48 protein-coding genes (2 of these 48 only partly in view) are annotated in these 57,671 nt (G+C 61.6%); 31 read left to right on the forward strand and 17 right to left on the reverse strand.

Annotated features, from left to right (window positions below):
- The 6 genes from QTL56_RS11445 to QTL56_RS11470 form a co-directional block, all read left to right on the forward strand.
- Nucleotides 1–397, forward strand: the 3' portion of a protein-coding gene (locus QTL56_RS11445; protein WP_245137798.1) for an energy-coupling factor ABC transporter permease. Its footprint begins 287 nt before the window's first position; 397 of the gene's 684 nt are visible here — the last part of the coding sequence; its start codon lies off the left edge, out of view; it ends in the stop codon at nt 395–397.
- Nucleotides 398–530: 133 nt separating this feature from the next.
- Complete coding sequence (locus tag QTL56_RS11450; protein ID WP_229576029.1) at nt 531–1,475, forward strand: phosphoribosylaminoimidazolesuccinocarboxamide synthase; 945 nt, start codon at nt 531–533, stop codon at nt 1,473–1,475.
- Between the two features lie 17 nt (nt 1,476–1,492).
- Nucleotides 1,493–2,158, forward strand: coding sequence for a TetR/AcrR family transcriptional regulator (locus QTL56_RS11455; RefSeq protein ID WP_245137799.1), 666 nt, complete (start codon nt 1,493–1,495; stop codon nt 2,156–2,158).
- Between the two features lie 145 nt (nt 2,159–2,303).
- Entirely contained in the window at nt 2,304–3,515 is a 1,212-nt protein-coding gene (locus QTL56_RS11460) for an efflux RND transporter periplasmic adaptor subunit (RefSeq protein ID WP_245137800.1), read from the forward strand.
- Between the two features lie 41 nt (nt 3,516–3,556).
- On the forward strand, nt 3,557–6,676 hold the full coding sequence (locus QTL56_RS11465; RefSeq protein ID WP_245137801.1) for an efflux RND transporter permease subunit: 3,120 nt from the start codon (nt 3,557–3,559) through the stop codon (nt 6,674–6,676).
- Nucleotides 6,677–6,804: 128 nt separating this feature from the next.
- Nucleotides 6,805–8,229: an efflux transporter outer membrane subunit gene (locus QTL56_RS11470; protein ID WP_245137802.1), complete on the forward strand. Its 1,425-nt coding sequence runs from the start codon at nt 6,805–6,807 to the stop codon at nt 8,227–8,229.
- 67 nt (nt 8,230–8,296) lie between these two features.
- On the opposite strand, the gene QTL56_RS11475 is transcribed toward QTL56_RS11470, so the two are convergent.
- Nucleotides 8,297–9,076: a cupin domain-containing protein gene (locus QTL56_RS11475; RefSeq protein WP_245137939.1), complete on the reverse strand. Its 780-nt coding sequence runs from the start codon at nt 9,074–9,076 to the stop codon at nt 8,297–8,299.
- 185 nt (nt 9,077–9,261) lie between these two features.
- On the opposite strand from QTL56_RS11475, the gene QTL56_RS11480 reads away from it, so the two are divergent.
- Nucleotides 9,262–10,542, forward strand: a complete 1,281-nt coding sequence (locus QTL56_RS11480) for a 4-aminobutyrate--2-oxoglutarate transaminase (protein WP_245137803.1) — start codon at nt 9,262–9,264, stop codon at nt 10,540–10,542.
- A gap of 3 nt (nt 10,543–10,545) precedes the next feature.
- Entirely contained in the window at nt 10,546–12,030 is a 1,485-nt protein-coding gene (locus QTL56_RS11485; protein WP_245137804.1) for an NAD-dependent succinate-semialdehyde dehydrogenase, read from the forward strand.
- A gap of 33 nt (nt 12,031–12,063) precedes the next feature.
- Here the strand turns inward: QTL56_RS11485 and QTL56_RS11490 are convergent, their stop codons facing one another.
- Nucleotides 12,064–12,990 carry a hydrogen peroxide-inducible genes activator gene (locus QTL56_RS11490; protein ID WP_245137805.1) on the reverse strand — a complete coding sequence of 309 codons (927 nt, stop codon included), beginning with the start codon at nt 12,988–12,990 and terminating at the stop codon, nt 12,064–12,066.
- Nucleotides 12,991–13,090: 100 nt separating this feature from the next.
- Here QTL56_RS11490 and QTL56_RS11495 point away from each other — a divergent pair, with 100 nt between their 5' ends.
- The gene (locus QTL56_RS11495; protein ID WP_245137806.1) at nt 13,091–13,321 is read left to right on the forward strand and encodes a YdcH family protein; all 231 of its coding nucleotides are present in this window, start codon (nt 13,091–13,093) and stop codon (nt 13,319–13,321) included.
- Nucleotides 13,322–13,477: 156 nt separating this feature from the next.
- Here QTL56_RS11495 and efp read toward each other — a convergent pair whose 3' ends face one another.
- On the reverse strand, nt 13,478–14,047 hold the full coding sequence (efp, locus tag QTL56_RS11500; protein ID WP_229576039.1) for an elongation factor P: 570 nt from the start codon (nt 14,045–14,047) through the stop codon (nt 13,478–13,480).
- A 137-nt stretch (nt 14,048–14,184) separates the two neighbouring features.
- Between efp and epmA the strand changes: the two genes are divergently transcribed.
- From epmA to QTL56_RS11535, 7 genes are all read left to right on the forward strand, one after another.
- A complete protein-coding gene (epmA, locus tag QTL56_RS11505) occupies nt 14,185–15,252 on the forward strand; it encodes an EF-P lysine aminoacylase EpmA (protein ID WP_245137807.1) in 1,068 nt (355 codons plus the stop codon).
- On the forward strand, nt 15,245–16,288 hold the full coding sequence (locus QTL56_RS11510) for a lysine-2,3-aminomutase-like protein (protein ID WP_245137808.1): 1,044 nt from the start codon (nt 15,245–15,247) through the stop codon (nt 16,286–16,288). Before epmA ends, QTL56_RS11510 begins: the two co-directional genes overlap by 8 nt.
- A 160-nt stretch (nt 16,289–16,448) precedes the next feature.
- Nucleotides 16,449–16,700 carry an acyl carrier protein gene (locus QTL56_RS11515; RefSeq protein ID WP_229576042.1) on the forward strand — a complete coding sequence of 84 codons (252 nt, stop codon included), beginning with the start codon at nt 16,449–16,451 and terminating at the stop codon, nt 16,698–16,700.
- Nucleotides 16,700–17,881 (forward strand): acyl-CoA dehydrogenase family protein, encoded by a 1,182-nt coding sequence (locus QTL56_RS11520; RefSeq protein WP_245137809.1) that lies wholly within the window; start codon nt 16,700–16,702, stop codon nt 17,879–17,881. Before QTL56_RS11515 ends, QTL56_RS11520 begins: the two co-directional genes overlap by 1 nt.
- A gap of 4 nt (nt 17,882–17,885) precedes the next feature.
- Nucleotides 17,886–18,794 carry an amino acid--[acyl-carrier-protein] ligase gene (locus QTL56_RS11525; RefSeq protein WP_245137810.1) on the forward strand — a complete coding sequence of 303 codons (909 nt, stop codon included), beginning with the start codon at nt 17,886–17,888 and terminating at the stop codon, nt 18,792–18,794.
- Nucleotides 18,795–18,801: 7 nt separating this feature from the next.
- Complete coding sequence (locus tag QTL56_RS11530) at nt 18,802–19,767, forward strand: DUF1839 family protein (RefSeq protein ID WP_245137811.1); 966 nt, start codon at nt 18,802–18,804, stop codon at nt 19,765–19,767.
- Between the two features lie 11 nt (nt 19,768–19,778).
- On the forward strand, nt 19,779–22,247 hold the full coding sequence (locus tag QTL56_RS11535) for a glycosyl hydrolase 2 galactose-binding domain-containing protein (RefSeq protein ID WP_370660360.1): 2,469 nt from the start codon (nt 19,779–19,781) through the stop codon (nt 22,245–22,247).
- A 24-nt stretch (nt 22,248–22,271) separates the two neighbouring features.
- Here QTL56_RS11535 and QTL56_RS11540 read toward each other — a convergent pair whose 3' ends face one another.
- The 3 genes from QTL56_RS11540 to QTL56_RS11550 all read right to left on the reverse strand — a co-directional run bounded on the left by QTL56_RS11540 (nt 22,272) and on the right by QTL56_RS11550 (nt 25,781).
- On the reverse strand, nt 22,272–23,396 hold the full coding sequence (locus QTL56_RS11540; protein ID WP_245137813.1) for a GumK N-terminal domain-containing glycosyltransferase: 1,125 nt from the start codon (nt 23,394–23,396) through the stop codon (nt 22,272–22,274).
- Complete coding sequence (locus QTL56_RS11545; protein WP_245137814.1) at nt 23,396–24,580, reverse strand: glycosyltransferase family 4 protein; 1,185 nt, start codon at nt 24,578–24,580, stop codon at nt 23,396–23,398. Before QTL56_RS11545 ends, QTL56_RS11540 begins: the two co-directional genes overlap by 1 nt.
- A 124-nt stretch (nt 24,581–24,704) precedes the next feature.
- Entirely contained in the window at nt 24,705–25,781 is a 1,077-nt protein-coding gene (locus QTL56_RS11550) for a glycoside hydrolase family 5 protein (RefSeq protein WP_245137815.1), read from the reverse strand.
- 327 nt (nt 25,782–26,108) lie between these two features.
- Here QTL56_RS11550 and purU point away from each other — a divergent pair, with 327 nt between their 5' ends.
- From purU to QTL56_RS11565, 3 genes are all read left to right on the forward strand, one after another.
- Nucleotides 26,109–26,993, forward strand: coding sequence for a formyltetrahydrofolate deformylase (gene purU / locus QTL56_RS11555; protein ID WP_245137816.1), 885 nt, complete (start codon nt 26,109–26,111; stop codon nt 26,991–26,993).
- Nucleotides 26,994–27,108: 115 nt separating this feature from the next.
- A complete protein-coding gene (locus QTL56_RS11560; RefSeq protein WP_245137817.1) occupies nt 27,109–30,036 on the forward strand; it encodes an aminotransferase in 2,928 nt (975 codons plus the stop codon).
- 161 nt (nt 30,037–30,197) lie between these two features.
- Nucleotides 30,198–30,605: a DUF3307 domain-containing protein gene (locus QTL56_RS11565; protein WP_245137818.1), complete on the forward strand. Its 408-nt coding sequence runs from the start codon at nt 30,198–30,200 to the stop codon at nt 30,603–30,605.
- Nucleotides 30,606–30,614: 9 nt separating this feature from the next.
- Here QTL56_RS11565 and QTL56_RS11570 read toward each other — a convergent pair whose 3' ends face one another.
- Nucleotides 30,615–31,508 (reverse strand): LysR family transcriptional regulator, encoded by an 894-nt coding sequence (locus QTL56_RS11570; RefSeq protein WP_245137819.1) that lies wholly within the window; start codon nt 31,506–31,508, stop codon nt 30,615–30,617.
- Nucleotides 31,509–31,658: 150 nt separating this feature from the next.
- On the opposite strand from QTL56_RS11570, the gene QTL56_RS11575 reads away from it, so the two are divergent.
- From QTL56_RS11575 to QTL56_RS11585, 3 genes are all read left to right on the forward strand, one after another.
- Nucleotides 31,659–32,942 (forward strand): NAD(P)/FAD-dependent oxidoreductase, encoded by a 1,284-nt coding sequence (locus QTL56_RS11575; protein WP_245137820.1) that lies wholly within the window; start codon nt 31,659–31,661, stop codon nt 32,940–32,942.
- Between the two features lie 38 nt (nt 32,943–32,980).
- Entirely contained in the window at nt 32,981–34,522 is a 1,542-nt protein-coding gene (amaB, locus tag QTL56_RS11580; protein WP_245137821.1) for an L-piperidine-6-carboxylate dehydrogenase, read from the forward strand.
- Nucleotides 34,523–34,644: 122 nt separating this feature from the next.
- Nucleotides 34,645–36,186 carry a bifunctional aminoglycoside phosphotransferase/ATP-binding protein gene (locus QTL56_RS11585; RefSeq protein ID WP_245137822.1) on the forward strand — a complete coding sequence of 514 codons (1,542 nt, stop codon included), beginning with the start codon at nt 34,645–34,647 and terminating at the stop codon, nt 36,184–36,186.
- Here QTL56_RS11585 and QTL56_RS11590 read toward each other — a convergent pair.
- The 4 genes from QTL56_RS11590 to QTL56_RS11605 all read right to left on the reverse strand — a co-directional run bounded on the left by QTL56_RS11590 (nt 36,173) and on the right by QTL56_RS11605 (nt 39,794).
- Complete coding sequence (locus QTL56_RS11590; protein ID WP_245137823.1) at nt 36,173–37,093, reverse strand: energy transducer TonB; 921 nt, start codon at nt 37,091–37,093, stop codon at nt 36,173–36,175. The genes QTL56_RS11585 and QTL56_RS11590 overlap by 14 nt on opposite strands.
- Complete coding sequence (exbD, locus tag QTL56_RS11595) at nt 37,090–37,569, reverse strand: TonB system transport protein ExbD (RefSeq protein ID WP_245137824.1); 480 nt, start codon at nt 37,567–37,569, stop codon at nt 37,090–37,092. Before exbD ends, QTL56_RS11590 begins: the two co-directional genes overlap by 4 nt.
- A 4-nt stretch (nt 37,570–37,573) precedes the next feature.
- Nucleotides 37,574–38,716: a tonB-system energizer ExbB gene (exbB, locus tag QTL56_RS11600; RefSeq protein WP_245137825.1), complete on the reverse strand. Its 1,143-nt coding sequence runs from the start codon at nt 38,714–38,716 to the stop codon at nt 37,574–37,576.
- Between the two features lie 148 nt (nt 38,717–38,864).
- Complete coding sequence (locus QTL56_RS11605; RefSeq protein ID WP_245137826.1) at nt 38,865–39,794, reverse strand: 1-phosphofructokinase family hexose kinase; 930 nt, start codon at nt 39,792–39,794, stop codon at nt 38,865–38,867.
- A gap of 173 nt (nt 39,795–39,967) precedes the next feature.
- Here QTL56_RS11605 and QTL56_RS11610 point away from each other — a divergent pair, with 173 nt between their 5' ends.
- Nucleotides 39,968–40,642 (forward strand): riboflavin synthase subunit alpha, encoded by a 675-nt coding sequence (locus QTL56_RS11610; protein ID WP_289393185.1) that lies wholly within the window; start codon nt 39,968–39,970, stop codon nt 40,640–40,642.
- Nucleotides 40,643–40,655: 13 nt separating this feature from the next.
- Here the strand turns inward: QTL56_RS11610 and QTL56_RS11615 are convergent, their stop codons facing one another.
- Nucleotides 40,656–41,039, reverse strand: coding sequence for a response regulator (locus QTL56_RS11615; RefSeq protein ID WP_229576061.1), 384 nt, complete (start codon nt 41,037–41,039; stop codon nt 40,656–40,658).
- 214 nt (nt 41,040–41,253) lie between these two features.
- Between QTL56_RS11615 and QTL56_RS11620 the strand changes: the two genes are divergently transcribed.
- Together QTL56_RS11620 and QTL56_RS11625 are read left to right on the forward strand one after the other, a co-directional pair.
- A complete protein-coding gene (locus QTL56_RS11620; RefSeq protein WP_229576062.1) occupies nt 41,254–41,631 on the forward strand; it encodes a hypothetical protein in 378 nt (125 codons plus the stop codon).
- Between the two features lie 41 nt (nt 41,632–41,672).
- A complete protein-coding gene (locus QTL56_RS11625; RefSeq protein WP_229576063.1) occupies nt 41,673–42,164 on the forward strand; it encodes an MgtC/SapB family protein in 492 nt (163 codons plus the stop codon).
- A gap of 18 nt (nt 42,165–42,182) precedes the next feature.
- Here QTL56_RS11625 and QTL56_RS11630 read toward each other — a convergent pair whose 3' ends face one another.
- Both QTL56_RS11630 and QTL56_RS11635 read right to left on the reverse strand, forming a co-directional pair.
- Nucleotides 42,183–42,971 carry an SDR family oxidoreductase gene (locus QTL56_RS11630; protein ID WP_245137827.1) on the reverse strand — a complete coding sequence of 263 codons (789 nt, stop codon included), beginning with the start codon at nt 42,969–42,971 and terminating at the stop codon, nt 42,183–42,185.
- Nucleotides 42,968–43,159: a DUF3008 family protein gene (locus QTL56_RS11635; protein WP_229576065.1), complete on the reverse strand. Its 192-nt coding sequence runs from the start codon at nt 43,157–43,159 to the stop codon at nt 42,968–42,970. The genes QTL56_RS11630 and QTL56_RS11635 overlap by 4 nt, the downstream gene beginning before the upstream one ends.
- 141 nt (nt 43,160–43,300) lie before the next feature.
- Between QTL56_RS11635 and glgX the strand changes: the two genes are divergently transcribed.
- Nucleotides 43,301–45,379, forward strand: coding sequence for a glycogen debranching protein GlgX (gene glgX / locus QTL56_RS11640; RefSeq protein WP_289393186.1), 2,079 nt, complete (start codon nt 43,301–43,303; stop codon nt 45,377–45,379).
- Nucleotides 45,380–45,388: 9 nt separating this feature from the next.
- Here the strand turns inward: glgX and QTL56_RS11645 are convergent, their stop codons facing one another.
- Both QTL56_RS11645 and QTL56_RS11650 read right to left on the reverse strand, forming a co-directional pair.
- A complete protein-coding gene (locus tag QTL56_RS11645) occupies nt 45,389–46,396 on the reverse strand; it encodes a PAS domain-containing protein (protein ID WP_229576067.1) in 1,008 nt (335 codons plus the stop codon).
- A 238-nt stretch (nt 46,397–46,634) separates the two neighbouring features.
- Nucleotides 46,635–47,822 carry an acyl-CoA dehydrogenase gene (locus tag QTL56_RS11650; RefSeq protein WP_245137829.1) on the reverse strand — a complete coding sequence of 396 codons (1,188 nt, stop codon included), beginning with the start codon at nt 47,820–47,822 and terminating at the stop codon, nt 46,635–46,637.
- A 96-nt stretch (nt 47,823–47,918) separates the two neighbouring features.
- Between QTL56_RS11650 and QTL56_RS11655 the strand changes: the two genes are divergently transcribed.
- From QTL56_RS11655 to QTL56_RS11675, 5 genes are all read left to right on the forward strand, one after another.
- The gene (locus QTL56_RS11655) at nt 47,919–48,839 is read left to right on the forward strand and encodes a LysR family transcriptional regulator (RefSeq protein WP_245137830.1); all 921 of its coding nucleotides are present in this window, start codon (nt 47,919–47,921) and stop codon (nt 48,837–48,839) included.
- A gap of 106 nt (nt 48,840–48,945) precedes the next feature.
- On the forward strand, nt 48,946–54,390 hold the full coding sequence (locus tag QTL56_RS11660) for an alpha-2-macroglobulin family protein (protein WP_245137831.1): 5,445 nt from the start codon (nt 48,946–48,948) through the stop codon (nt 54,388–54,390).
- Nucleotides 54,390–56,477 (forward strand): penicillin-binding protein 1C, encoded by a 2,088-nt coding sequence (pbpC, locus tag QTL56_RS11665; protein ID WP_245137832.1) that lies wholly within the window; start codon nt 54,390–54,392, stop codon nt 56,475–56,477. The genes QTL56_RS11660 and pbpC overlap by 1 nt, the downstream gene beginning before the upstream one ends.
- 83 nt (nt 56,478–56,560) lie before the next feature.
- Nucleotides 56,561–56,962 carry a hypothetical protein gene (locus QTL56_RS11670; RefSeq protein WP_370660283.1) on the forward strand — a complete coding sequence of 134 codons (402 nt, stop codon included), beginning with the start codon at nt 56,561–56,563 and terminating at the stop codon, nt 56,960–56,962.
- 61 nt (nt 56,963–57,023) lie between these two features.
- Nucleotides 57,024–57,440 (forward strand): OsmC family protein, encoded by a 417-nt coding sequence (locus QTL56_RS11675; RefSeq protein WP_245137833.1) that lies wholly within the window; start codon nt 57,024–57,026, stop codon nt 57,438–57,440.
- Here QTL56_RS11675 and QTL56_RS11680 read toward each other — a convergent pair.
- Nucleotides 57,437–57,671: the 3' portion of a DUF1810 domain-containing protein gene (locus tag QTL56_RS11680; protein ID WP_245137834.1), read on the reverse strand. 206 nt of this gene lie beyond the right edge of the window; only the last 235 of its 441 coding nucleotides appear in the window; its start codon lies beyond the right edge, outside the window; its stop codon occupies nt 57,437–57,439. The two genes, QTL56_RS11675 and QTL56_RS11680, sit on opposite strands and share 4 nt — an antisense overlap.

A 57,671-nucleotide genomic window follows, 5' to 3' on the forward strand; every position in this document is an offset into this window, starting at 1 on the left:
TCTCCTCCTGCAGGGGCTCTTCATCGCGCCCTTCGACCTTCCGCAATACGGGATGAACGTGACGACGCTGGTCATTCCGCTCTATGCCATCAGCCAGCTCGCCAGCCGCATCATTCCGGAGAGAAAAGCCTATGTCGATCTCGGCTACCGCGACGCGCTCGCCCTCTCCACGACCTACCAGGGCGGCATCGTCGCCTGGGTCGCCTTCTGGGTGCTTTACGGCAACGGCTTCACCGCCGAGAGCCTTAGCAGCATCGCAACCTTCGGCGCTGCCTATATGACGGTGATCCTGGCCGAGCCGCTTGTCGATCTCGCCGTCCTGGCTGCGGCCAAGTCGCTGCGCAAGGCGACCGACAGTGGTCTCTTCAACGAGCGCCTGCATCGCGCAGCCGCCTGATTGCACGCGGAACGAAAGGGCGCATGGCATCCGCCATGCGCTTTTTCTTTGAAACGACCACCGCTTTCGGGTACCGCGAGACAGAAACCGCACCGTGAAACGTGCCCCGACCGCCGAGACATCGAGGATATCCATGCGCGTCCTGTCCGAAGCCCATTTTCCAGAACTGCCGAACTACTACCGTGGCAAGGTGCGCGAGAATTACGACCTTCCGGACGGCAGCCGCATCATCATCTCCACAGACCGCCTCAGCGCCTTCGATCGTATCCTCACCTGCATCCCCTACAAGGGCCAGGTGTTGACCCAGACGGCCCGCTACTGGTTCGACAAGACCAGCGACATCTGCCCGAACCATGTGATCGCCTATCCGGATCCAAATGTCGTGGTCGGCAAGCGCCTCGATATCCTGCCTGTGGAAATTGTCGTGCGCGGCTATCTTGCCGGCACCACCGGCACCTCGATCCTCACTCTCTATAAGAAGGGCGAGCGCCAGATGTACGGCATCACCCTCCCCGAGGGCATGCGCGACAATGAGAAGCTCCCGACCCCGATCATCACGCCCACCAGCAAGGAATTCGACGGCGGCCATGATGAACCGCTCACCCCGGCCGAAATCGTAGACAAGAAACTCCTGACCTCCGAGCAGTGGGACACGCTCTCGCGCTACGCCCTCGCACTCTTTGCCAGAGGTCAGCAGCTCGCGGCCGAACGCGGCCTGATCCTTGTCGATACAAAATATGAGTTCGGCACCGATGAAAACGGCACGATCATTCTTGCCGACGAAATCCACACGCCCGACAGCAGCCGCTATTGGATCGCTGACAGTTACCAGGCGAGCTTCGAAAAGGGCGAACGTCCGCAGAGCTTCGACAAGGATTTCGTCCGTGCCTGGGTTGCGGACCGCTGCGACCCCTACAACGACGAGATTCCCGAAATCCCCCAGTCGCTGGTCGAGGAGACGTCGAGAGTCTATATGAAGGCTTATGAAGCGATCACCGGAGAGACCTTTGTGCCTGACGACAGCGGCGAAAGCCCATCGGCACGGATCCACGGCAATCTGGTACGCTATATGGGCTAGGAGGAGGCCGAAACGTCATGGATCACGATTGCCGCGCCCGAGCGGGAGATTGCAGCGACATCGAGCTCAAGGGTCGGGTGGCACGACGTCCGCGCAAATCCGCCGAGGAAACGCGCGAAGAGATCCTTAACACGGCTGAACGCCTCTTCCGGACCCATGGTTTTGCCAGCGTTGCGATCGCCGACATAGCGGCAGAATTGTCCATGTCGCCGGCAAATGTCTTCAAGCATTTTCGGACCAAGGCCAGCCTCGTCGACGCGATTGCCACGCGGGCGATCGAGGAGACGGTCGCGTCGCTCCGGAACCTGTCGCGGGATCGCCCGGTTCCCGAACGACTGTCTGCATTGGCCCATCACCTCATGCAGGAACATGTGTCCGGACGCCTCGATGCTCCCTTCGTCTTCGAGATGATCCTCGTCACGATCACCGAAGAGCTCGATTGCAACGACCGCTTTCGCAGTATGGTCGTCGAGACAATCACGGACATCATCGACGATGGCATTCGGGAAGGCGTCTACCACGTTGCCGATGTGCCACGTTTCGCCAATGCAGCCTTCGACGCGCTTGCCTGTGTCATTCATCCTGTCATGACCGGGTTGGAGGATGCTGACATTATGGCAACACGATGCGATGATGTCGTCGCGTTGATCGACGCCGCATTGCGCTTGCCGCTTGCTAAGTGACGATATCTGATTTACGTCACTTTCACGATAGACCTGCCATCGTGTCAGACGGTTGGGCAATGTCATAGTCACGATGGTTCCCTCAGTTCCAGCCCGTGGTGAGAATTGCCCGCCCCTTCGACCTTGTCATTATTTGGGATTCTCCATGCGCCGAAGCTTCAAGTTCGCCTCTGTCATTCTTGCATGCACCGCCATCCTCGCGAGTTGCAGCGACCAGGAAACAGCCCAGAACGCCGGCGGCGCAGGTCCCGGCGGCGAGCGCCCGCCCACAGCCGTCAGCGTCGTCGCCTTGACCAAGGCACCTCAGACGCTGACCGCCACACTTCCCGGTCGCGCAGCCGCCTTTCAGACCGCAGAGATCCGTCCGCGGGTCAGCGGCGTGATCAAGGAAATCGCCTTCAAGGAAGGCAATGAGGTGAAGGAAGGCGATCTGCTCTACAAGATCGAGGACGACACCTACCGCGCTGCCCAGGCCCAGGCCCAGGCAAGCCTTCAGAAGGCCGAAGCCGGCGTCCCGACCGCGCAATCCAACCTTGCACGTCAGGAGCGTCTGGTCGGCAGCGGCGCCACGCAGGTAGAGCTCGAAAATGCCCGGGTCACGCTCCTTCAGGCGGAAGCCGATGTCGCCCAGGCAAGAGCAGCTCTGCGTTCCTCCGAGATCGAACTGGCCCTGACGGAAATCCGGGCACCATTTGACGGCGTGACGACAGCGTCGCGCTACTCGATTGGCAACGTGGTGACGGCAAACCAGACGGACAGTCTGATGACGTTGCGCCGCCTGGACCCGATCTATATCGAACTGACGGAATCGAGCGTCAACCTGCTGCGACTTCGGGAGGCAATTACCGACGGACGCATCAATCGCAACGAAAATGGCGCGACCGAAATCCGCCTGACGCTCGAAGACGGCCACGAATATCCTGTTGTCGGCAAGCTCGACATGTCCGAAATGGCGGTCAGCCAGACCACCGGCACCTTTTCAATCCGCGCCGTGTTCGACAATCCCGAAGGCTTGATCCTGCCGGGCATGTATGTTCGTGCGACGGTGACGGTCGGGACCGAAGAGGGCTTCCTGATCCCCCAGCGTGCGGCAACCCGTGCGGCAAACGGCGAGCTTTCGGCAAAGTTCGTCTCGGCGGACAACAAGGTGGAAACACGGATCTTCGATGAAGCACAGGTGTCGGGCAACAATTGGCTGGTTGCGAACGGCATAAGCGATGGCGACAAGCTCATCGTCGATGGCTTCCAGTGGATCGCCGACGGCGCGCCGGTCCAGCCCGTCGAGGCCAAGATCAATGAAAACGGGATCGTCGAAGAGACAGCGGCGCCGGCTGCCGCCCCTGCTGCACAACCCTGATCGTGCAACAGGCAAGGCAAACGACGCGTAAAGGATAATCCATGGCCCAGTACTTCATTCGCCGCCCAATCTTTGCTTGGGTGATCGCGATCATCATCATGCTCGGCGGCGCGCTCGCAATCTCGACTCTGTCGATCGCGCAATACCCGGAAATCGCACCAACCACGGTGCAGATCGCCGCGAGCTACAACGGCGCGAGCGCCGAGACGGTGGAGAAATCCGTCACCTCGATCATCGAGGACGGCATGACCGGCCTTGATGACCTCACTTACATGACGTCGTCTTCGAGCACCGGCTCCGCCCGCGTGTCCCTGACCTTCGGCAATTCGATCGATCCGGAAATTGCGCAGGTCCAGGTGCAGAACAAGCTGCAATTGGTCCAGTCGCAGCTCCCCGATACGGTCCAGAGCGCCGGCATCTCCGTCACGCGCTCCACGTCGAGCATCCTGCTCGTCGGCGCGCTTGTTTCGACCGACGGCGCCCGTAGCAATGTCGAGCTCGGCGACATCTTCTCCTCCCAGATCGAAGACCAGATCAAGCGCCTGGAAGGTGTCGGCAGCATCGAAGTGTTCGGCACTGGCTACGCCATGCGCGTCTGGCTCGACCCCTACAGGCTCAACAAGTTCCAACTTACGCCGACCGATGTGACCTCGGCGATCCAGGCACAGAACACCCAGGTCTCCGTGGGCGCCCTCGGCAGCCAGCCCGCGCCGGAAGGCCAGCAGCTGACCGTCACCGTGACGGCTCAGAGCCAGCTGCAATCAGTGTCCGACTTCGAAGCGATCATCCTCAAGACCGAGACCGATGGTGCAACCGTTCGGCTGAGCGACGTTGCCCGCATTGAGGTTGGACAGGAAAGCTACGGAACGAAGACCCGCTCGAACAGAAACCCGGCGACCGGCTTCGCCGTCAATCTCGCAACCGGAGCGAACGCACTCGACACCGCCGAGCGCGTGAAGGACCAGCTGGACGGTATTGCCTCGTCGCTGCCCGAAAACGTGGTCATCACCTACCCTTACGACACGACGCCCTTCGTCGAACTGTCGATCGAGAAGGTGGTGCACACCCTCATAGAGGCCATCATACTGGTCTTCGTGGTTCTTCTCGTATTCTTGCAGAACCTGCGCGCAACCATCATACCGATGATCGCCGTACCGGTCGTTTTGCTTGGCACCTTCGGCATTCTGGCCATCACCGGATACTCGATCAACACGCTGACGATGTTTGCCATGGTTCTCGCCATCGGCCTGCTCGTCGATGATGCGATCGTCGTCGTGGAAAACGTCGAGCGCATCATGACGGAAGAGGGGCTATCCCCTCTCGAAGCCACGCAGAAGTCCATGGGTGAGATCACCGGCGCAATCGTCGGCATCGCCCTCGTCCTGACAGCCGTCTTCATTCCGATGGCTTTCTTCGGCGGCTCGACCGGCATCATCTATCGCCAGTTCTCCGTTACCATCGTGTCCGCGATGCTCCTGTCGGCCCTGGTCGCCATCGTTCTGACGCCGGCGCTCTGCGCCACGATGCTGAAGCCAGTCGATCATCACAAACCGAAGCGCGGACCTGGCGCCTGGTTCAATCGCAACTTCGACCGGGCGACTGGTGGCTATGTCTCTTCGATCGGCTACCTGTTGAAACGTCCACTGCGCGTCATGCTGATGTTCGCTGTCGTGATCGGCGGCATGAGCTGGCTCTTCCTGCGCCTGCCCTCCTCCTTCCTGCCGCAGGAAGACCAGGGCGTGCTGATGACCATCGTTCAGCTGCCGAATGGCGCAACCGTCACACGCACGGAAGAGATCATCACGAAGATCGAGGACTACTATCTCGACAAGGAAAAGGATGCGATCCAGGACGTATTCTCGGTGTCGGGCTTCTCTTTCGTCGGTGCGGGCCAGAACTACGCTCTCGTCTTCGCCAAGTTGAAGGACTTCGAGCTGCGGACAGACCCACAACTTGCAGCAGCAGCCATCGTCCAGCGCGCCATGGGCTATTTCTTCACCCTGCGGGACGCTCAGGTATTCCCGCTACAGCCGCCGGCTATCCCGGGTCTCGGCACCTCCAGCGGCTTTTCGATGTATCTCGTCGACAGCGGCAAGCGAGGCACCGAAGCCCTGACAGCAGCCTCGCAGCAATTGATGCAGGCCGGCAACCAGAACGGCAATGTCAGTTCGCTGCGCTCGAACAATCCGCCGGCGGAGACCCAGCTGAAATTCCTGCTCGATCAGGAAAAGATGGGCGCCATGGGTCTCGATATCGCAACCGTCAACAGCATGTTGTCGATCATTTTCGCCGGCCGCGACGTGAACGACTTCACGCTGAATGGCGAGTTGAAACCGGTCTATGTCCAGGGTGATGCGCCGTATCGGATGCAGGAAACCGCGATCAACGACTGGCACGCGCGCAATGCGAGCAGCGAAATGGTTCCTTTCTCCTCCTTCGTGAAGACGGAGTGGATCAGCGGCGCACCCACATTGAGCCGGTATAACGGCGTGGGGGCAATTTCCATGGAAGGCGCAGCCGGCGCTGGTGTCAGTTCTGGTACCGCGATGGACACCATGGAAGAACTGACGGCAGATCTGGATGGCGGATACACGGTCGCCTGGCAGGGCATTTCCTATCAGGAGCGCCTTTCCGGTTCGCAGGCCCCTCTGCTCTACGCACTGTCGGTTCTCATCGTCTTCCTGTGCCTTGCAGCACTCTATGAGAGCTGGTCGATCCCCTTCTCCGTCATCATGGCGGTGCCCGTCGGGGTCCTCGGCGCGGTCACGGCGGCCTACTTCTTCGGGCAGTCCAACGACGTCTATTTCAAGGTCGGATTGCTGACGACGATCGGCCTGGCGGCGAAGAATGCGATTCTCATCGTGGAGTTCGCCAAGGATCGCCAGGCTGCCGGATTGAGTGTCATTGATGCAACACTCGAAGCCGCAAAATTGCGCCTTCGCCCGATCATCATGACATCTCTGGCCTTCATCCTGGGCGTCGTTCCGCTGGCGATTGCCACCGGGGCTGGCTCGGCCGCGCAAAATTCCATTGGTATTGGCGTACTTGGCGGAATGTTCACCGCCACGGCGCTCGGAATTTTCTTCGTTCCATCGTTCTTCGTTGTAATCCGGCAGGTCTTTGGTGGTGCTAGCCCGAAAGATCATCTGTCGTCGCAATGATTGACAAACTATCTTAACCAACTATTGCGTAGGGTGCTGCGGTAGCCTGCGTTTGTAAGTCGGTCGCTGGCTCGGGGTAATCAATCACCTCGTCGTAGCAAGACCGGGGACTTTTACAGGAACACGTGATGCTCAAGATTCGTGCTGCCGCACCGCTCGCCTTGCTTATTCTATCCGGCTGCGTCGTTGGTCCAGAACATGAGGCGCCTCAGACCGCCCTGCCCGTCAAGTTTTCCGAAGGCAGCGCTCGCGCGGCTGCGGACGTGACACTGGCTCCATGGTGGACCGCCTTCAATGATCGTCGCCTGAATGGCCTTGTCGAAACCGGTCTTGCCCAGAACCTCGACGTGCTCCAGGCGATCGAACGCATTACATCGGCTGAAGCGAATTTCGAGGCGGCCGACTCCGGTGCTTTCCCGCAGGTCAACGCCGGTGCTGACCATCAGATATCCAGGACCAATGGCAGCGGCTCTCTCTCGAGCCGCGACAGCGACACAACCAACACTTCGACGGGCACTCTGAGCGTTTCCTGGCTCATCGATCTCTTCGGCCAGTATCGCCGCTCCAAGGAAAGCGCCAAGGCATCGCTCGACGCAGCCTATGCGAGCGCCGATGTGGCCCGCCTGACCTTCCTGTCCAGCGTCGTGACGGCCTATGTCGATGCGCGCTACTATCAGGAGCGCATTGCGATTGCCCGCAAGAACCTCGGATCGCGCCGTGAAACGCTCGAACTCACCCGTCTGCAGCTCGAAGCCGGCGCCGCTTCCAGATTGGACGTCGTCCAGTCCGAAGGTCTCGTCAATTCGACGCTTGCAGAAATCCCGGGCCTCGAGATCTCCTTCCGCCAGTCGGTCCACCGCATCTCGCTTCTGCTCGGCCTGCCGGCGACCACGCTGCTCGCCGACCTGCAGAAGGGTGCCGCCCAGCCTTACGCTCGCCGCGGCGTCAATGCAGGCGTTCCCGCCGATCTGATCCGCAATCGTCCGGACATCCGAGCCGCCGAACGCAATCTTGCAGCTGCCACGGCCGAGATCGGTGTCGCAGAAGCCGCGCTTTACCCATCCATCTCGCTCAGTGGCTCGATCTCGCCGATACTCGTTGCGACGTCGGCTGCCAGCGGCAAGTCAACCTCCTGGGGCTTCGGTCCGAGCCTGGATCTGCCGATCTTCGACGCAGGCGCTCGCCGCGCCAACATCAAGGCCCGCGAAGCGGCGGCCCGCCAAGCCTACCTCGCCTGGAAGCAGACGGTCCTCAGCGCGGTCTCGGAAGTCGAAAACGCGCTCGTTGCCGTCAGCCGGACCCGTCAGACCGTTTCGGCCCTGACTGCCACTGTGCGCTCCTACGAAGAAGCCCTGTCGCTTGCCACGGCGAGCTATCGTGACGGCGCCTCTTCTCTGCTCGACGTGCTGGATGCCCAGCGTAACGTCGCCAGTGCGCAGGCAAACCTTGCTCAGGCTGTTCAGCAGCTGGCGAACGGCTACGTGTCGCTCAACGTCGCCGTCGGTGGCGGTTACGCCTGGGGTGGCGCCAAGACCGTGGTCGCCAGCAAGTAAGACTGCAAGGCAAGACATTCGAAGCCCGGCACCGGAAACGGTAGCCGGGTTTTTCTTTGCCTGAATCTCAGAAGGTGGCGGGCGTGTTGATCCAGATAAGCACGGTCTCACCGCTCGAGACGTTGCGCCACGAATGCGGCCTGCGGCTTTCGAAATAGAAGCTGTCACCGGCATTCAGCTCGAAGAACTTGTCGCCATCGAGGATGATCTCGAGGCTGCCCGAGAGCATGTGAATGAACTCCTCGCCCTCGTGTTGATAGGCGCCTTCGCTGGAAGCACCCGGCGCCAGCTGGAAGCGATTGCATTCCATCAGGTTTTGCCCCTCGGCCAGCACCTGCACCACCACACCTGAGGACGTGGTGGGCCATGACGCCCACTTGCCGTCGCGGATGAGGGACTCGCCGCCTCGCCCCTCCTCTTGCCCGCTGAGAGAGGCCAAGGTCGTGCCGAGGTGACGGGCCACTTCGTGCAGCGCTGTAAACGACAAGCCCTGCGATGTCCGCTCGAAGGTTGAGAGCTGCGAAACGGAGACGCCGGTTGCTTGCGCCACGTTCTCAAGGGTCTTGCCTGCATCCCGACGTAGCCGCCGGATGCGTGTACCCGGCCGGACATCGGCTGCATCGTCCTCCGCTTCGCCAATTTCCTCGTCGACCTCCAGGATCGCGTCACGCAAGGTCTCGCGAATGGCTGCGGGATTAAGGCCCCTCTCGCTCCTGAGCCAGGCAATCCGCTTCAGGCGATCCATGAGCGCGCGATCGTAGAGCCGCTGGCCGGTCGCAGTCCGGATCGGCTGGATCAGATCCTGACTTTCCCAGAGGCGGAGCGTCGACGGCGACACCCCCGCCATCCTTGCAGCCTCTGCTATCTTGAACCGGATGTCGTCCACGCTGCCCCCAGGGAAATGTCGCAGTCACGGGTGATAATGCCGACAAGACATATTGCAAGTCTACAGAAAAAATGTAGGAAATATGTAACCGCGCGATCAATGACCGAAACGACGCCGCTGGCAACCCTTCGCATAGGACGGAAACGATGAAGAACGCCGAAATCTCAGCCCGCAAGAACGACGCCATCTCCCGCGGCGTCGGCATGACCACGCAGATCTATGCCGACAAGGCGGAGAACTCTGAGATCTGGGACGTCGAGGGCAACCGCTACATCGATTTTGCCGGCGGCATCGCCGTCCTGAACACCGGCCATCGCCACCCCAAGGTGGTCGAGGCGGTAAAGGCGCAGCTCGATCGTTTCACCCACACCTGCCACCAGGTCGTTCCGTATGAAAACTATGTCGCATTGGCTGAACGCCTCAACAAGATAGTACCCGGCAACTTCGAGAAGAAGACGATCTTCGCAACGACAGGCGCCGAAGCCGTCGAGAACGCCATCAAGATCGCCCGTTGCGCGACCGGTCGCTCCGCCGTCATCGCCTTCACCGGCGCCTTCCACGGCCGTACCTTCCTCGGCATGGCGCTGACCGGCAAGGTCGCACCCTACAAGGTCGGCTTCGGCCCGATGATGGGCGATGTCTTCCACGTTCCCTTCCCGCTCGAGATGCATGGCATCGACGTCGAGACTTCCCTCGATGTGCTCGACAAGCTGTTCAAGGCCGATGTCGACCCGAAGCGCGTTGCAGCCATCATCCTGGAACCCGTCCAGGGCGAAGGTGGCTTCTACGACGTGCCCCGTCCCCTTATGAAGGCGCTGCGCGAGATCTGCGACGAACACGGCATCCTGCTGGTCGCTGACGAGGTCCAGACCGGCTTTGCCCGCACCGGCAAGCTCTTCGCCATGGAGCATTACGATGTCGTTCCGGACCTGACGACCATGGCCAAGAGCCTCGCCGGCGGCTTCCCGCTCTCGGCCGTCACGGGCCGCGCCGAACTCATGGACGCGCCTGGCCCCGGCGGCCTTGGCGGCACCTATGCCGGCAACCCGCTGGCGATTGCCGCCGCCCATGCCGTGCTCGACGTCATCGAGGAAGAACAGCTCTGCGATCGCGCCAACCAGCTCGGCAACCGGCTGATGCAGCGGCTTGAATCCATGCGTGCCGACGTTCCGCAGATCATGGACATCCGCGGACTGGGCTTCATGAATGCGGTTGAATTCAAGATCCCGGGAACCGACAAGCCGAACGCGGATTTTACCAATGCGGTGCGTCTGAAAGCGCTGGAGAAGGGCCTGATTCTTCTGACCTGCGGCGTCTACAACAATGTCGTCCGCTTCCTCGCCCCGATCACCATTCAGGACGAGGTCTTCAACGAGGCGCTCGATTTGATCGAAGCCTCGATCCGTGAAGTTGCAGCAGGAGCCTGAGGCATGACCATTTCCAAGATCCTGACGGACAAACTTAATGACCCGACACTGGCGACCGACAAGTCGCTCGTCGGCAACGACTGGCTGGCGACCAGCCAGTCGGGCAAGAGCTTCGACGTTACCAACCCAGCAACAGGCGAGGTCATCGCCACTCTGCCCGATCTGAACAAGGCGGAGATCACGAAGGCGATCGACGCCGCCTACGTCGCCCAGAAGACATGGGCAAAGAAAACCGGCAAGGAACGTGCCGTCGTGCTGCGCAAGCTGAACGATCTCATGGTCGCCAATGCCGATGACCTCGCCACCATCCTGACGATGGAAATGGGCAAGCCCTGGGCCGAAGCGCGCGGCGAAATCCTCTACGGCGCATCTTATGTCGAATGGTTCGCCGAGGAAGCCAAGCGGGTATACGGCGACACCATCCCCGGCCACCAGCCGGACAAGCGGATCATGGTGATCAAGCAGCCAATCGGCGTCGTTGGCGCAATTACGCCGTGGAACTTCCCGAACGCCATGCTGGCCCGCAAGGTCGCGCCGGCGCTCGCCGTCGGTTGCGCCATGGTGTCGAAGCCTGCCGCCCAGACCCCGCTCTCTGCCTTGGCACTCGCCATCCTCGCCGAACGCGCTGGCCTGCCGGCCGGCCTGTTCTCGGTGGTGACCTCGACCGATGCAGCAATGGTCGGCCAGGAATTCTGCGCCAATGACAAGGTACGCAAGCTGACCTTCACCGGCTCCACCAATGTCGGCAGGATCCTGATGCGCCAGGGTGCAGACCAGATCATGAAGCTCGGCCTGGAGCTTGGCGGCAACGCGCCATTCATCGTCTTCGACGATGCGGACCTCGATGCCGCCGTCGAAGGCGCGATGATCTCGAAGTACCGCAATGCCGGCCAGACCTGCGTCTGTGCCAACCGTCTCTACGTCCAGGCGGGAATTTACGACGCCTTTGCAAAGAAGCTTGCCGAGAAGGTTTCACAGCTCAAGGTGGGCGACGGCTTTGCCGAAGGCGTCACCACAGGCCCGCTGATCGATGCCAATGCCATCAAGAAGGTCAAGGAACATGTGGCAGACGCCGTGTCGAAGGGTGCGCAGATCGCGCTGGGCGGCAGCGGCGCAGATGCGGGCGAGCTTTTCTTCCAGCCCACCATCCTGACCGGCGTCACCACCGCCATGAAGGTCGCCACCGAAGAGACGTTCGGTCCTGTCGCTCCACTCTTCAAGTTCGAAACGGAAGAGGAAGTGGTGGAACTCGCCAATGCGACCGAGTTCGGCCTTGCCTCATACTTCTATTCAAAGGATCTGGCCAAGATCTTCCGCGTCGCGGAAGCGCTGGAATATGGCATGGTCGGCGTCAATACCGGTCTGATCTCGACCGAGGTCGCACCATTTGGCGGCATCAAGCAGTCTGGTCTCGGCCGCGAAGGCTCGAAATACGGCATCGATGACTATATCGAGATCAAGTACATCTGCCTCGGCGGCATTGCCTGATAAACTGGAGATCCCCGGCTTGTCCGGGGATCGTCATCGGATCTGCTCCATGGCAAGGATCCGATCCGCCACATCGCGTCCGAGACCCGCCAGCGCCTCGAAATGGTTTCCCCGCGCCGAGGACTGCCGCCAGAAGAAGCCGATGTTCCGGACACCTTCCCAGCCTTCGATTGTCAGTAGCTTGATGCCATCCTCCTTGCCGAACTCCGACCGGACATAAAGTTCGGGAAAGAGGGACAGCCCCATTTCGATCGACACCATTTGACGGATCGCATCGAGGCTCGAACCTTCATAGTCCTCGGCAAGAGTCGCCCCCGATATGTCGGCCAGCCGCCGTACCTCGTCCATGAGGCGGTGACCCGCCCCAAGAGTGAGAAGCCGCTCGCCCTTCAACCCGTCCTTCGAAATGCTGTCGAATTCCGCCAGTCGATGGGCCTTGGGCACGCCAAGGAAAATTCTTTCTCGGCAGATCTGCTGTGACACGAAGCCATCGTCCTCAGAAGGTAGCGGGCCCAGTCCGCAGTCCGTCTCCCCTTGCAGCACGGCCCTCTCCAACTGACGCGGCCGGTCCTCACGGATGTAGATCTTCAGCTCCGGATATAACTGATGGAGTGGCGGCAGCAGATAGGGCAAGAAATAGGGGCCGAACGACGGCGCCACGCCAAGCCGGATTGCTCCTCCGAGATTACCCTGTGAGCCCGTGGCAAGCGCCCTGATCTCATCGAGCCCGTTGAGGATTACTTTTGCCGCCTTGATGATCTCCAACCCGACCGGCGTAGGCATTACCTGCCCCGGCATCCGGTCCATCAGCGTCACCCCCAGCTGCTTTTCCAGAAGCGCCACCTGAACGGAGAGCGTCGGCTGCGAGACATTGCAGCGCTTAGCTGCCTCGCCGAAGTGCCCGGTCTCACCCAGCGTGACGAGATATTCCAGCTGGCGATGACTTGGGCGAAAGGGCATGACGAGGCCAATAGAGAAAAACTATCGGATTTATATAATCAATGAATTGGAACAATCAACAGCGAGACTTCATATTCGACTGGCACGAAAGGAGATCGCCATGAAGCAACTGCTGAAAGCCCTGAGAGCCCGCCACTCGATCGTCGCCGCAAAGATCGACGAGGAACAGCGTCGTCCGCAACCGGACAGCATACGGGTCCGCGCCTTGAAGAAAATAAGGCTGCATTTGAAGGAGCAGATCACTTTGCTCGAACGGGGCGATGCCACGAAGGCAGCCGCCACCCGCCCCAGGGGATCAAGCTTCGGCGGCCCTATTCTCGCCGGACGCTGATCATGTCTGCGCTCGTGATGGCGGATGCGTGACCGGTGAGAACGGCCGGCGGGGCACCCTGCACCCCGCTGGCGCCAGGGGCAAACGGGAGATGCATGAACAAAAAAAGCCCGGCGTGGTCGACGCCGGGCTTCTGCTATCGGTCTGTCAGTGCGCTCAGTTCTTGGCGCGCTCGACGTAGGAATTGTCTTCCGTCGCGATCACAACACGAATGCCGGCGTCAACATGCGGCGGCACCATGGTGCGGATGCCGTTCGACAGCATGGCAGGCTTGTAGGACGACGATGCCGTCTGCCCCTTCACGACCGGTTCGGTTTCGACAATCTCCAGCGTCACGTGACGCGGCAACTGCAGGGCAAGCGCGATACCTTCATGCATCGACAGAATGCAGACCATGCCTTCCTGCAGATAGGCCTTCTGATCACCCATGGTCTCGACGTCCACCACGACCTGGTCGTAGTTTTCCGGGTTCATGAAGTGGAAGCCCTCGCCATCCTCATAGAGGAACTGATGGTTGACGTCTTCCACGAAGGCGCGCTCGACCTGCTCCGTCGTGCGCCAGCGCTCGGAAACCTTCACGCCATCAACGATGCGACGCATGTTGACCTGCGTAACGGGTGTGCCCTTGCCGGGGTGGAAGTTCTCGGCGGTGAGAACGACATAGAGCTTACCGTCGACATCGATAACATTGCCCTTGCGGACGGAGGAGGCGATAACCTTGACCATTGGAATTCCTTGTATCTGCGCGAGACCCGTCGTAAAGGACGGCCGTCCCTGCTGACGTCTTCGAATTTCTCGGGCGGGACTAACCCAAATCCGGCAAAATAGCCAGCCCGTGTTGAGAGAAGGATCGAGAATCCGGAATGTCTGACCGCAGCCGTTCAGCCCCTGCGTGGTGGTCATCATCGGCCCACGCCGATCGACGGCCATTCCTGATCGGACGCAACCGGATCCAGGCCGCGTTTCGCGCCCGCTTCGCCGCCCAGGACTTCGTTGAGGTCGATACCGCGACCCTGCAGATCTCCCCCGGCAATGAAGCCCACCTGCATGCTTTCAAGACCGAGGCGATCGGTCACGATGGCTCTGCCGTCCCGCTCTACCTGCACACATCCCCCGAATTTGCCTGCAAGAAACTGCTTGCCGCCGGCGAAACAAGGATTGCGTGCTTCGCCCATGTCTATCGCAATCGCGAGCGTGGCCCGCTGCACCATCCCGAATTCACCATGCTGGAATGGTACCGTGTCGGCGCAGGCTATGAGCAGCTCATGCAGGACTGCGCCGACCTGATCGCCCTCGCCGCTCGAACAGCGGGCACGCAGCAATTTGCTTACGGCGGCAAGACCACCGACCCTTTCGCAGAGCCCGAACGGATTTCGGTTGCGGACGCCTTCAGCCACCATGCCGGCATCGACGTGCTGGCCACGATTGATGACGACGGCAACCCGGACCGGAACATGCTGGCGACGCAGTTGCGGCAAGCCGGCATCCGTGTCGCGGACGATGACACCTGGGCTGATCTGTTCAGCCGCGTCATCGTGGAAAAGGTCGAGCCCAATCTCGGCAATGGTCGGGTCACCATCCTCGACCGCTACCCCGTCGCCGAGGCGGCCCTTGCCCGCCCCTGCCCCGATGACCCGCGTGTAGCCGAGCGCTTCGAGGTCTATGCCTGCGGCGTAGAATTGGCCAATGCCTTCGGCGAACTGACGGACCCCGCCGAACAACGCCGCCGTTTCGAGACCGAGATGGTCGAGAAACAACGCGTCTATGGCAAGACTTATCCGCTCGACGAAGACTTTCTCGAGGCCCTGGCAGCAATGCCCGCGGCCTCCGGCATCGCACTCGGTTTCGATCGTCTTGTCATGCTTGCAACTGGGGCACTCCGGATTGATCAGGTGATCTGGGCGCCGGTGGCGGAGACCCATCTTGGCTGAGGCGACCCTGCGCAGTGTTGATAATCTCGTAACGGATGGCCTCGTCCGAGCGGAAGAGGCTAGGACCCTCGACGCCGTTGCCGCACGCTACGCCATTGCATTGACGCCGACTGTCCGCGCCCTGATCGACGTGAACGATCCTTCTGACCCGATTGCCGCCCAATATGTGCCGAGCGCCGACGAACTGGTCGAACACCCCGATGAACGCCCCGACCCCATCGGCGACCATCCGCACTCGCCCGTGGAAGGCATAGTCCATCGCTATCCGGACCGGGTTCTGCTCAAACTCGTGCATGTCTGTCCTGTCTACTGCCGCTTCTGTTTCCGCCGCGAAATGGTCGGCCCCCAGGGCGACGGAAATCTCGGCGCCGACGCGTTGCGGAAAGCACTCGACTACATCCGCGCCGACAAGCGGATCTGGGAAGTGATCCTGACCGGTGGCGACCCGCTGATCCTGTCACCGCGCCGGCTGAAGGCAGTCATGCAGGAGCTGGCGACGATCGCCCATGTCCGCATCGTCCGCGTTCACAGCCGTGTGCCGGCCGTCGATCCCGAACGCATATCCGAAGACTTGCTGGATGCGCTTAAATCCGGCGGCAAGACGCTCTATCTCGCCTTGCATGTAAACCACCCGCGCGAACTCACCCCGGAGGTCCGCAAGGCCTGCGCCCGCCTCGCGGCCGCGGGTGTCCAGCTGGTCAGCCAGAGCGTCCTTCTGAGAGGCATCAACGACAATGCCGAGACGCTGTCCGAGCTGATGCGCGACTTCGTCGAAATCGGTGTGAAGCCCTACTATCTCCATCATCCCGACATGGCACCGGGAACCAGCCATTTCCGCCTGACCATCGCAGAAGGCCAGGCGATCATAGGGGAAATGCGGACCAGACTGTCAGGCCTGTGCATCCCGCATTACATCCTGGATTTGCCAGGCGGCCACGGCAAGGTGGAGATCGGCACGAATACCCTGCGCCAAGTTGGACCAAATCGATACATCGTTCTCGATCGCCACGGGTCAGAACATGTCTACGACGGCTAGCTTGACCCTGCTTGCCGTGGAATCCGCCGAATCTGGCTCCTTTTCGCCGGTCAGTGCAGCGCTTTCATTCTGAATTTACTGAAACGCTTAGCGGAAACTTCGTCTTTCCCCTGTAAGAAATCGCTCAATAGATTTCGAACGTCCGATCGGAGGGAAAACGATGAACGAAACCATTCGCACCTTGCTGGCCAAGCTTGGTGGCCTCCCGGTCGCCGTCGATACGCTTGCAGACGAAGCTGACCTTTATGCAGCCGGCCTGTCGTCCTTCGCGTCGGTCCAGCTGATGCTGGGCCTCGAGGAAGCCTTCGACATGGAGTTCCCGGATCACCTCCTGAACCGCAAGTCCTTTGCCAGCATAGCCGCCATCGAAGCGACGGTTGCGACCATCGTCGGGGACAGAAAGGTCGCCTGATGGACCTCTGCTCCACATCGACGGACAAGAGCCTGAAGGCACGCGCAACCCGCGTCGCCGCAGTCGCCGCGATACATGCCGACGATGTCGACAAGGCCGGCCGGTTCCCGAAAGAAGCGGTCGACGCCATGAAGGCGGAACGTTTGTTCGGGATCCAGATCCCCGTCGATTGCGGCGGCGAGGGGCGTTCGACCTCCGAGATCGCCGAACTCTGCACCATCATGGCCCAGGGCTGCGCCGCGAGCGCCATGATCTTCGCCATGCACCAGATCAAGGTGTCGAGCCTTGTCTCGCACGGGACCGAAGCCGGCTGGCATCGGGATTTCATGCGCCGGATCTGCGCTGACCAATTGCTCCTTGGCTCTGCGACGACCGAAGGCGGCATCGGTGGCAATCTGCGCAATTCGATATGCGCCATCGAGGTCGAGGGCGACCGCTGCCGGTTGGAAAAGGACGCCACCGTCATCTCTTACGGCAAGCACGCCGACGCGATCCTTGTCACTTCCCGCGCCCACAAGGACGCGCCCCCCAGCGATCAGGTGATGACAGTCTTTCTGAAGGAGCAGTACACGCTGGAGCAGACCCATGTCTGGGACACGCTTGGCATGCGCGGCACCTGCTCCGACGGCTTCCTGTTCAAGGGCGAGGCGCCAGCAGTACAGATCCTGCCGAAACCGTTCGCCGAAATCGCCGCTCAGTCCATGCTGGCAAGCTCACATCTTCTCTGGAGTGCACTCTGGTACGGCATCGCCGTCGACGCCTTTTCCAAGGCGCAGAGTTTCGTCAGAGCTGCCGCACGCAAGACACCGGGCACACAGCCTCCCGGCCTCGTTCAACTTGCCGAAATGTCCGGCCAGCTACAGGCCATCCGCTCGAACATTCAGGCCGGGCTCTCATCCTACGAGCAGGCGTTGAAAGACCCGGACCGCCTGTCGTCCATGGGCTTCGCCGTCACCATGAACAACGTCAAGATCGCCTCCTCCGAGATGATACTGCCCGTGATCAATCAGGCGCTCAGGATCTGCGGCATCATGGGCTACAAGAACGGTACGCCCTACAGCCTGGGCCGCCATCTGAGGGATGCCCACTCGGCGGAGCTCATGATCTCGAACGACCGCATCCTCGGCAACACCGCGACGATGCTCCTCGTACACAAGCAAGAAACCGGATTGTTGGGGTAGTGACATGGATATGCAGGTGAGTTTTCTGGACCGCCTCTTCGACAGCGGCCTTCTCATCGAGACCGGCGTCGATGGTCTCTATGGACGCAGCGGCCAGTTTGAGGACGTGATCGCTGCCTTCGAACGCCTGATCGACAGGATCGGCGGCGGCGACGGAGCCGAAGCGATCCACTTCCCGCCCGGCATGAACCGTGCCTATTTCGAGACGAGCGGCTATATGAAGAGCTTCCCGCAGCTCGCCGGCACCGTGCATTCCTTTTGCGGCAATGACCACGACCATCTGAGCCTCTTGCAATGCATGGAGGAGGGCAAGGACTGGACCAAGGAGCAGAAGGCAACCGACATTGCCCTGACGCCCGCTGCTTGCTACCCGCTTTATCCGACCGTCGCCAAACGCGGCCCGATCTCGATGGATGGTGGCCTCTTCGACCTGCAGTCCTATTGCTTCCGCCATGAGCCTTCCAAGGATCCGGCCCGCCAGCAGCTGTTCCGCATGCGTGAATATGTCTGCATGGGCACAGAGGCCCATGTGACGACCTTCCGCCAGACCTGGATGGATCGCGGCGTCGAAATGATGAAATCGATCGGTCTCGACGTCGAGATCGACGTGGCAAACGACCCCTTCTTCGGCCGCGCAGGCAGGCTTCTCGCCAACAACCAGCGCGACCAGAACCTCAAGTTTGAACTGCTGATCCCCGTCACGTCGCAGACCAACAAGACGGCCTGCATGAGCTTCAACTATCACCAGGACGCCTTCGGCCAGAAATGGGGTCTCTCGCTGACCGACGGCTCGGTTGCCCACACCGCCTGTGTGGGCTTCGGTCTAGAGCGCATTGCGCTCGCCCTTTTCGCCCAGCATGGCCTCGACGTCGCCGCCTGGCCGGAGCCCGTGCGCAAGACGCTCTGGGGCTGAACCCGCAATGGCATCCGTCTTTGCCGGACTCGACCCGGACAACTATATCCCCCACGCGCTCCACGCTCAGGAGCGCATGTGGCCTGAAACCAACTGCTATGTCGATCTCTGGATCGAGGTGCTATCGGCCGCCGGTTTCATGCCCGAGGCAATGCTCGGCTTTACGCTGACCCAGGATTTCGAAGGCGACCAGCTTACCTTCTTCAAGGTACCGCTGGAAGATCTCGAACAGCTCTACGACATACGGGTGACAGAGCTTGCGATCTTCGACACCGTCGAGAGCCATGTCGCCGAGCAGCTGACGCGGGGACGCCTCTGCCTCGTGGAAATGGACAGCTTCTTCATGCCTGACACCCAGGGCGTGGGTTATCGGCAGGAGCATGGCAAGACCACAGTTGGCATCAACCGCCTCGACGCGACCAACCGGGTGATGGACTACTTCCACAATGGTGGCTTCTTCCGGCTGGAGGGAGAAGATTTCGACGGCGTCTTCCAGCATGACCTGCCAGAGGGCACCCTCCCCTTCCTGCCCTACACGGAATTTGCCAAGTTCCCTAAGGCGCCCGTTTCGGCAGCCCATCAGCGTCAAACCGCAACGACCCTTCTGGGCCGCCATTTCGCCCGCCGGCCAGAAGAAAATCCGATTGCCGCCTTCGCCTCGGTGTTCCCGAGACAGGTCGAGGCCGTCGCTGAACGGCCCTTCGGCTATTTCCACAAATACGCCTTCAACACGCTGCGCCAGTTCGGGGCCAATTTTGAACTACTGGCGAGCCACCTCTCCTGGCTCGACGAACCAGCATACAGGTCAGCGATCGCAGACGCGTTGAAGATCAGCGAATGCGCCAAGACAGTGCAGTTCCAGCTCGCCCGTGCCGTGACGCGCAAGAAGTTCGATCCGTTGGCGTCAGCCCTCGATCCCGCCATTGCAGCCTGGGACCGCCTGATGGATGATCTGGGCAAAAGGCTGACGTGAAGGACGATACGATGACGGGAACGATCTATCTGGGGGCCGATACGCGTCCCCTGGAGCAGGGCTGGACCCTTCTGATGACCGAGGCGGGCCGCTATCGCGCGCCGGCTGATCTGCCGCGCACCGCCTTCCACATTTCCGCGCCCGTGCCCGGAACCGTCGCGGCCGCGCTGACCGAGGCCGGCTTGTTCGATCCTGCGGATCCGAGCCCCCTCCACGACAAGGACGTCTGGTATCGTCGATCGCTCGCCGGCGAGCGGCCTGGCCCAGCGGTACTCCGGTTTGAAGGCCTTGCGACCATTGCCGAAATCTTCGTCAACGGCGCATTGCAGCATACGAGCGAAAGCATGTTCGAACCCGTCGACCTCGCGCTCGACATGTCTGGCGATGATGAGTTGGTGATCTGCTTCCGAGCTTTGCAACCCTACTTCGAGAAGAAGGGGCCGCGAGCGCGCTGGCGTCCGCAGATTATCGACCAACAGGGTCTGCGCCTTGTGCGAACATCTCTTCTCGGCCACATGCCGGGATGGTGTCCCGAAATCCATCCCGTCGGACCGTACCGCCCGATCTCTCTTATCCGACCGTCGCGTGACAACGTCTCGGGTCTTCGCATCAATGCCGATCTCGACGAATTCGGCACAGGCCATCTCACCGTCAAACTCGAGCAAAAGACCGGCACCGAGTTGGCGATCCTCTGCTGTGGCCGCACGGCGCAGTTCGAGAAGGGATCGCCCGGGCGATTGATTGCCAAACTTGAATTGCCTGCCGTTGCCGCCTGGTGGCCGAGGACGCATGGCGACCCGATTTTGCACGACGTCGCGCTGGCGATCGAAGGACGCATTCATCCGCTCGGCCTCGTCGGTTTTCGCCGCATCGAGGTGGACCGCGACGAAGATGGCAAGGGCTTTGGGCTGAAGGTCAACGGCGTGCCCGTCTTCTGCCGCGGCGCCGTCTGGACCAATACAGACCTCCTGAGGCTGCCGAGTTCGGCGGAAGCCTATGCGCCCTGGCTTGCCAAAGCGGCCGAAGCGAACATGAACATGATCCGCATCGGCGGAACCATGACCTATGAGAGTACAGACTTCTTCCGTCTCTGCGACCGTCTGGGCATCATGGTTTGGCAGGACCTGATGTTCGCCAACTTCGACTACCCGGTCTCTGACGAAGAGTTTTCCAGGCGGGCGGTGGCCGAGGTCGAAACTATCCTCGCCAGTCTGCAGGGTCATCCGTCCCTGGTCGTCATTGCCGGCGGCAGCGAAGTCTTCCAGCAGGGCGCCATGCTCGGCCTTCCCGAGCGCATCTGGCAATCCGAGTTCTTCACCGGGACGCTCGCGCGGGCCACCAGAGATCATCGTCCGGACGTCGCCTATATCCCCAACTCCCCCTACGGCGGCAGCATGCCCTTTGCGCCGAATGAAGGTGTGACCCACTACTACGGCGTCGGTGCCTATCAGCGCCCCCTCGAAGACGCCCGTCGGGAAAATGTCCGATTTGCCGCCGAATGTCTGGCTTTCGCCCATGTCCCGCAACAGAGGACGCTGGACGACAACCTTGCCGTCCCGCCGGTTCACGACCCGCGCTGGAAGGGCCGTGTCCCGCGCGATCGGAGCGCCTCCTGGGATTTCGAGGACGTGCGCGACCACTACCTTGCACAACTCTACGCCGTTGATCCCGCGCGATTGCGCCGGGAAGACCCTGCAGCCTATCTCGACCATAGCAGAGCGACCACGGCAGAGGTCGTCACGGAAACCTTTGCGGAGTGGCGCAGAAGCGGATCATCCTGCCGCGGGGCTCTGACCTGGACCTTCCAGGATCTCGAAGCAGGGCCAGGATGGGGCGTCATCGATGCAACCGGCGAGCCGAAATCCGTATGGTATGCCCTGAAGCGCATCTTCCGACCGATCCAGGTTCTCCTGACCGACGAGGGCACGAACGGGCTCGACATTCACCTCGTCAACGAAACGGCGACGAGTGAGACTGTGACGCTCGAGATAGCCTGCCTGCGGGATGGCAGCCAGGCGGTGGTCTCCGCCAGCAGGGCCATGTCGCTCGACGCTCGCTCGTCCCATCGCCTGCCGGCCACGGAACTGTTCGGTGCCTTCTTCGACACCACCTATGCCTACCGCTTCGGCCCGCCATCCCATGACGTCACCGTTGCGAGACTTGTCGGCACCGGCGGCAACCTCATCGCAGAAGCGTTTCACTTTCCACAAGGGCGAAACGCCGCCAAGCATCCCGCCAAGGTCGATCACGCCATCCAGGACATCGACGGCATCTGGTGGCTGGAACTGTCCACCAGCCAGTTCGCCCAATCCGTCCATCTCGATTTCGACCATTTCTGGCCGGGGGACGATTGGTTTCACCTGGCGCCGGGGCGTGTGAAGAGGATCAGGCTTTCTCCGAGAGACGGCATTGAGCCGGGGCAAAAGCCCCGGGGCACGCTGCGCCATTTCGGCAGCCGGACGGTCCAGTCACTGTGCTGATCCCATCCAGTTCATGACACGAATTCAGGCAGCACCCGGCGCGTGGAACAGCCGGTCGACAACTTCTTCCCAGTCGCAGATACCGGACGTATCGATGGTCAGGTGGTCCATGACCTTGGCGCGTTCGAAGGCCGCCCGGATCGACTCCTGATCGTCGGGCTCATAGGCACAGACATTGTCCCGACCGGCCGCCGCAAAGCGCGGCGCGACAATCGGCAGATGGCAATAGCTGTACTGGATCATCTTCAGGCTCGACTGGCTGAGATAGTCGGCACCGGCGCCGGAACGATAGGGGGCGATCCCGACATCGGCGAATTTGATGAACGGCACGATGGTTGCGAACGGCACTTCACCATGTACGACGATATTGGCCCTCGGCTGTAGCGGCAGCGCTTTCTTGCCGAAGAGGTGGAAGGTCCAGTCAGGATTCGCGACTGCAAGGGTCTCGATCATGCCGGCATCGAACATCATGTCGCCGACGCTGATCGCATGGCGCTGGCCTTGATAGGGGCTGGTGGCCGCGGCCTCGAACAGCCCCTTGCTGATCCCGTGCGGAACGAAAACGACCCGATCCTGGGCAGTGAAATCCGAGCGCATTGCCTCTGCCATGATCCGAATCTGATCATACTGCGGCAGCGTGGCATTCAGTTCCTCGATGATGCAGGGATGCACCCTGATCGTCTCCAACCGGTCGGCCGCGTGGTAGATGAACTTCGCCTTTGGCGCATGTCGACGCAGATATCGCGTCAACAGCGGCGAAGGCCCGCTTTCAATGACGATATGCGAGTAGGACGACAATCGTTCCGTGACGGCCTTTGGCAGGAAATGCCCGTACCGACGGTAAAGCGGAGCCACGACAGCGTTCAGCCAACCGTAGCGCAGATTGATCGGGTGAAACGGGGCGAACCAGACGAATTCTTCGAGGCGCTCGTCCAGCCGGAACCACGTATTGATGGGACGCGTGAGCGCATGTTTGTAACGCCCGTCACCGATGAAACGGCTGAGCGGACTGAGCCGGCAGATCAGGAAATCGACCGCCGCTCCCTCCTCGCGCAGTTGATCCGACATGAAGTGGAGATCGACGCGGCGAGGAGCATCCGCGAAGTGATGTCCCGAAACGACAAGGATACGCTTGGAAGCTGATTTCATCAGGCTAGCACCTCCTGCGACCGGGATCCAAGGACTTCTCCATAGAGAGCGACATGCCGATCGCAGACGTCAGACCAGCCATGCTGCGAGGCGGCGACCATCATCTCGGAGCGACGACCGGGTGAAGCGAACAACGCCTCGTATGTGCCCTCTATCGCCGTTGCAGCGACATCCGCGCGGGAAAAATCGCTTACCGCGACCCCGGAATGACGGGCTGCGAGCGCCTGATAGGCTTCATTGCAATGCAGCACAGGCACAAGCCCGGCGCTCATCGCCTCGACGGCCACCAGACCAAAGCCTTCATATTCCGAGGCGGATACGAAGAGCGACGACCGCGACAACACTTCGCGCAACTCCGCATCGGATATGCCGACATGCAGGTGCACCTCATCCTGGAGACCGCGTGTCGATATTGCGGCCCGAAGATCCGCCTCCGTCTGGTCGGACGGCGAACCGACAACGTCCAGATGCCAGCCGATCGACCGGCTTTTCAGCGCAGCCATGCAATCAAGGAGTCGATCGAGCCGCTTGTTGACGGAAAATCGACCAATCGTCACCATACGCCGCACGGGCGTCTCACTGCCGAGCGCAGCGAACTTCTCGATATCCACGCCGTTCTCGATCAGACGTGCCCTATGCCCGGCGATGGGCGCGAACATCCTGTGGTCTGACTGGCTGCAACAGACAAGCGCATCGTAAGCGAGCGCAGAAGCACGGGTCGCCGTCTGGAACCAGATCTTCTTGATGGCCGCATGGTTCTTGGTGTGGAAGAACCCTCCATGCGTCGTGGCGATGAGCGACTTGCGGTGAAACGGCCGTGTCCAGGCAAGCGCGTCGTAGAAGAAATCGACACCGTGGACATGAACGAGATCCGCATCGGAGATATGTCGGAAAACTGCAGGTGCCAGCGGATAGCGGCTGCTGCCGCGCCAGGGGATCCTGACGACCTCGACCCCGTCGATCATCTCGCGAAAGGGCAAGACCTCGCCGGGATCGCGAAACAGCCGATCGAGTGTCACCACGCGCACCGCAAACCCGCGGGAAGCAAGGGAGCGGCTGAGATTGGAAACGACGTCTTCGAGACCGCCCCGGCTCGGCGCATACTGGCGCACGATCTGGACGATACGCGCGCCCTCGGCCAAGCCTGTCACGGCGCTTGGCCTTGACGCAGTCATGCTCTCCATGCCGCAACCTCTCGTTGGATGGTTCCAGTCAATCTTCCGGCCTGCCTAGAGGAAAAGCGTTAAGGTCGCGTTTTCGGGCATTTTTGAAGGTGAAGCATCTGAAGTGGGTACCCATGCATCGACATCAGGGGCCGAGTGCCGGACAGGTCGATGCCGCAGCCGAAAAGTCTTTCAGGACCGGCGTCAGACCCCGAAGCTGCGGCCGGTCGCCAGACGCTGTCGGCTGGATGTTCAGTGCCTCTTCTTCCGGCCACCAGTCGCCGCCGGCCCAGTAAGCCCAGCCGATCCAGACATCACGGTCCCGCTCGACCACTTTCACCATGCTTTCGAGCGCCTGAATGCAGACCTCGTCACCCGGCACGCCGAATTCGCCCAGATAGCCGCGCTTGCCGTTGTCGCGCAGCCAACGTGAGTAGTTTTCGATCGCCGCGACCGCATCATCCGCCCGGCTGCAATTGGCATTCGTCCCGGAGAAATCGTCGTCGAAATACTGGTGCACTTCGAACGCGTAGTGCTCGAGCGGATCCTTCACCCCGAGCATGACCGTGCCATTGGCACCGTCATAACCTTCTCCGGTCCAGCTATGCGCGCCCGACCAGGCATTTCCCGGCACGAGAATGAGATTGCGGGCACCCGTGGCCCGGATCGCCGCGATTGCAGCATTGGCTCCATCCAACCATTGCGCGGTCGGCATGGTATGCGGTTCGTTCATCAGTCCGAAGACGATACCGTCCTGATTGCCAAAGGCCAGAGCAAGTCCGGTCCAGAATTTCGCGAATGCCTCGTAAGGTACGCCCGGTGAGCCGATCAATTCGCCTCGATACCGGGCGTAGTTGTGCGGATCGAGGACCACGGTCAGCCCCGCCGCGCGCAAGCGCAATACCGTATCTTTGAGCCGATCGAATTCCGCCGGATCGAAATCAGCGTCCAGCGATGTTTGCAGGCGAGACCAGGAAAAAGGCAGCCGCGCGGAGTTGAACCCCTTGTCGGCGAAATAGGCGATGGTCGCGTCGGTCGGATAGGTATAGGCCGTACCATAGACACCGTCTTCCTCACCGAACTCGGCACCTGCAAGGTTGACGCCCCTGAGGCACGTCCCGCTCGCAAGCACCGGCTGCGACGTCATGGCAAGGAGCCCGAGCGCGACACAGGAGGCACGCACCAGATCGAAGAGGGTGCTTTTGCCGGTGGGAATTTTCATTCGGAATGCCATGACGGTCTCGGTCCGGAGCTAAGTTGGGCGCAGGTTATTGGTGCTTGGGCAAAGGTCAATGCCACGGATGGGGGGATCCGGTGGTTTGTCCGTCGTGACCATGGGAACGGCGAAGATGCGCCTTCGAAAGGCGCAATAGGAACGAGGTTTTGCATTTCCTGCCCTAATCTCGACCCAACGCGAAGACAGGAAGGCGCGCCGTGAAAAGGCCTCCCCTTCGCAAGGACAACAGTCAGTTTCCGGTGCGCGCTTCCGATCGCGCCGGAGATGCGATAGAGACACGCGGCTGCACCCGCCGAGGAGATGATAGAACCTATGACGAGCTATGTATTGACCGTATCCTGCCAGTCGACCCGCGGCATCGTGGCTGCGATTTCGGGCTATCTCGCGGAGCAGGGTTGCAACATCGTCGACAGTTCCCAGTTCGACGACCTTCACACCGGCCAGTTCTTCATGCGCGTGTCCTTCATCTCCGAGGAAGGCGTCGCTGAAGCAAAGCTGGAAAAGGGCTTTGGTCCCGTCGCCGAAAAATTCGGCATGAACTGGGAATTGCACGATGCCGCCAAGCGCATGAAGGTGTTGCTGATGGTCTCGCGTTTCGGCCACTGCCTGAACGACCTTCTCTACCGCTGGAAGATCGGCGCGCTGCCGATCGACATCGTTGGCGTCGTCTCCAACCACTTCGATTACCAGAAGGTTGTCGTGAACCACGATATCCCCTTCCACCACATCAAGGTGACGAAGGAGAACAAGCCGGAAGCTGAGGCCCGGATCATGGACCTGGCAGAACACACCGGCACCGAACTGATCGTACTCGCCCGCTACATGCAGGTTCTGTCCGATGACATGTGCCGCAAGATGTCCGGCAAGATCATCAACATTCACCACTCCTTCCTGCCCTCCTTCAAAGGGGCGAACCCCTACAAGCAGGCCTTCGAGCGCGGCGTGAAGCTGATCGGTGCGACAGCGCATTACGTGACCACGGACCTTGATGAAGGCCCGATCATAGAGCAGGACGTCGCGCGCATCACCCATGCCCAGTCGGCAGACGACTATGTCTCGATCGGTCGTGACGTTGAAAGCCAGGTGCTGGCACGGGCCATCCACGCCCACATTCACCACCGTACCTTCATCAACGGCAATCGTACCGTCGTTTTCCCGGCAAGCCCGGGCTCCTACGCCTCCGAGCGGATGGGCTGACACTGACATGGGCGCCGGCAACGGCGCCCACCGCCTTTGCTCCCGCCGTTCTGCGGGATAGACGCCGAGCAAGGCTCTGCTAATCTCCCGTCATGATTCCCCTGGGAGAAACCGTATGGCCGACTCGGATCTGCTCCAGCGCACCGAATTGCCACGCCCGAACGTCTCGCTCGACGACGCCAAGTTCATCTTCAGTGAATTCTATGGTTTCAGTGGTCCCATCCGGGAACTCGGCAGCCAGCAGGATCGCAACTTCCAGATCGACACCGGCACGGAACGCCTCGTCCTGAAGGTGACGCGCGCGGAATATCCGCGCCACGAGCTGGAAGCCCAGAACCACGCCATGGAGCATCTTCGCAGTCTCGACACAGGCTTGCGTATTCCTGAGCCGATCGCCGCCCTTACAGGAGACTACATTCCGCAGATCGAGCTCGACGGCGAACGCTACTGGATCAGGCTGCTCTCCTATCTCGATGGTCAAGCGCTGACCCGCCAGAAGCATCTCTCGGCCGAAACCGTCGCCGCCTTGGGCGATGTCGTGGCGCGTGTCGCCCGTGGACTGAAGGATTTCAGGCACGACGGCCTCGACCGGGAACTGCAATGGGACCTGCGCCGGGCAGGCCCGATCGCCCTGCATCTGCTCAAATCCATTACGGACCAGAAGCAGCGAGACCGGATTGCCAAGGCCATGATCATGGCAGTCAAGCGCATCCAGCCGCTTGCCCCCAGCCTCCGCATCCAGGCCATCCATCACGACATCACCGACGACAATGTCGTCGCTACACCGGACGCCGCAGGGCGGCTGATGCCGGATGGCGTAATCGATTTCGGTGACGTGCTGTATGGCTGGCTGGTGGCCGATCTCGCCGTCACCTGTGCCGCATTGCTCCACCACGCCGACGGCGATCCATTTTTCATCCTGCCGGCGGTCAAAGCCTTCCACGAAGCCTACCCGCTGAGCAATGAGGAACTGAAAGCTCTTTGGCCGTTGATCGTCGCGCGGGCCGGAGTGCTCGTCGCCAGCAGCGAGCATCAGTTGTCGATCGAACCGGACAACGACTACATACTCGGCAATGTCGACCATGAGCGCGCGATCTTGGAGGTCGCCACATCGGTGCCTTATCCGTTGATGGAGGCCGCAATCCTGGACGCTGCCGGCGCGAGCAACGATGCGCCGGACATCGAGATTTCGCATCTGCTGCTCCCGTCGCTCAAGCCCGGCGATTTCCGGCTGACCGACCTGACCGTCACCAGCCCGGACCTGCCGCGCGACAGCTGGGCAGACCAGGAGATCGACTGGAAGCTGCTTGCACGTGCCGCGGTGGAAACCGGTGTCGCCTCGACCCGCTATGGCGAGTATCGGCTGTCTTACACCAAGCTTCTCTCTGCAACGGCGCCGGCCACCTTTGCCCTGCATATCGACGTCTGTCTTCCCGGCGCGACGGAAGCTTTCGCCCCTTTCGATGGCACCATCCTGCTCGACGGGCATCATCTCATCCTCTCTACGCATGCTCTGTCGCTTCATCTCGATGGCATCGACTGCAGCTTGGAAGACGGAGCGAGCGTCACGGCGGGTGATGCCATCGGCAAGGTGGCAGGCGCGGCCGGCGGCATTGGCGGCCTGCGAATTCAGTTCTGCCGCGATCCCGATCTCGTTCCGCCACTCTTTTCAAGACCACAGCAGAGCACCATCTGGCGGCGCCTCTGCCCGTCCCCGTCATGCCTCCTCGGTGTCGGCGTGGACGCGCCCGAAACGGACAGCGCCGCCGTACTGGACCGCCGCCACAGGAGCTTCGCCAAACCGCAGAAGCACTATTATACCAATCCGCCACAGATCGAACGCGGCTGGAAGGAGCATCTCTTCGACGTAAAGGGCCGCGCCTATCTCGACATGGTCAACAACGTGACGATCCTCGGTCATGGCCACACCCGCCTGGCAGGTGCCGTTGAGCGGCAATGGGCGCTGCTCAACACCAATTCCCGCTTTCACTACGCGGCTGTCGCAGAGTTTTCGGACCGGCTGGCATCTCTGGCTCCGGAAGGGCTGGACACCGTCTTCCTCGTCAACTCCGGCTCCGAAGCCGTCGATCTCGCACTAAGGCTGGCCTGGGCCCATAGGGGCCATCGCAATATCCTGAGCTTGCTTGAGGCATATCACGGCTGGACGGTTGCCAGTGATGCCGTTTCGACCTCGATCGCCGACAATCCCCGCGCCCTGGAGACCCGCCCAGACTGGGTCCATCCGGTCCTGTCACCCAACACCTACAGGGGCAAACATCGCGGCGACGGATCGACGGAAGCCTATGTCGCAGCTGTCGCCGAAAAGATTGCAAAGATCGTAAACAGCGGCGGGCAGCTTGGCGGCTTCATCGCCGAAAGCGTCTATGGCAATGCGGGTGGTATTCCGCTGCCCCCCGGATATCTCCGCGCAGTCTACGATCTGGTTCATGAACGCGGCGGTCTCTGCATCGCCGACGAAGTGCAGGTCGGTTATGGCCGGCTCGGCCACCACTTCTGGGGCTTCGAGCAGCAGGGCGTCGTGCCTGATATCATCACGGTCGCCAAGGGCATGGGCAACGGCCAGCCGCTTGGCGCCGTGATCACACGCCGGGAGATCGCCGATAGTCTGGAGAAGGAAGGCTACTTCTTCTCGTCGTCCGGCGGGAGCCCCGTAAGCTGCGTGGTCGGCATGACGGTCCTCGACATCATGCATGACGAGGGCCTGCAGGAGAATGCACGCGTCACCGGCGATCATCTCAAAGCCCGCCTTGAAGCTCTCGGCCAGCGTTTCCCGCTTGTCGGCGCCGTTCATGGCATGGGTCTCTATCTCGGACTGGAATTCGTTCGCGATCGGGAGACACTTGAGCCGGCGACGGAGGAAACGGCCGGGATCTGCCAGAGGTTGCTCGATCTCGGCGTGATCATGCAACCGACGGGCGATCATCTTAACGTTTTGAAAATAAAGCCACCGCTCTGCCTTAGCCGCGAAAGTGCGGATTTCTTCGTCGACATGCTGGAAAAGGTGCTTTCCGACGGCTGGTGACAACCCCACAGGCACTACCATGGCCCTAACGGGCAGCACCGAAACGCCATCTTTATGTAAAGGAAGCGCAAAGCGCAAAACTGAGTAGCCCAAAAGGCCGCTTCACAGCGTTTTGGAGAGTGGTCTATCTTCGGTCAGGTCCCAATGCCGAAGGAACGTTCATGCCCACCATGCCGGAGCAAATCTCCACCCAGCTTTTCATCTGGGCCGTCGCTCTGTTCATCATCAAGCACTTGGTGGCCGACTTCCTGTTCCAGACAAGCTGGATGGCAAAGGGCAAGGAACAACCGACGAACTGGCGTGCTCCGCTGCTCGCCCATATCTCGGTACACGCGGCCGGCACGTTGCTCATAGCTCTCCTGCTCGCTCCACAGCTTGCCTGGCTTGCCGCGATCGATTTCGTGGTGCACGGGCTGATCGACAAGAGCAAGACCTTCGTGCAGAAGCGATACCGACTGAATGTCGAGCAGGCCGCCTACTGGTGGCTTCTCGGCACCGACCAGACACTTCATCACCTGACGCATCTGGTCTTCGCCGTCTGGATCGCAGCGACGGCCACCGCCATCTGATCGAAGACTTCAGGTTCCGGACAATTCCCGCAAGATCCACGCGCGAAAGGCGACGAGAGGCGGATACTCCGCCCTTTCGCGTGGTGAGGCGAGATAGTAGCGTTGCGCACTCCGCATCGGCCGGTCGATGGCAGGGACGAGTTCGGCCCGTGCAAGCTCATCCTGGATCAGGAAGGTCGGCAACAACGCAACGCCCAGGCCACCGATTGCCGCCTGAGATGCCGTGGCGAACTGGTCGAAGAGCATGCCGTGTACGCTCTCGAACGCGATGCCGTTTTCGGTGAACCAGCGCTCCCAGGCATCCGGCCGCGTGGTAAGATGCAACAGCGACGCGGCGAGCAGATCGGCAGGCTTCTCGATCGCGAGCTTGCGTCTGTAGTCGGGGCTGCAGGCCGGAATGGTCTCCTCCTCCATCAAGAGGGTTAGCTCCGCACCCGGCCACACGGCATCGCCGAAATGGATCGCCGCGTCGATGGAATCGAGGCGGAAGTCGAAGGGAGACAGCCGCGTCACCAGATTGATCGTGATGCCGGGATTGGCTGCCAGAAACTGACCGAGACGGGGCGCGAGCCAGCGCGCGCCGAAGGTGGGCAGGATCGCCAGATTCAACGTTCCTCCCTGCGGATTGGCGCGCAGGTTGAGCGAAGCGCTCGAAATGCGCCGGAGCGCCTCACGGATCTCGCGAGCATAGCTGTCGCCCGCGACCGTCAGTCGTATCGTCTGCCGTTCACGCAGGAAGAGCTCCACCCCGAGCTGGTTCTCGAGCGCCTTGATCTGGCGGCTGACGGCGCTCTGAGTGAGGTCGAGTTCACGTGCGGCCGCCGTGATGCTCCCGGTACGCGCCGCAGCCTCGAAGGCGGCCAGCAAGGAAAGCGACGGGAGGAAGCGGCGCGCGGGGAGCATTGGTCATGCCTTTTCGGAATGATCTGTTGAGAATTTATCGCTGGAATGGGGTAGAACGCTCTTCTAGAAATCACAAGACAGTACGAGGCGGAATGATGCACCCTGAGTGGGCTGCGGGCCTCGAAACCATTGAGAGCCCGGGGCCATGCAATGCTGAACGATCCTCGCTCCCACGGACTTTGGGAAAAGACGGCCCCGGCTGCTCCACAGGCACCGCCGCTCGACGGCACGGCCAAAGCGGATGTCGTGATCGTCGGTGGCGGTTATACCGGCCTCTCCGCAGCCCTGCACCTCGCCGAAGCCGGGACCAGCGTCATTCTCCTCGAAGCCAAGGAAATCGGCTTCGGAGGCGCGGGCCGCAATGTCGGGCTGATCAATGCCGGCATGTGGGTCATGCCGGACAACCTGCAGGGAGAACTCGGCCCTGTTTATGGCGAACGTTTGCTCGAACTCCTCGGCAACGGCCCGCGCGCGGTGATGGATCTGATCGATCGTCACGGGATCGAATGCGAGCTTGAACGCACGGGCACCCTGCACTGCGCCGTGGGAACCAGCGGGCGCAAGGAGATCGAGGCACGCGCCGAGCAATGGCAACGTCGGGGTGCACCGGTGGAACTGCTCGATGAAGCGCAGACCGAATACAAGATCGGAACACGTGCGTATCAAGGCGCTCTGCTTGACCGCCGCGCCGGGACGCTGCAGCCCCTCGCCTATGCAAGGGGACTTGCACATGCGGCACAGAAGGCCGGAGCGGTTCTGCATACGGCAAGCCCGGTCGTGTCCTACGACAAGTCAGCAAAGGGGTGGCGAGTCTCAACCGCGCAAGGCTCCGTCGATGCGCAATGGATCGTTGTCGCAACGGATGCCTATAGCCACGGCCCCTTCGCCGCCGTGCGCGAGGAACAGGTTCACCTGCCCTATTTCAACTTCGCCACCGTCCCGCTCAGCGACAACTTGCGTAAGTCTGTACTGACGGAGCGCCAAGGGTGCTGGGACACGAAGGAAGTGCTTTCCTCCTTCCGCTTGGACAAGGCGGGGCGAATGGTCTTCGGCAGTGTCGGCGCCTTGCGCGGCACCGGCCTTTCCATCCACCGCGCCTGGGCGCAGCGGGCCCTGAAGGCGATCTTCCCTCAGATCGGCGACATCGCCTTCGAAAGCGAATGGTACGGCCAGATCGGCATGACCACCAATGCCCTGCCGCGTTTTCACAAGTTTGCGCCAGGCGTCATCGGCTTTTCAGGCTATAATGGCCGCGGCATCTCGCCGGGGACCGTTTTTGGAAAGACGATCGCAGGCCATATCCTCGGCCAGATAGCAGAGGGAGAACTTCCCCTGCCACTTACCGATCCACAAGCACCGGCCTTCCGCACCCTGAAGGAAACATGGTACGAGGCCGGCGCCCAGGTGGCGCATCTGGCCGGCGCACGATTTTGAACAAACAAGAACCAGGTAGACCTGACGGAAGGACCACCATGACCCTCGCCACTCTCAAGTTTTCTGCCGAAACGGCAACCCTCATGGCAAGCTTCGGCGTCGACGCCAAGGCACTGACTGGCGGCACGCTGTCGGTACGTTCGCCGATCAACGGTGAGAAAATCGCAGCCGTCGCCGAAATCTCGGCCGACGACACCCGCAAGGCCATCGACGCGGCCCACAAGGCCTTCCTCGAATGGCGCCTCGTACCCGCCCCGCAACGTGGCGAACTGATCCGCCTGCTCGGCGAGGAACTGCGCGCCGCCAAGACCGAGCTCGGCCGCCTGGTCTCCATCGAAGTCGGCAAGATCACCTCGGAAGGCCTGGGCGAAGTTCAGGAAATGATCGACATCTGCGATTTCGCCGTCGGTCTGTCGCGTCAGCTCTACGGCTTGACGATCGCAACCGAACGCGCCGAACACCGCATGATGGAAACCTGGCACCCGCTCGGCGTCACCGGCATCATCTCGGCCTTCAACTTCCCTGTGGCGGTCTGGTCGTGGAACGCAGCACTGGCTCTGGTCTGCGGAAACTCCACGATCTGGAAGCCGTCGGAAAAGACCCCTCTCACCGCCATCGCCACCCATGCGATCTTCGAAAAAGCTTTGAAGCGTTACAACGCCCAGGGCGGCAAGGCCCCGGCCAATCTCTCGACGCTCCTGATCGGCGGCCGTGACATCGGCGAGATCCTCGTCGATCATCCGAAGGTCCCGTTGATCTCGGCAACCGGCTCGACCGCCATGGGCCGCGCTGTCGGCCCGCGCGTCGCCGCCCGCTTCGGCCGTTCGATCCTCGAACTCGGCGGCAACAATGCCGCCATCGTCGGCCCGACCGCCGATCTCGATCTGACGCTCCGTGGCGTTGCCTTCTCCGCCATGGGCACCGCCGGCCAGCGCTGCACAAGCCTGCGCCGCCTCTTCGTCCACGAAAGCGTCTACGACACGCTGGTGCCGCGCCTCGTCAAGGCCTACGGCTCCGTCACCATTGGCAACCCGCTGGAAGCCGGCAACCTGATCGGACCGCTGATCGACAAGGGCTCGTATGAGCGCATGCAACACGCCCTGGAAGCCGCAAAGGCCAATGGCGGCAAGGTGCACGGCGGCGACCGCGTCCGCTCTGACGAAGCAGCTGAAGCCTTCTACGTGCGCCCGGCGCTCGTCGAAATGACGGACCAGTGCGGCCCGGTCGTTGAGGAAACCTTCGCCCCGATCCTCTATGTCATCAAATATGCCGATTTCGACACGGCGCTCGCGCTCAACAACGATGTGCCCCAAGGTCTCTCGTCGTCGATCTTCACCAACGACATCCGCGAAGCCGAAGCCTTCGTCTCCGACCGTGGCTCGGATTGCGGCATTGCCAACGTCAACATCGGCCCGTCGGGTGCCGAAATCGGCGGTGCCTTCGGTGGTGAGAAGGAAACGGGCGGTGGCCGCGAATCCGGCTCAGACAGCTGGAAGGCCTATATGCGCCGCCAGACCAACACCGTGAACTACGGCCGCACCCTGCCACTCGCCCAGGGCGTCAAGTTCGACATCGACTGAGTGTGCAAGGGCCGGTGGACATCCACCGGCCCTTCTTCCCTGCGACAAAGGTCGATGCGCAAGATGCTGGCCTTCGTTTCGCGAATGGTCGAAACTGCGCCGACCGTCACGCGGGAGGATGCATGTTAGTCGAGGATCAATCCGTCGCGATCGCCTATCTCCGGGACCCGGCAAGCCATGGGATCACCTCAGCCGTGGAGGTGATCGAGACCCATATATCCCTGATTTTTCTGGCGGGCGAAAAGGCCTACAAGCTCAAACGGGCCGTGAAGCTACCCTATGCCGACTTCTCGACGCTCGCGCTGAGGCAGCGCTATTGCAAGGCAGAACTTGCGCTCAACGGGCGCACGGCGCCGGAAATCTATTGCGGCGCAAGGCGGATCACGCAGGACGCTTCTGGCAAAATTTCATTCGACGGCGACGGAGAGACGATCGACTACGTCGTCGAGATGCATCGCTTTTCCCAGGACATGCTGTTCGACCGCATGGCAGAACGCGGCCAGTTGTCCAAGCCCCTGATGGAAGAGACGGCCGAACGCATTGCAGACTTTCACAGGATTGCCGGGGTCGTTCACAGGAGCAGCGGGAAGCAAAACCTCTCCGCAGTCCTCGATATCAATGATGCGGCCTTTTCAGCCGTGACGCTCTTCAGCGCGGAGCAGACAACCGTCCTCAACACCTTGTTCAGAACGGCTCTCGATCGTCACGCGCCGCTGCTCGACGAGCGGGAGCGCGCCGGCATGATCCGCCACTGTCACGGCGACTTGCACCTTCACAACATCTTTCTTGGCCCCGAGGGGCCGCGCATGTTCGATTGCATCGACTTCAACGATAACCTCGCAGAATCCGACATCCTCTACGACCTTGCCTTCCTGCTGATGGACCTCTGGCACCGGAACCTGCCTGATTTCGCCAACGCCGTCGTCAACCGGTATCTCGACAGGACCGGCGACGATGCGGGCTATGGTCTCTTCCCATTCCTGCTCGCTCTCAGAGCCGCGATCCGCGCCCATGTCGGCGCGACGCAATTGCGCGATCTGGGTGATCAGACCGGCCATGCCGCCGAAGAGGCACGGGCCTATCGGGCGCTGGCACTTGACTTGCTGCGAGAGGAGGAACCGATATTGGTCGCGATTGGAGGCCTGAGCGGTTCAGGCAAATCGACACTGGCCGAAGCCATAGCCCCTCAGCTGGGCCTGCCACCCGGTGCCCGCCTTCTCGAAAGCGATCGCCTCCGCCGCGCTATGCTCGGCCATGTCAGGGGGGCACCGATGCCGGCAGAAGCCTATCGGCCGGAGGTATCCAAGACAGTTTATGCCGCAATGACTGAAAAAGCCGAACTGGTGATCAATGCCGGCGGCTCCGTCGTGGCCAATGCCGTTTTCGCCCGTGCCGAGGAAAGACAAGCCATAAAGCAGGTCGCGGAGAAGACCGGAGTGCGATTCGTCGGACTGTGGCTTGAGGCCGACCCGTCGATCCTGCGGTCCCGCATCGGAATGCGCCCTGTCACCGACTCCGACGCGACGGCCGATGTACTGGACCAGCAACTCTCCCATGGTACCGGCGAGATCGACTGGATTCGGGTAGATGCAGGAAAGCTCCGCGCATTGGTTGCGCGCAAGGCGTTGGCCTTGGTGGCCCAGGCCAGGCTCAGCGCAGATTGAAGCGCACCGGAGCCGTGATCGTCTTGTTGACGCCTTCAGGCGGTGCCGGGACTGGCGACGCCGCCCGCACCATATCGAGCACAGCACTGTCGAGCGCAGGATAGCCCGACGAGCGCGACAACGAGACCGAAAGCACATTGCCGGAATTGTCGATCCGGAAGCGCACATAGACCGTGCCCTCTTCGCGATTACTGCGCGCGGCGCTCGGATAACGCTTGCGGCGCTCGAGATGCGACATCAGTCGCGACTGCCATCGCGCTGGCGAGATGCTGCGACCGGAACCATTGGCCGTCGCTGCAGCGGCATTGCGGGTCGACTGGGCCACTTCGGCCTTTGCCGTGCGCGCGGCCTGGCTGGCCGGCGGCTGCGCCTGCTGCTTCTTTACCACCTTCTTGGGCGCAGGTTCTTTCTTCTTCTCGACCTTCGGCCTCGGCACCGGAGGCCGCATCATGGGGATCGGAACCTCGACATTGTCGAGTTCCGCCATCACCATCTGCTCGATCGGATCGATCTCCGGCGGCGGCTCGGGCAAGGGTTCGGTCACGGGAGGCGGTTCCGGCAAGGCCTCTGCCACATCCGGTTCCGGTTCTGGCGGCGGAGGCTCCGGCAAGGGCTGCGCCACCGGATCGGGAACGGGTTCCGGCAAGGGTTCGCTGGACGCGGTCTTCACCTCTTCGGAATCAACCTCTTCCGTCGAGATCTCGTTCTCTTCGGTGATCACGGCTTCGGGTTCGGGCGCAAGTTCGATCATGATCGCCGGCGGTGGTCCGTTCTCGGCGACGACCATCTCGGGTTCGCGCAGGAGAACCGCAACGGCGCCTGCATGCGCGGTAGCAATCAACAGACCGGCCGTGGTCCACAACAGCCCCTCACCAACGACACGTCTCGTGGAGCGGGGCTCGATCATGGCGCGGTCTCCACCGGGGTCGGCCCCGGATCTGTCCCTGGCTCTTGCACCGTCGGCAAGCTTTCCAGACCAACGAGCGCGATTTTCAGGTAACCCGCGTCCCGCAACAGGTTCATGACCTCCATGAACTGGCCGTAGTCCACGGTCTTGTCTGCGCGCAGGAAGATGCGGGCATCCTTATTGCCCTCCGTCATCTTGTCGAGCGACGCACCGAGCCCCTCGCGGACGACGGTGTCATTGCCGAGCGACAGGCTCATGTCTTCCTTCAACGTCACATAAACAGGCTCATCCGGGCGATCGGCGGGCTTGGCCGTCGAGGCGGGCAGATCGACATTCACATCGACAGTCGACAGCGGCGCCGCAACCATGAAGATGATCAGCAGCACCAGCATGACGTCGATAAAGGGCGTTACATTGATCTCGTGGTTCTCGACGAGATCGTCACCCGAGCTGTTGTCGCGAATACCACCGGCCATCTGCTCACTCCGCCGCCATCGCCATGCTCGCCTGAGCGATCCTTGCACTCTTGCGGAAGTCGAGATCGCGGCTGACGAGCCGCTCGATGCCGGCACCGGCATCGGCGAGCAACTGGCGGTATCCCGTCACTGAACGGGCAAAGACGTTGTAGATGATGACGGCCGGAATGGCCGCGACCAGGCCAATGGCCGTCGCGAGCAGCGCTTCTGCAATACCAGGCGCCACGACCGCGAGATTGGTGGTCTGCGTCTCGGCAATACCGATAAAGGAGTTCATGATACCCCAGACCGTACCGAAAAGACCGACGAAGGGCGCGGTCGAGCCGATGCTCGCGAGAACACCGGTCCCGTTCGACATCTGGCGTCCGGCCCGCGCCTCGATCCGCGCAAGCGCCGATGCGACACGTTCCTTGACCCCGTCACCTCCCACCTGGTCGATTGCAGCGTCCGAAAGGCGCATTTCGTGTTCGGCGGCGCGAACCATGGTCGCCACCACACCACCACGCTTTTCAAGCGCCTGAAGAGCATCTTGCAGCTGGTGCGCCCGGGTGACGGCCTTCAGGCCGCCCTTGGCCCGAGCCCGTGCGCCGAAAAGCTGCAGCGACTTGGCGAGCCACACAGTCCAGGTGAGCATTGAGGCGAATGCCAGCGAGATCATCACCGACTTGACGACCCAATCGGCCGCCATGAACATGCCTTCCGGCGACAGGTCATGCGGCAGACCGGTTTCCGCAGCGGTCGGTTCCGCTTCCGTAGCGACCGGCGTCGGTGGCAGCAGAGCAGCACCAGCGGGGTTGGCCACGGTCCCGCCCGTCGCGGTATCCGGCACAGGGGCTTCTGCTTGCGCAGCCGCAGGAATACTCAGTGTGTCCGGCGCTGTTGATCCAGCGGTCACAGGCGCAGATACGGCAGTTTCCGGCGAGGCAGGCAAAGTCGTTGTGGAGGCTCCCGTCGGAGTCTCGGCTTCCTGGCTATTTGCTGCCGAGGGAACCCCTGGAGCGCGCTCCGTCGAGGCCTGCGGTGCATTGATCGGGGGCGGGATAAATCCCGGGCTCGTTTCCTGTGCATGAACACCAGTGGCGGACAGGATGACGGTCAGGAGAAGGCAAAATCGCTTGAGCGAAGGTCCCGAATGAGTGAGCGGCATTGGGAGCTCCCTGTAAACTGATGATAAAAATCGGACGCCTTAAGCCGCGTCTCCACGCTGCCCTCCAATATAAAACTTGATTGTCATTGACAAGTAATAAAACAAGCCGGGCGCGGTATTCCCGTGGGCGTGATCCGTCCGACAGGATTCAAGCGCGCCGCTGCTCGCGCTCGAACAGGTCGAACACATCGCCACGACGGCAAAGCTCGGTTCCGGCGGTCATCACCGTGGCCGCCCCGGAAGCCTGCCCGAACCGGAATGCCTCCTCGACATCCCGTCCCTCGGCCAGCGCCCAGACCATGCCTGCGACGAAGCTGTCACCCGCACCCGTCGCCGAGTTGACGGGAACATCAATTGCCGGCAGCCGAATGATGCCATCCGCCGTAGCGAGAACCGCCCCGTCGGCACCAAGCGTCACTGCGATATACTGGGCAGCACCTGTTCGGACATAATCCTGTGCTGCGGGTCCGACCTCTTCATGGGTCAGCTTGCGCCCGAGAAATGCCTCGAACTCCCCCAGGCTCGGCTTCACCAGGAACATGCGCGATCTGGAGAGGGCTTCCGACAGTGGAAGCCCCGACGTATCCAGAACCAGTCGCGCGCCCTTGGCGGCGATGATTTCGGCAAGCCGCACATAAGTATCGTCGGGTACGCCGCGCGGCAGACTGCCACTCGCCACGATGATGTCCGCATCGCTCGCCGCGATCGCCTCGAAAACGGGAGCCAGTTCCTCCTCCGTCACGAGGGGCCCCTCCGGCACGAAACGATATTCGAGATTGGTGGAGGTTTCATGCACCGCATACGCGACGCGCACCGGATCGTGGATCGGGAATGGCCGCGCGGTAACCGGCAGCCGCTTCAGCATGGCCTCGAGCAACTCGCCGGTCGCGCCACCGGAGAGGAACATCAGTTCGCAGACACCGCCGAGCGTGGCGATCACACGCGCAACGTTGATCCCGCCGCCGCCGGGAAATTGCTGCTGATTGTGCGTACGCGTCTTGTGGGTATGTCGAACGACCTCGGCATCGCTAGAGATATCGATGGCCGGATTGAGAGCGAGGCAGAGAATTTTCGTCATCGAATTACCACCAGATTGAAATTTAGCGCGCAGACTGCCGCATGCACACGACAGATCTAGGACAACCGGAAGCAAGATCGCAACCCGGTCGAAAGCCGCATGTGCCCAACCGGCCCACGTCCCCGGCGTTCCTGAAGCGGTAAAATGCTGAACACAGAGTCCCGTGGCAGGGATTGTCTTTGGCCCGCGAGACATTACCTTCGCTGCGCATCACCGAGGAAAGCTTCATGTATACCGGCATTGTCCAAACCGTCGCCCCGATCAAGTCCATCATCCGTCATGATGGCTATACAACCTTCTTCATCGAGTTGCCGGAACGGCTGATGGTCGATCTGCAGATCGGCGCGAGTGTCAACGTGGAGGGTGTCTGCCTCTCTGTGACGTCGATGGACGGCGCGATCGTGACCTTCGATGCAATGGATGCAACTCTGGATCGGACCAATCTCGGCGGACTGAAGACAGGGGACGGCGTCAACATCGAACGCTCGGCAAAACCGACCGACGAGAACGGCGGCCATAACATCGCCGGACACATTGCGACGACCGCCGAACTTGTCGGCGCGAAAATGGAGATGCCGGGCGCCCATGTTCGCTTCCGGGTGCCGGACGAATGGGCCAAATACGTTTTCAAGCGCGGCTATCTTGCCGTGAACGGAGCCAGCCTGACGGTCGCAGAAGCAGACGGTGACGAATTCACCATCAACCTGATCCCGGAAACCCTGCGACAGACGACTTTCCCGCGCTACAAGCCTGGCGACCTGCTAAACATCGAAGTTGATCACCAGACCATGGTCATGGTCGATGTCGTGGAACGAACGCTTGAGCGCTTGATGTCAAAACGAAGCTGACGCTCACTTCGGGTCAGTGGCTGCTAGGCGCGGGAACGTCTTTCATCAACGATACGAGCACCTGCCTGTAATCAGCCGGTTTGGCCGCGCAGAGTTCCGGCGGGATACCCTTGTCCTCGATCTCCTTGATCGCCGACCCCGACACGATGCGGAACGGTATCCCACTGCGCCGCAGTTTTTGCACGATCGGCGTCACGGCACCGTCCTTGACCATGAAGTCGAGTATCGCGCCCGAAATATGTTCCGTTTCGAGGATCTCAAGTGCGTCACAGACCGTTTCGGTGGTGATTACATTGACGCCTGCCCGCGCGACGGCGTCGGCAGCGTCCATTGAGATGAAGACATCGTCTTCGACGATGAGGATCGTATCGATGGCGAGGGCCTGTCCTGGTCTCATTTCGGGTCTCCCTTTGCCTTCACAACGCCGCTGACACTGCTTTGTTCAGATTTTCGTAAAATGCCAAACGGCATGGTAAACAACACGTTAAGTCGAACAATGCGTATCATCCCCGTCGAGTCCACACGTCGAACCTTTTTCCCTCGCACGCGCATCCATGGAACAACACGACTGGTCTAGCGTTTCCCCGGCAACTCAAATCGGGAGATCAGTCATGCAGATCATCGGGACCGAAGTCACCGAAGCAACGGGCGCAAACGAGGGCTTCCTCGTGGAATTCATGGGGGACGGCGGAGAGCGCGTTTCCGTGCGTCTTGCCCAATCAGAGAATGGCGGCCTGAGCCGCGACAATGCGCTCGCCAAGGCTCAGGTTGTGCTCTTGCAGGCCAGCCGTTTCGGTCTTTCGACCGATGACGGGGACGATGCGGCATCCGAACCCAGCGACGCGGTCGAAAGCCTGCGCCAGGAGCAGGACAAGCGCGATCGCGGTGACAGTGAACTGGAGGAAGGCTTGGAAGATACCTTCCCGGCGAGCGATCCGGTCTCGGCAACCTACACCTCGACAGTCGGTGCCTCCGAAGACAAACATTAAGCAGAGGCGATGGGCACCATTTGGTGCCCATCGATCATGACATGCCATCAGAACTCACGAGTTTCGGCACGCCGACAAGCTTGGAGCTCTCAGCCATCATCATCCGGCTGCTGATTGCCCTCGTTTGCGGGGCGGTCGTCGGCTTCGAGCGGGAATGGCGGTCCCATGCCGCAGGTCTGCGGACCCATATCCTCGTCTGCCTCTCGGCAGCGATCGTCGCCATCCTCACAATTGAAATCACCAATCATTCGGCCTTCTCCAGCGACGCGATCCGCCCGGACCCCATCCGCCTCATCGAAGCGGTGACAGCCGGAATTGCCTTCCTCGCGGCAGGAATGATCGTCTTCAACAAGGGTGAAGTGAAAGGTTTGACCACGGGTGCGGGTCTCTGGTTTGCCGGTTCGATCGGCCTCGCCTGCGGGCTGGGCTTCTGGCAGATTGCCCTGATCGCGACACTGTTTGCGGTTTGCGTGCTCTGGCTGATCCATCGGCTTGAACATCATATTCCCCTGCCGCCCAACGATCCCGACTGACAGGAGACAGCGAGCCGATCACCGAAGAAGGCTCTGGCCTCCATCGACCCAGATCGGTGTTCCCGTCACATGACGGGAGGCATCGGACGCGAGAAAGGCTATGACATCAGCCACTTCGGCGGCAGTGCCGGCTTTTCCTCCCGTCAGAGGAATATCCCCTTCAGGAAATTCAACCGGCACCTCGGCTTCACGCTGCTTCCGCGTGCGGGTATTGTCATCGATCTCTGTATCGATCGCACCAGGGCATACGGCATTGATACGGATCCCGTATTGACCGAGCTCGAGGGCAAGTTGCTGTACCATAGCAAGTTGGGCTGCCTTGGTCGCTGAATAGGCCGTCGCTCCAGGTGTCGTGAACGTCCGCGTGCCGTTGATCGACGAGACGACGACAATGGACCCGCCGCTGCTCTTCATTTGCCGCACGCTATGATGAAGCGTCAGATAAGTTCCCCTGAGATTGACGGCGATCGTGCTGTCAAACTCTTCTGGCCTCAGATCGTCGATCGGCGCCCATGTTCCATTGATACCCGCATTGGCGACCACGATATGCAGTCCCCCGCGTGCGTTGACCAGGCGCTCGACAGCCTGCTCCATTTCGCCTGCTTCGCTGACATCCGCGACCAGCACGATCCCCTCGCCGCCACTGGCCTGGATCTCGTCGAGCGTCTCCTGCAACTCATCCTCTGTTCGGCCGAGCAATCCGACGAGCGCACCGCCGCGGGCGAGCCGCAAGGACGTGGCCCGGCCAATGCCGGATCCGGCGCCCGTAACCAATGCTGTCTTCCCTTCAAATGCCTTGGAATTCATGAGCGATCCTCGGCATGCTCTGGCTTCCCCTTGCGCTTCACCGAAGCAAGCTCTTCCAGTTCGGTCTCGCTCATGCTCTTCTCCATGCTGCGGGACGCGCCCTTCAACTCGGATTTCTTGGTATCGCCGCGTTTGGCGGAAAGCGCGGCACCCGCAGCTTTCTGTTGTGCTTTCGATTTCGCTGGCATGGGGATCTCCTCGGTCAGGGCCAACAGGGAGGCATGAACGAGAGAACCACCAGCGCCTTGGAAGGTTCCGGCGGGACAGCAACGGAACAAAGCCGCACGCTGGCGAATTAAGCTGCGCAACTCCATACATTTGAGGATCACATGGACGCCATGAGCACGCATTTCACCGTCATGCCCGGCGAGTGGCAACAACTCGGGGCGTGCTTCGACGGCGAGGGCACCAACTTTGCACTCTTTTCGGCCCATGCCGAACGTGTAGAGCTTTGCCTGTTCGACGACACTGGCAGCGTCGAAATCGCACGGATCGAACTGCCGGAATACACAAATGAGGTATGGCACGGCTATCTGCCGGGCGTGAAGCCGGGTCAACTTTACGGCTATCGGGTACATGGCCCCTACGAGCCTGAAAACGGTCACCGTTTCAATCCGCACAAGCTTGTCATGGATCCCTATGCGCGCGAACTCGTCGGCGACTTCGCCTGGTCAAAGGCGCATTTCGGCTACGATCTGGATGCCGAGGAAAAAGATCTGTCCTACAACACGCTGGACAGCGCTTCATGCTCGCCCAAGTGCCGCGTCATTGATCCGGCCGCCAGCCGGATTTCCAACGGCTTCAGGCAAATCCCCTGGGCCGACACGATCGTCTACGAGACTCATGTCAAGGGCTTCACCCAGTTGCATCCGGCCATACCTCCGGAACTTCGGGGCACCTTCGAGGGTCTGGGACACAAGGCTGCCGTCGACTACGTGAAGAGCCTCGGCATCACATCGATCGAACTGCTGCCGGTGCATGCCTTCCCGGATGACAGCCATTTGATGGAAAAGGGCCTTCACAATTTCTGGGGCTACAATACGATCGGCTTCTTCTCACCTGCCAGCCGCTATTATGGCCCCAAGGGTCTCGCCGGCTTCCGCGACATGGTGCGGTCCTTCCATGACGCCGGCATCGAGGTCATTCTCGATGTCGTCTACAACCACACGGCCGAAGGCAATGAACTGGGGCCAACCCTCTCCTTCAAGGGCATCGACAATTTCTCGTACTACCGGACGATGCCCGACAATCATCGCTACTACATCAACGACACCGGAACCGGGAATACGGTCAACACTTCGCACCCGCGGGTGCTGCAGATGGTCATGGACAGCCTCCGCTACTGGGCAGAGGAGATGCATGTCGACGGATTCCGTTTCGACCTCGGCACCATCCTTGGCCGCGAGCCCGAGGGCTTTGACCAGCGTGGCGGCTTCTTCGACGCCGTAACGCAGGACCCGGTGCTTTCCAGGGTCAAGCTTATCGGAGAACCTTGGGATATCGGTCCGGGTGGTTATCATGTCGGCGGCTTCCCGCCGGGCTGGGCCGAGTGGAACGACAAGTATCGCGACTCGACGCGCGAATACTGGTTGAACGCCGACAATACCTCTCAGGACTTCGCGGCCCGGCTTCTCGGTTCAGGCGATATCTACGACCTGCGCGGACGCCGCCCCTGGGCAAGCGTCAACTTCATCACGGCGCATGACGGCTTCACCCTCAATGACCTCGTTTCCTACGACCAGAAGCACAACGACGCCAATGGCGAAGACAACAGGGACGGCCACGACCACAATCGCAGTCACAACTATGGCCATGAGGGACCGACCGATGACGCGGAGATCAACGCGATCCGCGATCGCCAGAAGCGAAATTTCCTGGCCACGCTCTTCTTCTCACACGGTACACCCATGCTGCTCGCTGGCGATGAATTCGGCCGGTCGCAGATGGGCAACAACAACGGCTATTGCCAGGACAGCGAGATCAGCTGGCTGCATTGGGAAGACCTGCCGCAAGGGTGTGAAGATCTGAGGGAGTTCAGTCGACGCCTCATAGCGCTTCGCAAGGCGCAACCATTGCTGCGTCGTGCGAACTGGCGGGACGGCATGCAAATCGATTGGTACAATGTCGATGGAGGCCACCAGGAAGCCGAGCATTGGCTGGACGGAAATCCCCTCGCCCTCAAGCTGCAGCGTCGCGACCTGGAGGGAGAGGATGGGGTCTGGCCTGAAATTCTGCTTCTGTTCAACCCGATCGCGGAGGACATCGATTTTTCCCTGCCCGACACCGGCGGTGGAAGCTGGCAGCTGGAGCTGACAACCTTCGACATTGAGCACAGGGGCGATGTGGCCGAGGAGGGCCAAAAGGTTAAGCTGCAGGCGCGCACGCTCGCCCTGTTCAGGCGAAGGTGAACCTGACGCTCAGTCCTGCGAGGCTCTCTGGAGAACTTCGAAATCATAGAGCTGCCCGGCGACAGAAATGCGCCGGGCGGAGATGACCACGGGTATGACGCTTCCGGACGAATCGCGGATCTCGCCCAGCATCCCGGTATATCCACCGTCCCGGTCCAGCAGCATGAGGCGTTCAGCCCGGGCCTCGCTGCCGAAGACAACGCCCGAGGCGACCATTTCACTGCCGCGGATTTCGTCCCAGCTCTTGCCGACAAGCTCGAGATAGGCCTGATTGACACGGACATAGCGCGAGCTTTTCTGCCCGATGGTGGAAATCGAGAAGGCGACGGGCGAAAGCTCGAAGAGCGCCTGGACAACGGGGCCCGAAAGGGCGGTCATTTCAGCCTGCTCCATGACCTCCCGAGAGACCAGCTTGTCCTCGTTCACCGGCGCGATCTCGTAGTCGGCCGGCATGACCAACTCGTCCCGGAGAACAGCGACGAAGCGCCAGAGATCCACTTCCAGAAACTGCGGCTTATGCGTGTCGTCGACGCTCTCCAACTGGACCGGCAGTGCCGCGATGGCACTCGACAGCCGTTGGGTCTCCTGTGAGCTGCGAGCGTCGGCAAGCAGAGCCTGCAGCTTGCCGAGTGCAATTGAGCGCAAATTCGCATAGGCCTGCTGCAGCTTTTCTGCCCGCTCGGCTTCGACGGCTTCAACGGCGCGTGAACCATCCGCAATAGGCAATGCTTCGAGCAAGGCCCAGATACTGCGCTCCTGGGGGGACGCCTCGTTGAGAACTCTGCCCTGAGGGGCATAGCGGATCAGACTGAGGATCGTATCAACGCCGAAGGTGTTGGCATCGGCGGGCACGACCTGACCGTTCGACCCGGCAGAAAGCGCTGTCAGCCGCGTTGGCCCGCCATTATCATCGAAATAGACTGAGACTTCAGTGATCGTGTCCGGGAAGTGGAGCCAGGGATGCTCGCTGCGAAACGCCATCAATGCAGCAGAGTCGAGTACTGTCAGAGCATACATGGCGCCTCCTCCACAATCGGCTGGGAGTGCCCTGCACCCCCATCCCGCTCCTTCGAGCCGGAATCGCCTTACATCAGCATAAAGCAAATCGCAGGGCTTCTGCACGTGTTTCTACGAGGCCACAAGGATATGAATGTTTGTGCTGAAACGCTGCAACCTCGGCGCTGGCGCAAAACTGCGACAGCGCCGAGGTCCAAAAATTTCAATGGCGCCAGACTGTGCGGCCTCTGAAGCTGGATCAGAAGAAGGCCTGGATGCCGGTCTGGGCACGTCCCAGGATGAGGGCATGCACATCATGCGTGCCTTCATAAGTGTTGACGGTCTCCAGGTTCTGCGCATGGCGCATGACGTGATACTCGATCTGAATACCGTTGCCGCCATGCATGTCCCGGGCGACGCGCGCGATATCCAGGGCCTTGCCGCAATTGTTGCGCTTGACGATGGAGATCATTTCCGGGGCGAACTGGTGTTCGTCCATCAGGCGACCCACTCGCAGGGATCCCAGCAGTCCGAGCGCGATCTCGGTCTGCATGTCGGCAAGCTTTTTCTGGAAGAGCTGGGTGCCGGCGAGCGGCTTGCCGAACTGCTTGCGGTCGAGGCCATACTGGCGGGCGCGGTGCCAGCAGTCTTCGGCAGCCCCGAGAACACCCCAGGAGATTCCGTAGCGCGCACGGTTGAGGCAGCCGAAAGGACCCTTGAGGCCCGATACGTTCGGCAGCAGCGCATCCTCGCCGACTTCGACGCCATCCATGACGATTTCGCCGGTGACCGACGCGCGCAGGGAAAGTTTGCCACCGATCTTGGGTGCGGAAAGTCCCTTCATGCCCTTTTCGAGAATGAAGCCGCGGATCTCCCCGCCATGTGCCTCGGACTTCGCCCAGACGACGAAGACATCGGCGATCGGAGAATTGGAGATCCACATCTTGGCGCCGCGCAGCCGGTAACCGCCCTCGATCTTCTCGGCGCGCGTCTTCATCCCGCCCGGATCCGAGCCGGCATCGGGTTCGGTCAGGCCGAAGCAGCCGATGAGTTCACCCGAGACGAGACCCGGCAGATACTTGTCCTTCTGCTCTTCCGAGCCATAGGCATAGATCGGATAGATGACCAGCGACGACTGCACGCTCATCATCGATCGATAGCCGCTGTCAATGCGCTCGATCTCACGGGCCACGAGGCCGTAGGAAACATAGTTGGCACCCGCAGCACCGTATTTTTCCGGCAAGGTGACGCCGAGCAGGCCAGCCTGACCCATGAGACGGAAAAGCTCCGGCTCGACCGTCTCGCCGAGATAGGCGTCTGAGACGCGTGGCGCGAGCTCCGCCCTGGCAAATGCCGCAGCGGCATCCTGGATCATCCGCTCGTCCTCGCTCAGGACCTCGGACATCAGGAAAGGATCACTCCAGGAAAAAGGTCGCATCTCGCTCATCGGTCTCATCCATTGTTTCGTTCTCTCAGATTGCTCATGACTGAGCATAATTCAAGCCATGTTTACTCATGTTGCTATTAGGTCTAATCATAGCGCATGCTCACACACCAGCGTCGCTTCCTGCCCTCTACCAGCGCCCTCGCCGCCTTTGATTCCGTGGCCAAGCTCGGCAGCTTTTCGGCCGCCGCCAATGAATTGGCCCTGACCCAGGGCGCCATCAGCCGCCAGATCGGGCTTCTCGAGGAGCAGCTTGGCGTCAGGCTCTTCGAGCGCACGAACCGCGGCGTCGAACTCACACCCATCGGCCGGACCTATGCCAAGGGTATCGGCGATGCGCTGGCGACAATCCGGACTCTCTCGCTCGAAGCCATGGCAACCCGCGACGATACGCATCTGCGTCTCGCGATCCTTCCGACCTTCGGCACCCGCTGGCTGATGCCGCGCATCCCCGATTTCCTGTCGAAGAATCCGGCCATCATCATGGACTTCGCCACCCGCATTGGCCAGTTCGACTTCGAGGGGTCGGGGCTTGATGCGGCCATCCACATCGGCGAACCAAATTGGCCCGGCACCGATTGCCAGTTTCTGATGCATGAAATCGTGGCGCCGGTCTGCAGCCCGGCCTTTCTCGCCGCCAATCCGGTCTCCCGCCCGGCCGACCTGTTGTCCAAGCCGCTTTTCGACATGGCGTCCCGCCCAAGGGCTTGGGAGCATTGGTTTTCAAGTCTGGGCATCAGTGAGGGCCGAGGCGGCGGCATGCGCTTCGAACAATTCTCCAACGTCGTCCAAGCCTGTCATGCGGGCCTCGGCATTGCCCTCGTCCCGACCTTCCTCATCGAACCGGAACTGTCGGGCGGACAGCTTGTCCGCGCCTGGGATCACGAGATCAAGAGTTCGAGCGCTTACTACCTCGTGCGCCCGCTTTCGAAGATGGCCTATGGGCCGGCCAGCACCTTCTCGACCTGGATCCTCGATCAGGCGAGAAGCTTCAGCCAGCAACGCCTCGAAAGGGATTGAGGTGCACCCAGAAATGACTCGCGGGATGTGTCGCGTGCGCATTGACAACCCCATGTCATCAGCGAAGACTAACCTTCGAAAGCCATGATCAGGCTCGGAGGGGACTATGTTCAAGAACCGCTTTTCGGCGTTGCTCACATTCGCGCTGGCGCTCGTTCCACTCTCTCCCCCGGTGTCGGCTCAGGACTTGAGAACGATCGAGCGGGTCGATGATGCCGACTATTTCGGCTTTGATCTGCGAACCGAGAAGAACGTCTCTCTCGACGAATGCGAAGCGAGCTGCATCGGCGATGCCGCCTGCCGCGCCTTTACCTTCAATCCGAAGGTGAACTGGTGTTTTCTCAAAACCGACTACGACCAGCTGAACAGTTTCCCCGGAGCCATAGCGGGCCGCATCGTCCTGCAGACGGCAGAGCCCGATATCGGCGCCCCGCCCGCCCTGACATTTGTCTCCGAGTATCTGAAGTCGGAAGCCCGCAATCAGCGGGACCGTCTCGCGATCGCCCCTGAACAGGATGGATGGGGCCGTGACGCGCTGATCGGGTCCGCCCGTGCCGCCTTCACGAGCGGCAACATTGATTTCGCAATCGTCTCGATGAAGGGCGCCCTCTCCATGGACGCCAACGACCCGGCGCTCTGGCTGGAAATGGCCCGCATGGCCAATACAGTCGCCAACAATTACGGCATGGCCAACGAAGGCGCGATGGCCGCGATCAACGGCTATCTGCTGACCCGCGGCTCAGCGTCCCGCGCCGAAGCGCTCGCCACCCTCGCGAAATCGCTGGAAAACAGCGAGAACTGGCGCCCGGCGCTTAGCGCCTACAAGGCGAGCCTCGAACTCGCGTCGAATGAAGAAGTCGGAGCGGCCCTCAAGGATCTCCGTTCCCGCCAGGGTTTCCGCGTCGTGAGCAACACGGTCGATTCCGACAGCGCCTCTCCGCGCGCCTGCGTCGAGTTCTCCGAACCGCTGGTCAAGCGTGGTGTCGACTACACCTCCTTCGTCACCCTGGACGGCAAGACACCAAAGGCACTCGAAGCGAAGAACAACCAGGTCTGCGTGGAAGGGCTGGAGCATGGCGGCCGCTATCGGCTCGCCCTCCGCGCTGGCCTGCCCTCCTCCGTCGACGAAAACTTGGAAGCGCCGGTCGAGCTCGAAGTCTATGTCCGCGACCGCAGCTCCAGCGTACGCTTCACCGGTGACAGTTTCGTCCTGCCTTCCTCCGCCCGTCAGGGCATTCCGCTCGTTTCGGTGAACGCCGATAGCGCCAACCTCGAACTCTACCGGATCGGTGACCGCAACATTGCCCCGCTCCTCGCCGCCTCGCAATTCCTCACCCAGATGGACGGCTACACTGCCGGCCGCGTGAAGGACGAGATCGGCGAACTCGTCTGGCAAGGTTCCCTCGACATCGCCAACGAGCAGAACAGGGAAGTCGTCACCAGCATTCCGCTGCAGGAAGCGCTGCCCACGCGCAAGCCCGGCATCTATGTGCTGACCGCCGTCTCGCCAACCTCCGTCACCGAGAACTGGGACAGCCGCGCGACACAATGGTTCGTCATCTCGGACATCGGCCTCTCGACCTTTGCCGGCACCGACGGTCTTCACGTCTTTGCCCGCTCGCTGGCATCGGCCAGCCCACTCGCCAACATCGAGCTGCAGTTGATTGCCAAGAACAACGAGATCCTCGCCACCGCCACGACCGATGCCGAAGGCCGCGCACGCTTCGATGCCGGTCTCGTGCGCGGCGGCGCAGCCCTGGCGCCAGCGGTGATTGCTGCCCGCAGTGGCGCCGACGACAACGTCTTCCTCGACATGACCCGGGCCGGCTTCGACCTCTCCGACCGCGGTGTCACCGGTCGTCCGGCACCGGGCCCGGTCGATATCCTGGCCTGGACCGAGCGGGGCATCTACCGTCCCGGCGAGACCGTGCATGTTGCAGCCCTCGCCCGCGACACCAATGCCGACGCCATTTCCGGACTGCCGCTGACCTTCCTGTTTTCGCGACCGGATGGCGTCGAATTCCGCCGCATGGCCGTGACCAGCGAAACGCTGGGCGGTTATTCCGTCGATCTGCCCATCCTTGCCAATGCCATGCGCGGCACCTGGACGGTGGCGATACACACCGACCCGAAGAAATCGGCGATCGCCCAGTCGACCTTCCTGGTCGACGACTTCGTGCCCGACCGGCTCGACCTGAAGCTCTCAAGCGAGGCCGAGGCGATCTCGCCGGAAGAGCCCGTGACCGTCTCCGCCGATGGCCGCTACCTCTATGGCGCGCCGGCAGCCGGACTGACGCTCGAAGGCGAAGTCGTGATCCGCCCGACAACGAGCCATCCCGACTTCCCCCGCTACAGCTTCGGCCTCGCGGACGAGGAAGGCATCGAGGATGTGCGCCTGCCGCTCGAAGGTCTGGGCGTGCTGGATGATGATGGCCTGGCCACCATCGATGTATCCCTCACGGACTTGCCCTCCACCACGCGCCTTCTCAACGCCGATGTGGCGCTGCGTCTGCGCGAAGGCGGTGGCCGTGCCGTGGAGCGCAAACTGACCATGCCCGTCACACCGGACGGTCCTGTCATCGGCATCAAAGCGGAATTCGAAGGTGATCTCGCTGAAAACTCGAACGCTGCCTTCAACCTGATCGCGCTTGGCCCCGATGGTGAGCGTCAGGCGCTGCCGGCTGCGCGCTGGAAACTGATCAAGTTGGAGCGGAACTACCAGTGGTACCGCGACGGCTCCTCCTGGCGCTACGAGCCGATCACCACGACCAAGCTGCTGGCCGACGGCATGATCGACATTGTAGCCGAAGGCACCCCACTTTCCGTCCCCGTGACGTGGGGTAGTCACCGCCTCGAGGTCGAGCAGGGCGATGCCGTCACCAGCGTCGATTTCGATGCCGGCTGGTTCGTCACTGTAGGCTCCACGGAGACACCGGACGCACTCGAAATCGGCCTCGACAAGGCCTCCTATCAGGTCGGCGACACCGCAAAGCTCAGGATCTCACCGCGCTTTGCCGGCCAGGTGATCGTCACCTCGGGCACGGATGCCCTGGTCTCAACGCAAGTTGCCGAAGTTCTCGCCACCGGCACGGAAATCGAAATCCCCGTCTCCGCGGACTTCGGTGCTGGCGTCTATGTGAGCGCGACCCTCTTCCGTCCGGGTGATGCCGAGGAGAGCCGCATGCCGGCGCGTGCGATCGGCATTGCGTGGCTTGCCGTCGATCCCGGTGCCGACAAGCTGGCCATCAAGCTTTCCCCGCCGGAAAGGACCCTGCCGCGACAGCCGCTCGAAATCCCCGTCGAAGTGGCCGGCGCGGGAGTTGGCGACGAAGCCTATGTGATGGTGGCAGCCGTCGATGTCGGCATTCTCAACCTCACCCGATATGAGACGCCGGATCCCGAAACCCATTATTTCGGCCAGCGCCGGCTGGGCCTCGAATTGCGCGACCTCTATGGACGCCTGATCGATGGCTCGCTGGGCGCCACCGGACGCTTGCGCACCGGGGGTGACGGCGGACAGGTCGCCCTTCAGGGCAACCCGCCGCGTGAAAAGCTGGTTGCTTTCTTCTCCGGCCCCGTAAAGCTCGATCCGGATGGCAAGGCCACGATCTCCTTCGACATCCCGCAATTCAACGGCACTGCGCGTGTGATGGCATGGGCATGGTCGAAGACCGGCGTCGGCCACAGTGAGGCCGACGTGATCATCCGCGATCCGGTCGTTGTCACCGCAAGCCTGCCAAAATTCCTCGCGCCCAATGACGAGAGCAACCTTCGTCTCGATATTGCCGCGACCGACGCCCCCTCCGGCACCTACACACTCGCTGTCACCGGCAATGACCCGGTCAGCATTGGCGGCGCCGAAAGCCAGCAGATCGAACTGACATCAGGGGAAACCACGACCGTCACCCTACCGCTGACAGCGAACGCACCCGGCGATGGCACAATCGACATTGCCCTGACGGGAGCAGACGGCATCGCGGTCAGCCAGTCGCTCGACCTGCCCGTGCGTCCGTCGACACTGCCGATCACAGAGCGACAGGTCATTGCGCTGGCACCGGGAAAGAGCCTGACCGTCGATGGAGACCTGCTCGCAGACAGCCTCCTGCAGGGTGCCTCGGTCAGCCTCAATGTCGCCCGCGCCGATGGCCTTGACATCCCGAGCCTGCTGATGGCGCTGGACCGCTACCCCTATGGCTGCGCCGAACAGACGACGAGCCGCGCGCTGCCGCTTCTCTATTTCGATGAGCTGGCCAAGCTGTCCGGCCTGCCGGAAGACGAGGGGATCAACAAGCGTGTGCAGGACGGCATCCTTCGGGTGCTGGCCTACCAGTCGTCGAGCGGATCCTTCGGCCTCTGGGCGCCGGGCTCCGAAAGCCTCTGGCTCGACGCCTATGTGACCGACTTCCTGACGCGCGCCCGCGAGCAGAAGTTCGACGTACCGGAAGAAGCCCTGGTCCAGGCGCTGCAGAACCTGCAGAACCGCATCGCCTATGACAATGACATCAGGACACGCGGCAACGAGATCGCCTATGCGCTCTACGTGCTTTCGCGCAGTCGCAAGGCCTCGCTGAGTGATCTGCGCTACTATGCAGATACGATGCTGCCAGACTTCCCGACACCGCTGTCGAAGGCGCATCTGGCCGCCGCACTGTCGCTTTATGGCGACAGCGAGCGCGCCAATGCCGTCTTCCTCGATGCAGCCGGCATGAGCGAACAGGCCCGTCTGACCCCGGTGAGCTTCTCCCGCTCCGACTATGGTTCGGCACTGCGGGATGCGGCCGGCGTTCTCGCCCTCGCCGCCGAAAGCCGCCCGGTGCCGCCTGTCGTGCCGATCCTCGCCAAGGTCGTCGCGGACGAATGGAAATCCAGGCAGACGCTGAGCACACAGGAGCAGACCTGGATGCTTCTCGCTGCCCGAGCGCTCCAGCAGGATGACGAGGAGCTGACACTGGAGGTGAATGGCACGGGAAAGAGGGGCGCCTATGCCGCAACGATCCCGGGTGATGCACTCCTGCAGACACCGCTGACGCTGACCAATACCGGTCTTGATCCGGTGAGCGCCGCGATCACGACCGTTGCTGCTCCTGTTCTGCCGCCAGCGGCAGGCGGCGAAGGCTTCGAGATCACCAAGACTTACTACAGCCTGACCGGCGAAGAAGCGAACATCACCGAGGTGATCCAGAACGAGCGTTACGTCGTGGTGCTGGAAGTCACAAAGGGAGATGACTGGCCGGCCCAGCTTCTTGTGAGCGATCTCTTGCCCGCGGGGTTCGAGATCGACAATCCGAGCCTGGTCGACAGCGCTGCCTTGGCGAACTTCGAATGGATCGGCCAAACCGAGACTGCCCATCTTGAGTTCCGCAGCGATCGCTTCGTCGCCGCCATCAGCCGCGGAGAAGGCGAGAACGGAACAATGACACTGGCCTATGTCGTCCGCGCCGTCACCCCCGGCACGTACGACCTGCCGGCTGCGAGTGTCGAAGACATGTATCGCCCGCAACTGTCGGCGCGCACGGCAGCCGGCGCGATGACGGTCTCCACCGCACCCTGATGGGCCGCCTCCGGCGCATCGGGATCAGCTTCGGGGCGGCTGCCGTTTTGGCAACCGCCTCTCTCTCGTTGCTCTATTGGGCCGATAGGACATACCCTCCCCCGCTTGAGGCAGCGCGGGACGTTTCGACAGAAATCCTCGATCGCGACGGCCAGCTCCTGCGTGCCTTCGCCATTCGGGAGGGCCTCTGGCGCCTCGAAACGACCGTCGCCGACGTCGACCCCAATCTGCTGCGGATGCTCATTGCCTATGAGGACCGGCGCTACGAAAGCCATTCCGGTGTGGACATGCTCGCGCTCGGACGGGCCGCCTGGCAGCTCGCCGCAAACGGTCGTATCGTCTCGGGCGCCTCGACGCTCTCGATGCAGGTCGCGCGACTGATCGAACCGCGCCGCGAACGCTCGCTGACGGCAAAGCTCGTTCAGATCGCCCGTGCGATTCAGATCGAACGGCGTTTGTCCAAGACAGAGATCCTCAACCTCTATCTCACCCACGCACCCTATGGCGGCAATCTCGAAGGCGTGCGCGCCGCAAGCCTCGCCTGGTTCGGCAAGGAGCCGAAACGGCTATCGACGGCAGAGGCAGCCCTGCTCGTGGCCTTGCCGCAATTGCCAGAACGACGCCGGCCGGATCGCTACCGCGACAATGCGCTGGAAGCACGCAAACGGGTCCTGGAACGGGTACGGGAGTCAGAGGTCGTCGACCCCGCCGAAGTCGCGCTGGCGCTCAACGCGGCGCTGCCGACCGCACGCCGGCAACTGCCAGCCCTTGCGCCGCATCTGGCGGAGGCAGCCAGGCGGAAAGCGCCCGACGTCAGGCTTCACCAGACCACCATCCTGCGCCCGGTACAGGAGAGACTTGAAAAGGTAGCATTCGAAGCCGGCCGCAAGCTCGATCCCAAGGTCTCCCTCGCCCTGCTGATGGCGGATTCCACGACCGGCGAGATCGTCGCAGAGGTGGGCGCCGCCGACTATTTCGACGCGTCGCGCTCCGGATGGATAGACATGACACGCGCCGAGCGCTCGCCGGGCTCCGCGTTGAAGCCCTTCATCTACGGCATCGCCTTCGAACAGGGTCTCGTTGCGCAGGAGACCATCGTCGAGGACCGGCCGGCCGATTTCTTCGGCTATCGCCCGAAGAACTTCGACATGCAATACCAGGGCGATGTCAGCATCCGTGAAGCGCTGCAATTGTCGCTGAACGTCCCGGCAGTCCGGCTTCTCGACGCTGTTGGCCCCTCGCGCCTGATGGTCCGACTGCGTCACGCCGGCATCAGGTTGAAGCTGCCGCCGAATGAAGCCCCGGGCCTGGCCATTGCGCTCGGCGGTGCAGGCATCACGCTGAAGGATCTCGTACAGCTCTATGCGGGCCTCGCGAACCGCGAACAACCCGTACGGCTCGGCGACGGCGTTCGCGACATGGCCGGCCTGATCGATGAACAGCCGCTCTTCGAACCGGCAGCCGCCTGGACTGTCGCCGATGCGCTGGGCGCCGTTCTTCCCCCGATGGGCAGCCCTCCCGCAGGCATCGCCTACAAGACCGGCACCAGCTACGGCTATCGCGATGCCTGGTCTGTCGGCTACGATGGCCGCTATGTGCTCGGCGTCTGGATCGGCCGTCCGGACAATGCGGCAGTCCCCGGCATTTCGGGCTACAAGACTGCGGCACCGATCCTGTTCGAGGCATTCGCCAAATCCGGCCTCGCCGGAACGGCCTTGCCCCGCGCCCCGACAGGGGCCAATCGCATCCCAGCCTCCGAACTGCCCCAGTCGCTGCGCCGCTTCTCGATCGATTCAAACGGCCTGATCTCCGTTTCAGCGCGCGAGCGTCCACCCCGGATCATCTATCCGCTCGAAGGCTCCATTCTGGAACTCGGCAAGGGACCCGATGGTGAAGCACTGCCCGTCGTCATGAAAATGCAGGCAGGCCGCGCACCCTTCCGTTGGCTGGTAGACGGCAAGCCAATGTCGGAATCCACCCGCAGGCGAACCGGCGAATGGAGGCCCTTGGGTGCAGGCCAGTCGACCCTGACGGTCATCGATGCGGAGGGAAGAGCCGCGACGGTCAACGTCTTCATCAGGAACTGAGTATCCCGCAAATCTGGCCGTGATCCAAACGAATATACCCGCCGTAGACAGTCATATAGTCTTTCAAATGGGAGATCTTCGTTATGACCAGCAGCTTCCGCGCCGGATTGATCATGTTCATGACGTTCGCCTTGTCGGCTTCCCCTGGTTTGGCCAATGAGCGCTTCACCGCCAGTGACATCAAAGGCGAAATCATCGGCAAACGCATTTACCTTGCCGTGCCCCTGGGCGGCGAGTTCCCGCTGAACTATCGCACCAACGGTCAGGTCGATGGTTCCGGTGAGGCACTCGGGCTCGGTCGGTTCGCCAAACCGAACGACAAGGGGCGTTGGTGGATCGCCGGCGACAAACTCTGTCAGCAGTTCACCAGCTGGTACAAGGGTGCGCCCATGTGCTTCGAACTCCTGCGAACCGGCGACAAGAAACTGAAATGGATCCGTGACAACGGCCAGACGGGTACGGCCCGGATCGGCAGCAGCATCTGACGCTGCTTGCACCGCATGGACCGGGTCTCTATTTTGCTTTTTCCGCAGAACGGGGACCGCAATGGCAGATCTGAGAAGCCGGCCGATCGGTGCGACGGCAACGCTGGGCAAGACGGGCTATCCTGCCATTCGATCGGCCACCGGCGGCGAACTCGACGTCGTCACAGGCCCTTCCCAGCCAGGCTTCAACCCGCTGGATCTCCTCCTCGCCTCACTTGCCGCCTGCATGAGCATGAGTGCGCGGATCGCGGCGCGCGAAATGGGGCTGCATGAGGTCGTCGAAAGGGTCACAGCGAGCGTCAGCGGAGAGAAGGCCGCAGATGAGCCACTGCGCTTTGCCGGTTTCACAGTCGAGCTGGCCATCGACGGCGCCCTGGATCACGATCAGCGCGTGGCGCTTGCACACCGGGCTGAAGCGATATGCACCGTCAGCAACACTCTGGCGGTCCGTCCGACTGTGCGTGTTGCAGCCGCCTAGTCGCCGAGCAGCCTCAGGGTGATGGCATCGGGAACACCATCGCAGAAGACATCCAGTGCCCGACGAAAAATCGCGCCTTCCTCGTTGAGAGCCACGGCCGCAAACAAGGTCATGGACGACCGAAATTTCAGATCGTCGGGATGACCGAATATCTCCACCAGGCGGCGGTCCGCATGGGCGAGAACAGCTTCCGTCGCCTCCACCAACCCTTTGCCGAGCAAGGGGTGCGCG

Source organism: Peteryoungia algae (assembly GCF_030369675.1).
GTDB lineage: Bacteria > Pseudomonadota > Alphaproteobacteria > Rhizobiales > Rhizobiaceae > Allorhizobium > Allorhizobium algae.

Excerpts from the sequence above, each read along its gene's own strand:
- QTL56_RS11450 (WP_229576029.1), top strand. The coding sequence starts at position 531 with ATGCGCGTCCTGTCCGAAGCCCATTTTCCAGAACTGCCGAACTACTAC.
- QTL56_RS11455 (WP_245137799.1), top strand. The coding sequence starts at position 1,493 with ATGGATCACGATTGCCGCGCCCGAGCGGGAGATTGCAGCGACATCGAG.
- QTL56_RS11460 (WP_245137800.1), top strand. The coding sequence starts at position 2,304 with ATGCGCCGAAGCTTCAAGTTCGCCTCTGTCATTCTTGCATGCACCGCC.
- QTL56_RS11465 (WP_245137801.1), top strand. The coding sequence starts at position 3,557 with ATGGCCCAGTACTTCATTCGCCGCCCAATCTTTGCTTGGGTGATCGCG.
- QTL56_RS11470 (WP_245137802.1), top strand. The coding sequence starts at position 6,805 with ATGCTCAAGATTCGTGCTGCCGCACCGCTCGCCTTGCTTATTCTATCC.
- QTL56_RS11475 (WP_245137939.1), bottom strand. The coding sequence starts at position 9,076 with ATGGCGGGGGTGTCGCCGTCGACGCTCCGCCTCTGGGAAAGTCAGGAT.
- QTL56_RS11480 (WP_245137803.1), top strand. The coding sequence starts at position 9,262 with ATGAAGAACGCCGAAATCTCAGCCCGCAAGAACGACGCCATCTCCCGC.
- QTL56_RS11485 (WP_245137804.1), top strand. The coding sequence starts at position 10,546 with ATGACCATTTCCAAGATCCTGACGGACAAACTTAATGACCCGACACTG.
- QTL56_RS11490 (WP_245137805.1), bottom strand. The coding sequence starts at position 12,990 with ATGCCCTTTCGCCCAAGTCATCGCCAGCTGGAATATCTCGTCACGCTG.
- QTL56_RS11495 (WP_245137806.1), top strand. The coding sequence starts at position 13,091 with ATGAAGCAACTGCTGAAAGCCCTGAGAGCCCGCCACTCGATCGTCGCC.
- efp (WP_229576039.1), bottom strand. The coding sequence starts at position 14,047 with ATGGTCAAGGTTATCGCCTCCTCCGTCCGCAAGGGCAATGTTATCGAT.
- epmA (WP_245137807.1), top strand. The coding sequence starts at position 14,185 with ATGTCTGACCGCAGCCGTTCAGCCCCTGCGTGGTGGTCATCATCGGCC.
- QTL56_RS11515 (WP_229576042.1), top strand. The coding sequence starts at position 16,449 with ATGAACGAAACCATTCGCACCTTGCTGGCCAAGCTTGGTGGCCTCCCG.
- QTL56_RS11520 (WP_245137809.1), top strand. The coding sequence starts at position 16,700 with ATGGACCTCTGCTCCACATCGACGGACAAGAGCCTGAAGGCACGCGCA.
- QTL56_RS11525 (WP_245137810.1), top strand. The coding sequence starts at position 17,886 with ATGGATATGCAGGTGAGTTTTCTGGACCGCCTCTTCGACAGCGGCCTT.
- QTL56_RS11530 (WP_245137811.1), top strand. The coding sequence starts at position 18,802 with ATGGCATCCGTCTTTGCCGGACTCGACCCGGACAACTATATCCCCCAC.
- QTL56_RS11535 (WP_370660360.1), top strand. The coding sequence starts at position 19,779 with ATGACGGGAACGATCTATCTGGGGGCCGATACGCGTCCCCTGGAGCAG.
- QTL56_RS11540 (WP_245137813.1), bottom strand. The coding sequence starts at position 23,396 with ATGAAATCAGCTTCCAAGCGTATCCTTGTCGTTTCGGGACATCACTTC.
- QTL56_RS11545 (WP_245137814.1), bottom strand. The coding sequence starts at position 24,580 with ATGGAGAGCATGACTGCGTCAAGGCCAAGCGCCGTGACAGGCTTGGCC.
- QTL56_RS11550 (WP_245137815.1), bottom strand. The coding sequence starts at position 25,781 with ATGAAAATTCCCACCGGCAAAAGCACCCTCTTCGATCTGGTGCGTGCC.
- purU (WP_245137816.1), top strand. The coding sequence starts at position 26,109 with ATGACGAGCTATGTATTGACCGTATCCTGCCAGTCGACCCGCGGCATC.
- QTL56_RS11560 (WP_245137817.1), top strand. The coding sequence starts at position 27,109 with ATGGCCGACTCGGATCTGCTCCAGCGCACCGAATTGCCACGCCCGAAC.
- QTL56_RS11565 (WP_245137818.1), top strand. The coding sequence starts at position 30,198 with ATGCCCACCATGCCGGAGCAAATCTCCACCCAGCTTTTCATCTGGGCC.
- QTL56_RS11570 (WP_245137819.1), bottom strand. The coding sequence starts at position 31,508 with ATGCTCCCCGCGCGCCGCTTCCTCCCGTCGCTTTCCTTGCTGGCCGCC.
- QTL56_RS11575 (WP_245137820.1), top strand. The coding sequence starts at position 31,659 with ATGCTGAACGATCCTCGCTCCCACGGACTTTGGGAAAAGACGGCCCCG.
- amaB (WP_245137821.1), top strand. The coding sequence starts at position 32,981 with ATGACCCTCGCCACTCTCAAGTTTTCTGCCGAAACGGCAACCCTCATG.
- QTL56_RS11585 (WP_245137822.1), top strand. The coding sequence starts at position 34,645 with ATGTTAGTCGAGGATCAATCCGTCGCGATCGCCTATCTCCGGGACCCG.
- QTL56_RS11590 (WP_245137823.1), bottom strand. The coding sequence starts at position 37,093 with ATGATCGAGCCCCGCTCCACGAGACGTGTCGTTGGTGAGGGGCTGTTG.
- exbD (WP_245137824.1), bottom strand. The coding sequence starts at position 37,569 with ATGGCCGGTGGTATTCGCGACAACAGCTCGGGTGACGATCTCGTCGAG.
- exbB (WP_245137825.1), bottom strand. The coding sequence starts at position 38,716 with ATGCCGCTCACTCATTCGGGACCTTCGCTCAAGCGATTTTGCCTTCTC.
- QTL56_RS11605 (WP_245137826.1), bottom strand. The coding sequence starts at position 39,794 with ATGACGAAAATTCTCTGCCTCGCTCTCAATCCGGCCATCGATATCTCT.
- QTL56_RS11615 (WP_229576061.1), bottom strand. The coding sequence starts at position 41,039 with ATGAGACCAGGACAGGCCCTCGCCATCGATACGATCCTCATCGTCGAA.
- QTL56_RS11620 (WP_229576062.1), top strand. The coding sequence starts at position 41,254 with ATGCAGATCATCGGGACCGAAGTCACCGAAGCAACGGGCGCAAACGAG.
- QTL56_RS11625 (WP_229576063.1), top strand. The coding sequence starts at position 41,673 with ATGCCATCAGAACTCACGAGTTTCGGCACGCCGACAAGCTTGGAGCTC.
- QTL56_RS11630 (WP_245137827.1), bottom strand. The coding sequence starts at position 42,971 with ATGAATTCCAAGGCATTTGAAGGGAAGACAGCATTGGTTACGGGCGCC.
- QTL56_RS11635 (WP_229576065.1), bottom strand. The coding sequence starts at position 43,159 with ATGCCAGCGAAATCGAAAGCACAACAGAAAGCTGCGGGTGCCGCGCTT.
- glgX (WP_289393186.1), top strand. The coding sequence starts at position 43,301 with ATGGACGCCATGAGCACGCATTTCACCGTCATGCCCGGCGAGTGGCAA.
- QTL56_RS11645 (WP_229576067.1), bottom strand. The coding sequence starts at position 46,396 with ATGTATGCTCTGACAGTACTCGACTCTGCTGCATTGATGGCGTTTCGC.
- QTL56_RS11650 (WP_245137829.1), bottom strand. The coding sequence starts at position 47,822 with ATGAGCGAGATGCGACCTTTTTCCTGGAGTGATCCTTTCCTGATGTCC.
- QTL56_RS11655 (WP_245137830.1), top strand. The coding sequence starts at position 47,919 with ATGCTCACACACCAGCGTCGCTTCCTGCCCTCTACCAGCGCCCTCGCC.
- QTL56_RS11660 (WP_245137831.1), top strand. The coding sequence starts at position 48,946 with ATGTTCAAGAACCGCTTTTCGGCGTTGCTCACATTCGCGCTGGCGCTC.
- pbpC (WP_245137832.1), top strand. The coding sequence starts at position 54,390 with ATGGGCCGCCTCCGGCGCATCGGGATCAGCTTCGGGGCGGCTGCCGTT.
- QTL56_RS11670 (WP_370660283.1), top strand. The coding sequence starts at position 56,561 with ATGACCAGCAGCTTCCGCGCCGGATTGATCATGTTCATGACGTTCGCC.
- QTL56_RS11675 (WP_245137833.1), top strand. The coding sequence starts at position 57,024 with ATGGCAGATCTGAGAAGCCGGCCGATCGGTGCGACGGCAACGCTGGGC.